General features: G+C 38.7%; 45 protein-coding genes and 1 pseudogene (1 of these 46 running past the window's edge). 26 read left to right on the plus strand and 20 right to left on the minus strand.

Features of this window, described 5'->3' with window-relative positions; all coding sequences use genetic code 11:
• Positions 1-497: 497 nt before the first annotated feature.
• The 3 genes from I6F44_RS05805 to I6F44_RS05815 form a co-directional block, all read right to left on the minus strand.
• Positions 498-3,419 carry a TonB-dependent receptor gene (locus tag I6F44_RS05805; RefSeq protein WP_197173401.1) on the minus strand — a complete coding sequence of 974 codons (2,922 nt, stop codon included), beginning with the start codon at positions 3,417-3,419 and terminating at the stop codon, positions 498-500.
• Positions 3,420-3,831: 412 nt separating this feature from the next.
• Positions 3,832-4,530: a metallophosphoesterase gene (locus I6F44_RS05810; RefSeq protein ID WP_121954482.1), complete on the minus strand. Its 699-nt coding sequence runs from the start codon at positions 4,528-4,530 to the stop codon at positions 3,832-3,834.
• A 214-nt stretch (positions 4,531-4,744) separates the two neighbouring features.
• Positions 4,745-4,993 (minus strand): YfhL family 4Fe-4S dicluster ferredoxin, encoded by a 249-nt coding sequence (locus I6F44_RS05815; protein ID WP_169060408.1) that lies wholly within the window; start codon positions 4,991-4,993, stop codon positions 4,745-4,747.
• Between the two features lie 258 nt (positions 4,994-5,251).
• Here I6F44_RS05815 and I6F44_RS05820 point away from each other — a divergent pair, with 258 nt between their 5' ends.
• Entirely contained in the window at positions 5,252-6,925 is a 1,674-nt protein-coding gene (locus I6F44_RS05820; RefSeq protein ID WP_197173402.1) for a tyrosine-type recombinase/integrase, read from the plus strand.
• Between the two features lie 123 nt (positions 6,926-7,048).
• Positions 7,049-8,611 (plus strand): hypothetical protein, encoded by a 1,563-nt coding sequence (locus I6F44_RS05825; RefSeq protein WP_197173403.1) that lies wholly within the window; start codon positions 7,049-7,051, stop codon positions 8,609-8,611.
• Positions 8,612-8,653: 42 nt separating this feature from the next.
• Here the strand turns inward: I6F44_RS05825 and I6F44_RS05830 are convergent, their stop codons facing one another.
• The 4 genes from I6F44_RS05830 to I6F44_RS05845 form a co-directional block, all read right to left on the minus strand.
• On the minus strand, positions 8,654-9,742 hold the full coding sequence (locus tag I6F44_RS05830) for a cell division protein FtsZ (protein WP_197173404.1): 1,089 nt from the start codon (positions 9,740-9,742) through the stop codon (positions 8,654-8,656).
• Between the two features lie 74 nt (positions 9,743-9,816).
• Positions 9,817-10,791 (minus strand): helix-turn-helix transcriptional regulator, encoded by a 975-nt coding sequence (locus I6F44_RS05835; protein WP_197173405.1) that lies wholly within the window; start codon positions 10,789-10,791, stop codon positions 9,817-9,819.
• A 12-nt stretch (positions 10,792-10,803) separates the two neighbouring features.
• Positions 10,804-11,550 (minus strand): LEM-3-like GIY-YIG domain-containing protein, encoded by a 747-nt coding sequence (locus I6F44_RS05840; RefSeq protein ID WP_197173406.1) that lies wholly within the window; start codon positions 11,548-11,550, stop codon positions 10,804-10,806.
• Positions 11,551-11,686: 136 nt separating this feature from the next.
• Positions 11,687-13,705 (minus strand): AAA family ATPase, encoded by a 2,019-nt coding sequence (locus I6F44_RS05845; protein ID WP_197173407.1) that lies wholly within the window; start codon positions 13,703-13,705, stop codon positions 11,687-11,689.
• A 221-nt stretch (positions 13,706-13,926) separates the two neighbouring features.
• Here I6F44_RS05845 and I6F44_RS05850 point away from each other — a divergent pair, with 221 nt between their 5' ends.
• Entirely contained in the window at positions 13,927-14,616 is a 690-nt protein-coding gene (locus I6F44_RS05850) for a hypothetical protein (protein ID WP_197173408.1), read from the plus strand.
• 84 nt (positions 14,617-14,700) lie between these two features.
• Here I6F44_RS05850 and I6F44_RS05855 read toward each other — a convergent pair whose 3' ends face one another.
• The 3 genes and pseudogenes from I6F44_RS05855 to I6F44_RS05865 form a co-directional block, all read right to left on the minus strand.
• A complete protein-coding gene (locus I6F44_RS05855; RefSeq protein ID WP_197173409.1) occupies positions 14,701-15,837 on the minus strand; it encodes a DUF4268 domain-containing protein in 1,137 nt (378 codons plus the stop codon).
• A 118-nt stretch (positions 15,838-15,955) separates the two neighbouring features.
• A pseudogene (locus I6F44_RS05860) lies at positions 15,956-19,246 on the minus strand (type I restriction endonuclease subunit R).
• Positions 19,247-19,262: 16 nt separating this feature from the next.
• Complete coding sequence (locus I6F44_RS05865) at positions 19,263-20,660, minus strand: hypothetical protein (protein WP_069439104.1); 1,398 nt, start codon at positions 20,658-20,660, stop codon at positions 19,263-19,265.
• A gap of 699 nt (positions 20,661-21,359) precedes the next feature.
• Here I6F44_RS05865 and I6F44_RS05870 point away from each other — a divergent pair.
• Positions 21,360-22,253 carry a LysR family transcriptional regulator gene (locus I6F44_RS05870; RefSeq protein ID WP_197173410.1) on the plus strand — a complete coding sequence of 298 codons (894 nt, stop codon included), beginning with the start codon at positions 21,360-21,362 and terminating at the stop codon, positions 22,251-22,253.
• A gap of 44 nt (positions 22,254-22,297) precedes the next feature.
• Here I6F44_RS05870 and I6F44_RS05875 read toward each other — a convergent pair whose 3' ends face one another.
• Positions 22,298-23,170, minus strand: coding sequence for a DMT family transporter (locus I6F44_RS05875; RefSeq protein WP_197173411.1), 873 nt, complete (start codon positions 23,168-23,170; stop codon positions 22,298-22,300).
• Positions 23,171-23,797: 627 nt separating this feature from the next.
• Between I6F44_RS05875 and I6F44_RS05880 the strand changes: the two genes are divergently transcribed.
• Positions 23,798-24,178, plus strand: a complete 381-nt coding sequence (locus tag I6F44_RS05880; protein ID WP_024604280.1) for a GreA/GreB family elongation factor — start codon at positions 23,798-23,800, stop codon at positions 24,176-24,178.
• 231 nt (positions 24,179-24,409) lie between these two features.
• On the opposite strand, the gene trhP is transcribed toward I6F44_RS05880, so the two are convergent.
• Complete coding sequence (trhP, locus tag I6F44_RS05885) at positions 24,410-25,795, minus strand: prephenate-dependent tRNA uridine(34) hydroxylase TrhP (RefSeq protein WP_197173412.1); 1,386 nt, start codon at positions 25,793-25,795, stop codon at positions 24,410-24,412.
• Positions 25,796-26,070: 275 nt separating this feature from the next.
• Here trhP and ndk point away from each other — a divergent pair, with 275 nt between their 5' ends.
• The 9 genes from ndk (at position 26,071) to der (ending at position 36,808) form a co-directional block, all read left to right on the plus strand.
• Entirely contained in the window at positions 26,071-26,502 is a 432-nt protein-coding gene (gene ndk / locus I6F44_RS05890; RefSeq protein ID WP_007377442.1) for a nucleoside-diphosphate kinase, read from the plus strand.
• A 168-nt stretch (positions 26,503-26,670) separates the two neighbouring features.
• A complete protein-coding gene (locus I6F44_RS05895; protein WP_024592994.1) occupies positions 26,671-27,801 on the plus strand; it encodes a bifunctional tRNA (adenosine(37)-C2)-methyltransferase TrmG/ribosomal RNA large subunit methyltransferase RlmN in 1,131 nt (376 codons plus the stop codon).
• Positions 27,802-27,927: 126 nt separating this feature from the next.
• On the plus strand, positions 27,928-29,769 hold the full coding sequence (pilW, locus tag I6F44_RS05900; RefSeq protein ID WP_197173413.1) for a type IV pilus biogenesis/stability protein PilW: 1,842 nt from the start codon (positions 27,928-27,930) through the stop codon (positions 29,767-29,769).
• Positions 29,766-30,635, plus strand: coding sequence for a RodZ domain-containing protein (locus tag I6F44_RS05905; RefSeq protein ID WP_197173414.1), 870 nt, complete (start codon positions 29,766-29,768; stop codon positions 30,633-30,635). Before pilW ends, I6F44_RS05905 begins: the two co-directional genes overlap by 4 nt.
• A gap of 5 nt (positions 30,636-30,640) precedes the next feature.
• Complete coding sequence (ispG, locus tag I6F44_RS05910) at positions 30,641-31,759, plus strand: flavodoxin-dependent (E)-4-hydroxy-3-methylbut-2-enyl-diphosphate synthase (RefSeq protein ID WP_007583427.1); 1,119 nt, start codon at positions 30,641-30,643, stop codon at positions 31,757-31,759.
• Between the two features lie 398 nt (positions 31,760-32,157).
• Positions 32,158-33,438, plus strand: coding sequence for a histidine--tRNA ligase (gene hisS, locus I6F44_RS05915; protein WP_007583429.1), 1,281 nt, complete (start codon positions 32,158-32,160; stop codon positions 33,436-33,438).
• A 19-nt stretch (positions 33,439-33,457) separates the two neighbouring features.
• Positions 33,458-34,078 carry a YfgM family protein gene (locus tag I6F44_RS05920; RefSeq protein ID WP_007583431.1) on the plus strand — a complete coding sequence of 207 codons (621 nt, stop codon included), beginning with the start codon at positions 33,458-33,460 and terminating at the stop codon, positions 34,076-34,078.
• 10 nt (positions 34,079-34,088) lie between these two features.
• Positions 34,089-35,267, plus strand: a complete 1,179-nt coding sequence (gene bamB, locus I6F44_RS05925; protein ID WP_007583433.1) for an outer membrane protein assembly factor BamB — start codon at positions 34,089-34,091, stop codon at positions 35,265-35,267.
• Positions 35,268-35,341: 74 nt separating this feature from the next.
• Entirely contained in the window at positions 35,342-36,808 is a 1,467-nt protein-coding gene (gene der / locus I6F44_RS05930; protein WP_024592997.1) for a ribosome biogenesis GTPase Der, read from the plus strand.
• Positions 36,809-36,888: 80 nt separating this feature from the next.
• Here der and I6F44_RS05935 read toward each other — a convergent pair whose 3' ends face one another.
• Both I6F44_RS05935 and I6F44_RS05940 read right to left on the minus strand, forming a co-directional pair.
• Positions 36,889-37,392 carry a TFIIB-type zinc ribbon-containing protein gene (locus I6F44_RS05935; RefSeq protein ID WP_121954476.1) on the minus strand — a complete coding sequence of 168 codons (504 nt, stop codon included), beginning with the start codon at positions 37,390-37,392 and terminating at the stop codon, positions 36,889-36,891.
• 41 nt (positions 37,393-37,433) lie between these two features.
• On the minus strand, positions 37,434-38,021 hold the full coding sequence (locus I6F44_RS05940; RefSeq protein ID WP_121954475.1) for a DUF4202 domain-containing protein: 588 nt from the start codon (positions 38,019-38,021) through the stop codon (positions 37,434-37,436).
• A 228-nt stretch (positions 38,022-38,249) separates the two neighbouring features.
• Here I6F44_RS05940 and I6F44_RS05945 point away from each other — a divergent pair, with 228 nt between their 5' ends.
• From I6F44_RS05945 to I6F44_RS05960, 4 genes are all read left to right on the plus strand, one after another.
• On the plus strand, positions 38,250-39,977 hold the full coding sequence (locus I6F44_RS05945) for a DUF885 domain-containing protein (protein WP_197173415.1): 1,728 nt from the start codon (positions 38,250-38,252) through the stop codon (positions 39,975-39,977).
• A 49-nt stretch (positions 39,978-40,026) separates the two neighbouring features.
• Positions 40,027-40,737 carry a winged helix-turn-helix domain-containing protein gene (locus tag I6F44_RS05950; protein WP_197173416.1) on the plus strand — a complete coding sequence of 237 codons (711 nt, stop codon included), beginning with the start codon at positions 40,027-40,029 and terminating at the stop codon, positions 40,735-40,737.
• 154 nt (positions 40,738-40,891) lie between these two features.
• The gene (locus I6F44_RS05955; RefSeq protein WP_197173417.1) at positions 40,892-41,230 is read left to right on the plus strand and encodes a transcriptional regulator; all 339 of its coding nucleotides are present in this window, start codon (positions 40,892-40,894) and stop codon (positions 41,228-41,230) included.
• Positions 41,231-41,350: 120 nt separating this feature from the next.
• Positions 41,351-42,670 carry a DASH family cryptochrome gene (locus I6F44_RS05960; RefSeq protein ID WP_197173418.1) on the plus strand — a complete coding sequence of 440 codons (1,320 nt, stop codon included), beginning with the start codon at positions 41,351-41,353 and terminating at the stop codon, positions 42,668-42,670.
• 29 nt (positions 42,671-42,699) lie between these two features.
• On the opposite strand, the gene I6F44_RS05965 is transcribed toward I6F44_RS05960, so the two are convergent.
• Positions 42,700-43,782 carry a YeiH family protein gene (locus I6F44_RS05965; RefSeq protein ID WP_197173419.1) on the minus strand — a complete coding sequence of 361 codons (1,083 nt, stop codon included), beginning with the start codon at positions 43,780-43,782 and terminating at the stop codon, positions 42,700-42,702.
• Positions 43,783-43,903: 121 nt separating this feature from the next.
• On the opposite strand from I6F44_RS05965, the gene I6F44_RS05970 reads away from it, so the two are divergent.
• Complete coding sequence (locus tag I6F44_RS05970) at positions 43,904-44,782, plus strand: LysR family transcriptional regulator (RefSeq protein ID WP_197173420.1); 879 nt, start codon at positions 43,904-43,906, stop codon at positions 44,780-44,782.
• A gap of 123 nt (positions 44,783-44,905) precedes the next feature.
• Here the strand turns inward: I6F44_RS05970 and I6F44_RS05975 are convergent, their stop codons facing one another.
• The 4 genes from I6F44_RS05975 to I6F44_RS05990 all read right to left on the minus strand — a co-directional run bounded on the left by I6F44_RS05975 (position 44,906) and on the right by I6F44_RS05990 (position 49,386).
• Positions 44,906-45,352 (minus strand): hypothetical protein, encoded by a 447-nt coding sequence (locus I6F44_RS05975; protein ID WP_231612795.1) that lies wholly within the window; start codon positions 45,350-45,352, stop codon positions 44,906-44,908.
• A 453-nt stretch (positions 45,353-45,805) separates the two neighbouring features.
• Positions 45,806-46,264, minus strand: a complete 459-nt coding sequence (locus tag I6F44_RS05980; protein WP_197173421.1) for a thioredoxin family protein — start codon at positions 46,262-46,264, stop codon at positions 45,806-45,808.
• 107 nt (positions 46,265-46,371) lie between these two features.
• Positions 46,372-48,339 carry a hypothetical protein gene (locus tag I6F44_RS05985; protein ID WP_197173422.1) on the minus strand — a complete coding sequence of 656 codons (1,968 nt, stop codon included), beginning with the start codon at positions 48,337-48,339 and terminating at the stop codon, positions 46,372-46,374.
• A 120-nt stretch (positions 48,340-48,459) separates the two neighbouring features.
• On the minus strand, positions 48,460-49,386 hold the full coding sequence (locus tag I6F44_RS05990; RefSeq protein WP_197173423.1) for a LysR family transcriptional regulator: 927 nt from the start codon (positions 49,384-49,386) through the stop codon (positions 48,460-48,462).
• A gap of 174 nt (positions 49,387-49,560) precedes the next feature.
• Between I6F44_RS05990 and I6F44_RS05995 the strand changes: the two genes are divergently transcribed.
• From I6F44_RS05995 to I6F44_RS06005, 3 genes are all read left to right on the plus strand, one after another.
• Positions 49,561-50,238 (plus strand): glutathione S-transferase family protein, encoded by a 678-nt coding sequence (locus I6F44_RS05995; RefSeq protein ID WP_197173424.1) that lies wholly within the window; start codon positions 49,561-49,563, stop codon positions 50,236-50,238.
• Between the two features lie 43 nt (positions 50,239-50,281).
• Entirely contained in the window at positions 50,282-51,409 is a 1,128-nt protein-coding gene (locus I6F44_RS06000; protein WP_197173425.1) for a zinc-binding dehydrogenase, read from the plus strand.
• Positions 51,410-51,784: 375 nt separating this feature from the next.
• Positions 51,785-52,270, plus strand: a complete 486-nt coding sequence (locus tag I6F44_RS06005; protein ID WP_197173426.1) for a hypothetical protein — start codon at positions 51,785-51,787, stop codon at positions 52,268-52,270.
• Between the two features lie 37 nt (positions 52,271-52,307).
• Here I6F44_RS06005 and I6F44_RS06010 read toward each other — a convergent pair whose 3' ends face one another.
• A complete protein-coding gene (locus I6F44_RS06010; RefSeq protein ID WP_197173427.1) occupies positions 52,308-53,513 on the minus strand; it encodes an anhydro-N-acetylmuramic acid kinase in 1,206 nt (401 codons plus the stop codon).
• Between the two features lie 149 nt (positions 53,514-53,662).
• Here I6F44_RS06010 and I6F44_RS06015 point away from each other — a divergent pair, with 149 nt between their 5' ends.
• The 4 genes from I6F44_RS06015 to I6F44_RS06030 all read left to right on the plus strand — a co-directional run.
• Positions 53,663-54,169, plus strand: coding sequence for a GNAT family N-acetyltransferase (locus I6F44_RS06015; protein WP_197173428.1), 507 nt, complete (start codon positions 53,663-53,665; stop codon positions 54,167-54,169).
• A gap of 179 nt (positions 54,170-54,348) precedes the next feature.
• The gene (locus tag I6F44_RS06020) at positions 54,349-55,377 is read left to right on the plus strand and encodes an NADP-dependent oxidoreductase (protein WP_101216278.1); all 1,029 of its coding nucleotides are present in this window, start codon (positions 54,349-54,351) and stop codon (positions 55,375-55,377) included.
• 50 nt (positions 55,378-55,427) lie between these two features.
• Positions 55,428-56,045, plus strand: a complete 618-nt coding sequence (locus tag I6F44_RS06025) for a glutathione S-transferase family protein (RefSeq protein ID WP_007583466.1) — start codon at positions 55,428-55,430, stop codon at positions 56,043-56,045.
• 224 nt (positions 56,046-56,269) lie between these two features.
• A protein-coding gene (locus I6F44_RS06030) for a methyl-accepting chemotaxis protein (RefSeq protein WP_197173429.1) crosses the window boundary here: on the plus strand, positions 56,270-57,671 show its 5' portion. The gene runs 218 nt beyond the window's last position; the window shows 1,402 of its 1,620 coding nt (coding positions 1-1,402); the start codon lies at positions 56,270-56,272; its stop codon lies off the right edge, out of view.

Below are 57,671 nucleotides of genomic sequence, written 5' to 3' on the forward strand. Positions count from 1 at the left end.
TTGTTTGCCTCGCTACCTAAGTAGGTTGGCTGTTAGAACTCAATCTGTACGAGTGCCCACACAGATGATTGCTTTATATTGTTAAAGAACGTTTTGAGTCGCTTTAGCGTCTCAAGGGATGAGAATAATACACCCTTTATTTTTCGAGTCAACACTTAGTTTTAAACTTTCTTTTGGAAGATTTAAAACCGAAGTTTTATTTAACTCTCTGAGTAGTTCGTGCCTCGCTATGCGTTGGCGTTTCCTGTCTCAGTGGGGTCGCATTATAGGGAGATTCGAGCGGGGGTCAATGTTTTATTTCAGCTTTTTGACAATTAAATGAATTTAGTATGAAAGCTATACAAATAGAGGGCTACAGAGCTTTTTTTGCCTATTAAACCACCAACATATGAGCAGTTAAACTATGTGCATACATAAAACTACAATATTAGGTGCGTTAGGCTAAGCCAACTACAGTTTTTAGTTGGCGTTTAATAAAGTCTTACGTATGCCGTTAATTAAAAACTATAATTAAAGCCTGCGTAATAGCGTCGCCCTGAATAGCTTGAATTAAGTAATCGTGCATCTGTATCATCACCTAAACGCGTTACCGATTCCGACTTAGTTAAATTAATGACGGCAGCGGTTAAACTTAGCCCTTCGTATAAGTTAACCGACGCATTAACGTCAACTTGCTCGTAGGGATCTCGGTATACATTTAACCCGCTATTGAGTCCCAATACTGTCTCTCCTCGTTTATTATATGATGCACGTATATTAAAAGCGTCACCCTCGTAATAAATAGAGGTGTTGTACTGATACTTTGCACTGCCTATTAATGCCGACTGACCAAACTCTTTACCATTTACGGTTACATCTGCTTTGTTGGTTTTGTTATAAGTGTAGTTTGCGTAAAAACCAAAACCATTATCAAAGGCATGCTGAATAAATACTTCCGCGCCTTTAGATATTGCATCGCTACCATTACCTACAGTGCTATACGGAGCTATATTAATAGTATCTGCATCTACTATATTATTCTTACCGGCAAAGCTTTGCTCTGCATCTATTACCAGTGGCACAACAAAGTTATCTACTTTTTTATGAAAAAACGCCAATCCAACCGCAGAACCCTTTGCATAATAATACTCAATAGATAAGTCAGCCTGCACCGATTCAAATGGCTTTAAGTTTTTATTACCGCCACTGCCGCTAAAGCCTGGTTGTTCATTAAATGCAGCTCTATCATTTGCCCATTCATCCGATACAAACGTAATACGCTGCTGCGCACCTAAATCGCTGTAATCAGGACGAGACATTACTTTTGCTATTGCCCCACGTATAACTAAATCGTCGGTTGCATCCCACGCTATATTAAAGCTTGGTAGTATTTGAGTGTCTTTGTTTTGCTGAGTAACTAATTGATAGTCTTCTACTGAGCGTGCATCACCCTTAACTGGCTCGCCTGTTTCATCATTTGTGTGATCTAATTGGTAGGTATATAAGTCGGTAGATGAAGTAGATGTTTTTGTTTGCACAACACGCACGCCCAAATTACCTCTTACTTCACTAAACTCAAAATCGCCTTGTATATAAAAAGCCGATATCTTCTCTTCAATGTCGTAAACAAAGTTATCTTCAATACGTGTATAAGGTACATAGTTAGCAGTGACCATATCGCGGTATTTGTCCCAGTCGATACTTGGCATTTGGTTTATATCAAAACCCCCTACTATATTACTCTCACTAGTAAATACATTTTGAGCTAATGGCATTCCACCATTCCATTGGTAGCTGTCAAAACGCGTAATACCTTGCTCGCTTGCTTCGCCCGCAGCAATATCAAAATTAGGATCTAAAAAGAAGGTATTGCCAGTTTCACGATGAAGCGTGGAGTTACGGTATTTAACACCGGTTCTAATTGTTTTTAAAAAGCCCCAATCAACATAAAAATCCACATCAGCCTGGTAGTAATCTTCCTCAAGCTCACTGCGTACAAAACTTGAGTTTGAAGAGCCCGCATCACGACCGCCTCCAATTCCATTTTGCAAGTTAGTTAATGTATTAGGGTCGATATTAAGTGATACATTATTTTGGTTGAGTGACCAGCCTGCCGTTTGAGCAGCATTTTGTATGGTTGAGGCGTTTTCGCCCGCGTTTGAGCTTTTATATGCAGCTTCCCAACTTTCTTCCGGCCCCCCTTCTGATTTTGTATTACCCACGACAAAACGCGCTTTAAAATTATCGCCTTCATAAGTTAAATTAAAATCAAAGGTATCGGAGGTGGATTCTTCACGTACATAGCTGCCGCGCATCCACGGAAACTGCATATCACTCTCAATACCGCTTGCCATCGCATTGTATTGCATACCAGTAACAATAGCGCCCGACTCATCAAGGTTTACATCCGTTAAAAAATCAGAATTTAAAGACCACTCTGGTATATCAATCACAGATTCTGTTCTGTCTTGGCCGAGTGTAAAGCCAAAGTAATTAAATCCAAGCTCTAAACGATTTGTTGGTCGCCACTGCGTACTAAATTGAATTCCTTCGCGCTCACGTTTTTCGTTAAGGACTGAACCTCGCACAACTTGTGGAAACCAAACGCCATCGTAACTGTTACCGTTTGCATCATTAATAGCATCCCACCCATTATTGTTATCAACTGCGTTACCGTTTATATCTGTAGGTTGCCCAGTACCAGTATAGCGCCATATATTTGCATCAGTTCCGCCCGAAAGTGTTCTGTTTGTTCGCTCCTGATACGTATAGCCAACTAATACACCAACGTTTTCGTCGTCATTTTTCCATGAATACAAACCCGTAAACTGCGGTTCGTACTCTTTTGTAACATCAGCGTAAGTACTCTCTACATTAAATACACCTGAGTTTGCATCCATACTCAAAGGCTTTCGGCTATGCATTAATACAGTACCACCAACCCCTCCTTCATCTAAGCGTGCCTCTGGCGATTTATAAACTTCTACACTTTCAATCATCGAAGACGGTAACAAAGCATAATCAAACGAACGCGAAGGCTCTCCCGGAGAAGACGCAATAAAATTACCATTAAGCTGTGTAAAAGTTAGCGCCGACGACAAACCACGAATACTGACTGATGAACCTTCCCCACCATCACGCTCAATTACCACACCAGGTACACGCTGAAGAGAGTCCGCAACGTTTTTATCAGGGAATTTTCCAATGTCTTCCGCGGTAATTGCATCAACCACAGAGCCAGACATACGTTTTACATCTAAGTTTTCGGCCATGCTTGAACGGATACCACGTACTTCTATTACTTCTATATCTTTTGTGTGCTGCGAGTTTTCTTGCGCTGCAAAAGCATACGTAGAACCCAAAGTAGAAAAAATTGATATATAAAGTGATGACTTACAAAACGTTGAAAAAGGAAAAGGGTATATGCTTGCTACTATCATGTGAGAGGCTGTTCCATTTAAATCTGCTCATAAAACTAAAGCGAGAAGTTAGTCCTTTTACGCAAATTATTCACGTAATGGCAAAAATTGTTCCCTATTCTACACAGCCAAACTTAACCGTTTGTTAACCAAAAATATTAAATTAAATAAACGTCTCTTTTAACTGTATTTATACCTATTAAATGAAAGTTAAAACCCAGCCCACACATCAAATCCGCTCTCAATTAACAAACTAAGAGCGGCTTTGTGGTATTTAATAGCTTAATGAAATAATTACAGTGCAAAAATCATCATAAAGTGTATACAAAAAACGAAGGGGATGATTAGATGAGGTAGTCAGCAGTTTATACTTTAAAAAGCAAAACTGCCGGATGATATTTGAAAGAAGTAACAATTGCTAAATAGCGCTTGGTTAATCAAGCGTAGCAATAACCTCTGAAAGCTCGAGTAATGTCGGCTTTCCACCATAATAATTGGTATCTATATGATAGCTATTACCCACCCAGAAAGGTGCTTTAGTTGAGTTATGTCCATGTATTGAAAAGTCGACTCCATGACTTTTAACTACCTTATTTTGTTTAACTACTTCGCGATCCCACAATAGAGATTGCACAATCACCGATTTATCATCAGGGTAATTTTCCCAATCCCACGATTGGGCAAATGTATGAGACAACCCAATTTTATAACCGCGATATTCAAGTACTATTGAAAGAGGTTTAGTTAGTAACTCATCGCACATAACATTGAGCTTTTCACTCGATACCGACTTGTGCCAATTGCCACCATTGTCAGTCCATAATTTAAAAGCCGCTTCATCATTACTTAATAATGATTCCAACATTAAATGCTCATGATTACCTAATATCATACATGCCCTAATGGCTTGTAAGTGTGTAAATAAGTCATATGTTTTATCCCCGCGATCAACAAAGTCGCCTAGGCAAAACAAAGTATCTCTTTCAGGGTTAAAATTTACGTTATTAAGTGCGCTTTTTAAGGCAGGTAAATCACCATCAAGATCGCCAATTACAAATACTCGGCACTCATCATTAATAAATATGGCTTGCTTTGAAGATACAGCCTGAATAGCGTTAATACCTATATGCAAAATAGACTCCTATAGAATGCAATCTAAAACTTAGATTAATACTTGAGTTTATAAAGCCTTAAGGTAACACAATATAATTGATAATTAATGAAGGTAATAAGATTTGATTGAAACTAAAAATGTATGACAGCGGACTTTAACTACAAGCTAAATAAGTAATGTAGATAGTTTTTAGCCAATAGTAAAAAGCGGCTTAGCAAAATACCTGAACAAGTTATAAGTTCGTTAGCAGCACAAACTTATCAGCCAGCTCATCTAAACTTTCACGCTTATTAGGATCGGGCTTTATACAGTCAATAGGGCATACACTTACACAAGTAGGTTTATCATAATGCCCTACACACTCAGTACATTTATTCGCATCTATTTGGTATATCTTCGCGCCCATATAAATAGCCTCATTAGGGCACTCTGGGTCACACATATCGCAGTTAATGCATTTGTTATTTATGAGTAGAGCCACTTTCTAACCTTTAAAATTAAAGTTCATATAAAACAAAAAGATAAGTAAAAAAAGGTGTATAAAGGCTAACTTTTGTGCAGTTCTAGTTTAATAAAAAATCGCTATTTTTCATTAAATCGTAACACAAATTAGTAACACAAATTTTTATTTTTGGGTGTAAATTACAGCCGCGAATTATGCCTATCATTCTCTGTTGCTTTGTTGATCTCAATCAATAAAAATCGCCGCAAGGCCTTTATTTATATAGGTTACAACAAAGTGAAAAACTCTTTATCAACACTTACCAAAGCTCAATACACGAAAGCGAAACTAGAATGGAAGCAACTTAAATCGCCATTTTCTATGCAGCACATAAATCGCTGTGTTATTTTGGCCTCTCAAATCATCTTTTTTGAGGAAAAAGAAAAATTAAAACAAGAGGTTAAGAAGCAAGATACAAAGCGATTATCGAAATATGAGGCACAACACAATCTTCGTCTTATATTTACCCTATCTGGAACAGTATCTTTTTACTCAGCTTTCCCTAAATCATCTGGCATAGCTAATACCAAGTTAGGTGAAGCACCTGAATTAACAATAGCAAAAGCGCGTAAGCTCACTGAACAAATGAAATATGGCATTTTAAATAATCATAATATTAAAACAGTGTTTGATGCTTATGAACAAAGCCTAATAAAGCGCCATAACAACGCACCAACCAAGTTTGCAGCTTCATCGCTCAGAACATATCAATGTAGAATAAAAAAGCTTAGGCATCATTTTCCGCTTAAGCGTGCGTTCCAATCCCTTACAGCTGGAGAGTTAGAAAAGATTGTAGATTTAATTATCAAGGCAGAGTCCAATAACCAAGCAATCGAGCTTTTTGCACAAATTAGAAGAGTATGGCGATTTGCCAAAAACAAATTTAACTCAGGTAAAAACCCAGCAGCTGATATCGATGACTTCTACGTATCTGACCGCGTAGAAAGCCCTAGACCTTGCCAAGTTTATACTGACTTAGATTCGATAGCTGAATTATGGATAAACCTCGCATCAGCCCCAAATGTACATCAAAAAAATGCTGCGCGATTTATGATATTAACAGGCATACGCCCTATCAACATTCCACAAATGAAGTGGGAGTGGCTCAATAGTATCGATTTCCCAACCTTAATTACCTTTCCGGCATCTGTTGTTGGGGTTCGTGGAGAAATGAAAAACCAAAAAGAATATAAGCTGCCCTTAACCAAAGCCATGCGAGCCATTATTTCAGAACAAAGAGCCTGGATGGAAAATGCACTCCCTAACTGTAACCCTGATCACATATTTCTTCAGCCTCGCGATCTTAACAAACCATTTGCTAAAAGGTCGCTGGACAAAATCATCAAAGATTACTCCCCTGTTGATGCAGTAAAAGGAGATAAAAGAAACATTGTAATGAAAGGATCTGCGGGTGCATTTTGCACAATGTGCCGAAGCTTTTTTAAATCCAACGCAAAAGCGATTATGGTTGCCAACGGCTATCATTTTAAACACGCAGAGGAACTCACCAGACTCGCGCTTCATCACCTCAGAAAAGAGGACGATCCAAACGGCTTGAATTATGATAAATCTGAAGAGCTATTTGGCACTTCAACAAAGCTCAAATTTAATGTATTCAAAATTCATGAAGCCAGTATTTTAAAAAGAGCGAAAGAACTCGAAAGCCAACAACTCAGACTTACAGGTATGCAAAGTAAACAAGCTAAAAACCTAAAAGAAAATAACGATAAAAAAGCCTTGAGAGATAGAATTAAAGCTTATTTAGTTCACAAAGGCAGTTATGTAAACTTCATTAATCAGCCACTTGGTGATACGGGCAGAGTAGCAAAAGATTTGATCTTAACCGAAGAAGGAAGAGCTGTCGTTGAGAGATATTTAAGTGACCAAGAAGCCAAAGCAAAAAATAATTAAAAAAAGTTTAATTTCGACTTACCAAAGTTTTTGTAAAAAAAATTAATTTCATATCATTGCCTTATTAGAGCGATACCTCATCAATTATTTGATGATTTTAACTTTTTTAAGGTTTTTATATTAATGGCAACATCAGTATTAAATTCAATAAAACCATGTGAGGTCACGATTAAAAGTCGTGACCTTTGCATGGCTGAATTTAATGCATTTAGGCCACCGTATAATGACGAGTCAATGGAAGAGCTAGCCAGCCTTGCGACTATTATATTAGCGCAGGACAAAGGTAGAAGGCTTTCAAAGTACCAGCTCAAAGATCAAATAAGAATTGTATTCCAGCATGATGGCATTATTAAATTTTTTACTCATTTTAAAAAAGAACATGGCATAAAAAACACAAAGCTTGGTGATTCTAATAATATGAGTTTTTCATCAGCGAAATTAAAAGCAGCTGAAATATACAAAAAGAACACCTCTAGTCACACATTTGAATTTGTAGTGAGCAAACAAATAGAAAACTTACAGTCAATTAATAAGCATAGCCCTAGCAAGTTAGCTGAAACCACAGTAACAACATACACCTCTTACCTTAATGCAATTCAAAATGCCTTTGGTAAAAATACGTTATTTCAGACTATTACGCCTGAGATAATAGAAACCACGCTTGACCAACTACTAACAGAGAAAAGTGGCCCGCATGTGGCTAAGTTATTCGAGCAAATGAAAAAGCTGTGGGTGTTCGCAAAAAATAAATATAATAATGGCACCAATCCATTCCTAGAAGTAGATAAAAATTATATATCTTCTCGAACGGCGAAGCCTATTCCTTGTAAGGCATATACTGATATATCTCTAATTTCTCAGCTATACATAAACCTAAAAACAGCTAAAAATAATACATTAATAAATGCGGTACTACTGATGATGTTTACTGGGCTAAGACCCATAAATATTTGCAACCTTCGTCTATCGTATATAGATGATTTAGATAATCCTAAATTTTTAACGTTTCCTGAAACAACTCATACCACTCGCGGTGCTATGAAAAACCAAAAAGAGTTTAAAATACAACTCACACCCGAGATGAAAAAAACAATACAACAAGAGTTAAAATTAAACCCAGACATAAACCGCACCTACTTATTTTGCAAGGTTAAAGACGACTCAAAACCCATTAGTAAAGAGAGTTTAAACCGAGCACTTAAGTATCATGCGCCAAAAGACATGGTGGTGGCCTCGCGAGATAACATAAATATAAAAGGCTCAGCCGGAGCATTTCCAACTTTACTTCGCAGCTTCTTAAAATCGCATATGAAAGAAGTGCTAACTAAAAAAATTGGGTCATCAACAATTGCTGAAATTGAGTCTAAAAAAATGCTTCATCACTCTGTTTCAGACCACGATCCGATGAGTAAACATTATGACCACTCGAATAAAATATATGACACTGATATTAAGGCACTTTATAAAAACTTTTCCCTATTTGAGAAGGAAATACTTAAAGAAGTAAAAATACAGGCTAAGTTAAAAAACAAAACGACAAAAAAGTCATTTTTTAAATTTGATAATTCAAATACATTTATCGCCAAAGTCAAAAGTACAGTGAGTGCTTATTCCACTATCTGGAGTAATATAAACCAGCAAGCCCAAAAGCTTAAAAAGAGCCGCCCTTTACAAATACTAGAGTAGCATTTACATATAGCTATACAGTTTTGTATTTACTTACAAAACCTATAAAGAGCTTTTACTAGGTGGTGCAGATTGGTTACGTATAAAAGCGGGGATATCAAAAATATCAGATGGTTTTGGCTTAGTAGCGACTACTTTAGAACTTGACTCACTTTTAGTGTCATCAAGTATCATTTTTGAACTCGCGCCCGTAGCAATTACTAGCAGCTCATAGTTAATCGTTAGGCTTTCTATTTTCGAGACACCACAAATAACCAAAGCATTTGGACTTACTTGTTGGCGTACCGTGTCGGTAATGAGATTATAACTACCCAATGAAATTTCATCTTTGCAGTTTACTTGTATTATCACCCCCGTACTTGATGACATATCCACTTGATTAACTAGCGGGTTGTTTAGCGCCGCATCAAGTGCAGTAGTGAGCTCACTTTCTTCATCGCATTTACCAACACCCAGTACCGCATCGCCCTGGCAGTCCATAATTTTGGCAAAATCATTCAAATCAACGTTGATCAAACCTTGAAAACAAAGCATGTCTATTAATGATTTTATCAGTGAATGAAGTATTTGGTTGCTATGCTTAAAGGCGTCAAATAAACCAATATCATTACCTAGCACTTCAATAAGTTGATCGTTTGGGAGAGTAATAACAGCATTAGCATGCTCTTTAAGCTCATTTAAACCTGCTTGCGCTATATTATTTCTAAACTGCCCTTCACTACTAAATGGTAATGTAGCAACAAATATAATGGGCTTACCTTGCTCACTAGCAAGTTGTGCAATATACGGGCTAGCGCCAGTCCCAGTACCGCCACCCAACCCTGTTGCACACAGAATTATATCGCAGCCATTAATAAGCGTTAAAAGCTGCTCTTTACTCTCTTCTGCCGCTTGTAGTCCAACTTTAGGGTCGGCTCCGGCACCATACCCATGAGTGAGCTCAGCACCTATTAGTACTGCTTCATCACTCTGTGTATGTTCAAGTACCACTTTATCGGTATTAACACTGTACAAGTGCGCTTGTTCAGATTCACGTTGTTCAAAAATACTGTTGAGCGTGTTACAACCGCACCCACCAATACCAAATACACCGATTGATAAACCATCATTTTGTTGAATTAATTGAAACATAACTACTCCTTAACTTTTAAAGGAGCATAACAAATAGGTGCGTCAACTTTTGACGCACCTAAGTTTGAAATTAATCAAAGGTAGTTTGTAGTGGCCACTTTAAGCTTAGAAATAACTCTTTGCCTCAGTTCTTCCGGCTTAATCACTTCAAGCCAATGAGCGTATTTAAGCAACTCATCGGTTAATTGCTCGGTATCAATAGTTTGGTAGGTAAGTAATACGTTTTTTTCATCAATACTTTGCTTATCGGTCATCTCGCCAAGCTCAATAAATCCTTGATTAACCGCAGAGTGTTTGGGAGCTTTTACGATAAGCTCAATACACTCTTGGTTCATGCCTTTATTAATAGCACTGCGCAACGTTTTTAGTTGTTCAGTACTCGGTTCTCTAAGATTTTTTTGTAGTACATGTACATTACGAATGCGATAAACCGGCATCTGATAGCATTTATCGTGAAGCGACCCAACCATAAACTGCGCCATTAAAACGCCGCCTTGTTCAACTAAGTTGTAAAAACTCAACTCAGCAAACTTCAACCAATGTGCTTCATCGTAAAGTACCCTATAAAGCTCAGCGCTCACGACACGCTTATGCTTAATCGCATGCTCAATTTGCGCAACTAATTTGCTATCAATATTCACTTTTAAAGAAGGTTTTGGCAGGCTTGATAGCCAATCGGGCAAATGGCCATTAAAACGTTTAAGAGCCTGCTCTGCTTTAATATGAACTGAGCGTTTAACATCACTGGGAACCGATTGCGGTAGTAACTGCTCCAACAACAAATAATGCTCAGCTACTTCGCTGCTCATTACTTTTGCATTACCACCTCGCCACTGCGCATTGATAGACCAACCATACGGTTTACTGCGTGTATCTTTTTCGAGACCGAAGCAGCCTTGCTCGTAAAGTGATTGCAGGTCACGTTGGAGCATGCGGGTTGAAACTTCAAAGCCCTGCTCAGTTAATCTGTGTTGTAATTGTTGAGTTGAAATAGAGCTTGGTGCTATTGGCACAAGCTCTAAAATTGAAAAGTGACGGTTTGAAACCATTAAACTATTTAACTACTTTTTTGGTAAATAACTATAGCCTTGCTGCATTGACGGTATTGGATAACCATCACTGCCAACTAATAACCGTCCGCGAAGATGATGCTCATCCTTAGCTTGGCCTACAAACTCCCATCTATTTGGCTTCCCTTTACTCGCTCTAGTAGAAAGAGTAGAGCCAGCTTCAAACCAAGCCTCAATTTTATAAACTTGGATTACAACCCCATCAACTACTGCTAATGCTATGTTGTACTCATTTTTTTCTCTAGTTTCCGCTGATACACCATGCCAAAACTGTCGGGTCATGTCATAAATTTCAGGCTCGGATAATGTAGGTGAATATGTTTGATTTATATAAAATAAAATACACTTTTCTTTTATATCATCAACTAGAACTGGCTTCACCGAATGTAACCTTTCAAGCTCTTCAATTGTTAAGCGCCCTTTAACTACCCCATGCCCTCTGACCACATTTGTCAGATTCTCTAAACCCAGTGCATCAATGATAGCTGCCTCAACTTCAAAAGCTGTTTGTTCATCTAATCCATATCTTAATATTTCAACTCTAGGCTCTTCATTAACAGCTCTAATTTCTGCTATTTTCCTTGCTTTATTAGACTCTTTACCTATTTCTTTTAGGTGATCAAAAGCTCTGTTATTGTAAGATGCCTTCCCTACATAAAAAATCTTATCATTACTTGGGTCAATTAACCCATATACATAACAACCGAGTTGCTCTTTTACTAATTTTGAAAATTTCATTTTTAAATCCATTCTTTATGATAATCATATACTTGGTAGGTAATAGCCGAGCATTATCTTTAAGTAACATATGTAACCTAGCATATGTAATACAACTACAAAACTTTAATAAGTAAGTACTTTATAGTGTTATACCTCAAACAAACCCTATCTTCTGCTTTCCGCCTTCTTTTAGGTCGTTTTGTTCTTGTAAAATCGATAACATTCGCTCTTGAGTCATGCGCTTTTTTGAAAATTTCATTTGCCTTTTAACAATAGCGAAATCACCAGGTGTGAGCTTTGTAAGCTTGTATAACTCATGCATTAGGTGCTTTTTTAACACTCCTGGGCCTAATGTATCTTTAAATAATTGCTTAGCCTGTAGCGGAGTCAAATAGGTTAAATTTAAATTAAAATCAAATCGCCTCATTACCGCTTTATCTAAGTTTTTAGCAAAATTAGTAGCAGCAAAAAGTGGAAGTTGAAATTGCTCCATATAGCATAGTAATTCATTAACTGTTTGCACTTCCCAATTTGCCTTCGCTTGTTCGCGGCTACATAGCAAGCTATCCGCCTCATCAATAAATATTACACTCCCCTCCTGCGTAGCTCGTTTAAATAGTTGAGCAATATTTTGCTCACTTTCGCCAACCCACTTGCTTAATAAGTCAGATGCTTTGACTGAAATAAGTTTAAAATCAGCTTTTTCGCATAAGTAATTTACAAAAGCTGTTTTACCTGTGCCTGGCGGGCCCGTTAACAGAGTTCGTGAACTCGAATATTCAATTACAGCCTCTTCTACCTGTTCGAGTGATGCATACTCAGACTCTATATTCACCATTTTAGGATTAAACTTTTGCGCTGCTTGATAAGTTAATTCGTGAGCCGAAAAGCCGCATGCAGTTAAAGTATCTTGAATATTCTCTTCTATGCATTCGCGCGCAGTTTGTGCTTTAAATCCACATAACCTTGCTACATGTACAGCTTTAGCAATATGAGCTGGCAGTAAGTTTTGTTGGGTAGCTAACTTACTTATAAAACTGTTACCAACACTCAAACCTTTAACATATTTGCCAATCATTTTTTCTTTAGTTGATTTGTTGAGCTCAGGAATTTCGTAAACAATATTAAATCGCCTAATAACGCTCTGTGGTAAATCTTCTAGATGATTAGTAATCCAAATACTCACCACTGGGTGGTTTTCAATATAAGTATGAAGTAGCTCTTTTGAGAAGCTTTTAGAGAATAAATCACGCTCAAAAATATTTTCACACTCATCCAGTAACAGCATTGTTTTTTTACGCTTCCCAACCAACTTACTCACCACATTAAAGTGCTCTAAACGCAGCTCAGAACTTGCGCTTCGGCTATCGAGCTCGTTAGTTGGGTTTATTAAGTTACTACCTTTAGCTTGTACCTTTAGCAACTGTGAGCCACAGGCTTGCGCTATATATTTCGCCAATGAAGTTTTGCCCGAACCTGGCACACCATAAAATAAAATACTCAATGCTTGCCCACCCGTCTTAGTAGCATTTTGCGTAGCTTTTAGTAACGTATTTAAATCTAAGTGAGATAAATCAGCAGCGCTAAGCTCAGAAGCTTCACAAGGAGTAACCAAGTTAGATAAAATATCACTTTCACTATTTAACTTACCCTCGAGAAGGCTTTTAGCAATTGCGTTTGGTAGTATTAAAAACTCATCTTCCCCTGCAAATATCTCCATATCCATTGAATACATACCAGATTCAATAATTAATCCAATTTGCTTGTTGAGTTGTGCTTCATCAATACCAACCGCATAAGCTATTTTTTCTAAAATAACGCTCGCATAATCGTCACGTAAGTATTCAACAAGTTCGCGTAATGGTTTACTGAGCGTCATACAGCAAGAAAAAATAACTAAAGGAGTGACCGTTTTAGGCAGTCCAAACGCTTTACAAAATATATGCACATTTTTTTGTAACGTTTTAGGCATTGTGGTTATTGCTAAATGATCTAATCGGGCTATCAAATCATCAACATCTAAGCCCTGTAAATTTGTATAGCTAAACCCAGAAATGCTACATAACGCTTTTTTAAATAGCTTATCTTGCCATAGCTCTTCTACGTCGAACTCTTCTAATAACTCAGTGGCAAAGTGTGCAACAATACGTTTTAATTGAGGGGTTGTGTTCATGCTATGTACCTAGTAGTTAGTGGGTTTAAAGAGCATATTACTAACTAAAAACTGTCAGCGTACCTAAAGTGAAAGTTTGAAAAGCATCATAAGTTACTGAAATTAAAAGTCCAATTACAAAAAAAACATTTTCAGTAATTCATTTTTTACTTTTTATTTTAACCTTTATTTTTCAATTGGTTACAATGGTAAAAAAACAATTAAAGTTTATTTGAACCTTTATGAAAAATAACGATTTAAATTTAGGGTCGTACAACAACCCAATAATCCTAAAAAATAAGCATCAAGATATCGAATCTGAAAAGTACATCTCTCGGCACTCTAGTGATGGCGTATATGTGCATAGGCCATTATTACAGCTATACACTGGTAATAATCATGAAATAGATGAGGATGATTCTAGTTCTGGGATATTCGCTTTTCATAAACTTGCAACTCAGGAAAGCTGTTTTATAAAAAATGTTATCAGCAATCCATATTTACAACCTCTAGAAATGAAGGTTGCAATTGCACTTTTTAATATTTCTGAAGATGATCTAGAAGATGATAAGTTTGTTTACATTTGCACCAGTAAGAAAGTAAATATTGATAATTATGGTGATGATGAAGGTTATATTTGGATGGAAAATTATAAAAGTGAAAGTTTTTTTTCTGGGATTAATCAAACGCCACTTTTTAAAAAACTTGAAAAGGCACTTAACACAAGGGTGAGCAACGAAAAACTTAATAAAATACTCATAAGGTTAGATAGTTTTCACTATATCAGTGTCACACCGGTTACATTCGAAAACTCTAGGCTCGGTATTAGTCAAAAACATAATAAAAACCAACGAGCTTATTTAAAAATAATACAAATAAATGAACTTATGGACTCTAAGAATCTAGCCGGTATATGGCTTGTAAAAGATTAAAGTTTGGAGACCGTTTTAAAACGGTCTTGTTGACTCACCTTGACCTAATAGCAGCTTGAACTTTTTGAGCAGTGATTAGCGTATTTACACTGATATTTTTAACTTATCAAAGCAAGGTGCAACGGCTCTTTCAAATAGCTCCAATTTTACAATAATCAGCTGTATAACTTCAGACCACTTATCTTTATCTAGCCCATCAAAATCGTAATTATCTTGTATTCTGCTAGCCTTCTGACCGTCTTTACGATGCCATTCTAGCAAGCTTCCATAAACATCCTCGATTGTATCTTTCTGCGTAATTAAGGCATCGAATAATTTCTTATTTACTTCTTCGTTTGAGTGTTTCAATATTATTTCTATACGAATTTGTTTTTGTAAAAAAGTTACACCGTAATAAACACCTGCATGATACGCTTTACCACGAATTCTGGCATTATTAGTAATACTTTGATTATCGAAAAAATTGAAATTACTCTTCTTTATTTCTGGTAAGGCTTGAGCCCAAAACTGACTGCGCACAATATGACGATTTTTTATTTCTTTACGAGTTGACTTTTCTTCATTATTTTTTTCACTCATACTAATCATGAGCTCTTCCACTTCTAAAGGAGGAACAATTTGCTCAACATTAAGGAAAAGGTCTTTACTGCTAACATTGTCTAAATTCATTGCGTAAGGTGTAACCTTAAAGCATTGTACTTGAATTCCATGACTTAATAACCACAGAGCAGTACTAGTTACTTCTTTTCTATAGTTAGCCGCAACAAGAATAAGACGTTGAGTATTACCTGAGTTTAAAACAACCTCGTCTAAATCGAGTACTTCAAGAAATTCACAAAGACTCTCCGATGCTACAAACTCACCTATTAAATGGCGATCTAAGTAATCTTGGTATATTTTTAAGATTTGCTTTTTATTTAAACTAGAACAATAAGATGCATATTTCAAAGCTTGCCAAGTGACATCTCGACCACTATCGTCCAGCTTATTCTCAATAATTACTAAGTTACCATCTTTATCTAGTGCTAATAAATCTAAACGTTCTCGGGTATCTTCAAAACCTGCAAACTCTTTCTGAATAATCAATAGGTCTTCACCAAATGCATCTGGTTGATTTGCTAACCATTCCTGCAAATGATCCCGTTCTCTAAATCCTAATTCCGCAAAACTTTTACTCTCGATTGGAGAAATACGATTTGAAACTTTATCTATTTTAAACATTTTCTTCCTTTTTCATTCTAATGACTACTTTCCCGAAGTTCTTACACATAAAACAAGTTTAAAATTAAGCCTGATTTTAATGTGGAATACTGAAAAAGTTAAGCTTTAATAGCTTAGATTAAGCTTCTTTATTCGCTTTCACATTTTGCGCTTGCTCAAATATTTCTTTGTATACTTCATCGCGGCTGATTGGTGGGTATTTAAATTTAGCGAGTATTAAAATCAGCTCTACTTTAAGCGATGATTTAATATCGTCGCGGTGGTTCCAATCAACAAATTTAACTTTGTCGTCTACAATTACTTTTACCGCTTGGGCCAGCTCAATTAGCTTTTCTTCGGGATAGTCAAAGTCGTATTTAACGGCGAGGGCTTTTAAAGCGTCGTAAAAGCCTTTTTCTTCAATATCAATGCCTAGCTCATCGCCGGCGTTCATTTCGTCGCGTACGCTGTAAATCATATCAACCATGCTTTCTGAAAAGTCATCGAGTACGCTACTTACCAGTACGTCATCTTCTTTTCGTTCGTTGTAGCGCTGTACTAGCGATTCAAAGCGTTTAGTAAAGTCGATACCTTGGGTTTGGTTTACTTTTTTAAGCTCGCCTATGGCCTTAGCTAGCATTTGTTGCAGTATTTTAATTTTGGTATTGGGGAGTTTTATTTTTTCTATTTTGGCGATGTAGTCTTCATTAAAAATGTCGATTTCGCCGCCGTCTTCATTACCGAGTTTAAATACCTCTTCTACGCCGTCACTTTGCAGGGCTTCGCTTATCATTTCACGTACTTTAGCGTTCATTTGCGCGGTATCAGGCGCTTCGCCTTTGGTTAGCTTGTAAATAATAGAGCGAATGGCGAGATAAAAGTGAATGTGATTACGCTCGTTTTCGTTAATTTTTTCACTACCGCAACATACATCGTAAGCAGCTTTTAAACGCTTAACTAAATCCATAAAGCGCTTTTGGCGTTTTTCGGTAATAAGCGCAAACTCAGCGGCGTGGTTTAAGCAGTTTAATTGAGCAACGGCTTCGCCTGTAAAGTAAGGGCTGCTGTCAAATTTATGAAATAACTCGGCGAGCAACGCTAAGTGGTTTTTTACTTCAATAACTGAGGCGGTAATGTCTTCAAAGTTGGTTTCGTCTGTTTTTGAATACTGCGCTAACGCTTTATTCATTTCAGATTTAATGCCAATGTAGTCAACCACTAGGCCTTTATCTTTACCTTCAAACTGGCGATTAACGCGCGAAATAGTTTGTATTAAGCTGTGCTTTTGCAGTGGCTTATCTATGTACATGGTATCTAAAAATGGCACGTCAAAACCGGTTAGCCACATATCTACCACTATGGCTATTTTAAAGTTTGAGTTTTTGTTTTTAAATTGCTTATCAAGCTCTTTACGCTCGTCTTTACTGCCAAGTAAATTATATAGGCGCTCTACGTCGTCTTTACCACGAGTCATTACCATTTTTACTTTTTCAGAGGGGGCAGCAATACGGCCTTCGCTAATGGCGCGCTTTCGCTCGGTATCTGATAGTTTTTGGGCGTCGTCGGTATCTACTACATCAAACCAATGTGGGCGTAGCTCTTCTAATTCTTGATACAGCTGATAAGCAATACCACGCGAGCTACACACAAACATCGTCTTTCCTGCGACCGTAGAGCACTCTTCAACGCGTTTCTCATAATGTTCAACAAAGTCCCTTGCTAACACTTTAATGCGGTCAGGATCGCCTAGAATACTATTCATGTTAGCGGTGGCTTTTTTACTGTCTTCTATTTGCAGCTCGTTACTGCCTGCATCGGCGCATTCTTTGTAATAGGCTTCAATTTCTGCCAGCTTGCTGTTGTTTAAACACACTTTGGCAGCGCGGCCTTCGTACACAATGCGTACGGTTATTTCATCTTTGACCGACTCAGTCATGGTGTACGAGTCAACCACTTCACCAAACACATCTAAAGTCGCGTCTACTGGGGTGCCGGTAAAACCAACGTAAGTGGCATTGGGCAATGAGTCATGCAGGTATTTTGCAAAACCAAAGGTCTTTTTTACACCCTTCTCGGTAATAGTAATTTTTTGATCAAGATTAACTTGGCTACGATGCGCCTCATCAGAAATACAAATAACATTAGTGCGATCAGTTAACAACTGAGTGTCTTCGGTAAACTTATGAATAGTCGTTAAAAACACACCGCCACTGTTACGGCCTTCTAGTAACTCACGTAAGTGAGTACGGCTGGTAACTGTTTTTACCGTATCATCGCCAATGTAGGTTTTAGCATTACCAAATTGCTGCGAAAGCTGATCGTCTAAATCGGTTCGGTCGGTAATTAAAATAATGGTAGGGCTTTTAAGTTCAACGCTTTTCATCAATAAGCGTGTTAAAAATTGCATGGTGTAACTTTTACCGCACCCCGTTGCGCCAAAGTACGTACCGCCTTTACCATCGCCTTGTGGCTTTAAATGCCGTTTGATATTTTCGAACAACTTATTAGCCGCATAATATTGCGGGTAACGGGGTACAATTTTTATCTCTTTTTTGCCTGAATCGGGGAAGAATACAAAGTTGCGCATAACATCGCGCAAACGCGCTTTGTCAAACAAGCCCTGCAATAAGGTATGTAACGAGTTAATACCCTCTTGCGCGGTTAGCTCTTGCCCCGTTACCTTACCCCACGAGTAAAAAAACTGATATGGCGCAAATAAGTTACCCACTTTATTGTTTACGCCATCGCTTATAACGCACAAGGTATTAAACACAAATAACTGCGGAATAGCTCGCCTGTAACGAATAGTTAATTGCTCATACGCTTCAAATATTGGGGCTTGTTCGCGTATTGCGCTTTTAAATTCAAACACCACCAATGGCAAGCCATTTACATATAAAATGCCATCGGGAATACGCAGCTCAATGTTGTCGTAACTTGTGGGGCTTTCTATTTCTAACTGAGTAACAAACCGGTAAATGTTGTCGTCTTGCAGGTAAGTAACGCTCGCTTCAGTTACTTTATCTAAACCAGCCATAGCATTCCCTGCTATTAGGCTACTTTTAATACCTTGCTCAACGTTGTCGTAATCTAGCAGCTGAACATACAAATCTTTTTGCGCTGAGTTGCCTGCTACTCTGCCACGCTCGCGTGTAAGCAAAAAGCCATCACTTAGCCACTTACAAAAGGTTTTATTACTCTCGTATAAGTCACTGACTGGCAGCTTTTCAAGCTTTGCAATAATTGAATCGACTTCGCCGGTGGTAATTTTATTTTCAGCGTAGCGCTTGGTTAAAAAAACACGGAGATCTTCTTTAATTAATACGTCGCTATTATTACGGGTAAGCTCACCACCTAGTAAATGCGGTTAACCTTGCTCGCCTAATAGCTCAACCACCGCTTGTTCTAATTTGGCTTCAGTAAATTTCATAATTCAATCCTTTGAGCTAGCTACCTGAGTTTAACAACCCTAATAAATTAGGCTTATCATATGCTGCTGAGCCTTCTAAGTAATCATCTACAACACTAGATACCTGCTTAATTAATTGCTTATTTCTAGTAAAAAAACCTAAAGGAATATGTACTGGGCTTAAGTCTGGGATTAAAAGGTGATAGCAAACCGCTGCAAACTCATTATCCAGTAACATAACTTCAACATTGCCATCAAATAAACCGTTTAAAACACCTGAGCTAGTCGGTAATTGACCAAGCTTATGCTTCCACGCTTTACTTCCATTGACTACAGCATTAGGCCTGTCATCACATGGTAGGTACATCATAAAATCATAACAATTTTCGTTCTTATTCTTTTGATGCGACATCAAACTGTCTTTGGCTTTAGTAAAGCTTTCACTCATTCCCCAATAACGCGTATTCGCCCCAATCCATTTTAATTTTTTTAGTCCACCTTGCTTTTTTGAAGGCTTAAGTCTCTTTAGGTGCTCCTCAATCTTTCTCCACGGCTGACTACTATAAAATGAACCTATTAATAATTCATATGGCTTACTCCCTGAAGTATCAGCCATCTCCGCAATTATTGAACGAAAATCAATTTCACCACTTTTAACAAAACGCTCTACTGACATATCCTTAAACGCATCCCAAGCACGTTTAATGCTCTGCAGGTTGTCACCCAACCTAAGGTTATCCGTATCCTGAGCTATAGCTTGACTAATTGCCTCATCATTCTCATATATCTTATTAACATAAAATGGCTTAACTTTATTATCAAAATCTATTTCAAACTTTCGTTTTATTCTATGGGCAACACTTCTTTTTCTTGTTACTTTATCTACGGAGTAAAGGCTTGGTAACGAGTTGCCCTCAGTCCTAATTTTGCCTAAGTCACCCGACTCAACTAAACGGTGAAAATGTTTACTAAACATGCTTTTTGCATGCTGTTCGCTCATGCTTTTAATCTCATTATTAGCCGCTAACCTAAGCCCGGTGTTCCATCCCCCATGTTGCTTATTTACTTTATTAAATCCTAGTAGTTCAAAAGAAATCATCGATGGACGAGATTGAGGCTTTTCAACCATAGGTTTATCGTCTAAAGAAGAAAAATACCCCTTACTTAATACAGTCAGAGATAATCTACCATCCTCTAAGTAAGTCACTTCATTTTTATTAATGGGCTCCTCTAAAGCTACATCAAGCTCACGTGGATTGAATCCAAAAAACGATGCTAACTCAAATTTAGACAATGGAGATATATGCAAAGCACGAAGTAAAAAATCTTTTGTAAACGGAAACCCTTGCTTACTCAAGTAAGAGTATTCAATACGATATGTTTCAGCAGGAACAATATAATCAACTTCGTTAAATTCTATATAATTATTTTCCATAACAATTACACCGCCTTTTTATGCTTTTGAGGGGTGTAGTGGTGAACTAATTTTGGCCACAGTTTTAGAATCTTGGTATATAAACTCAGAGCTACTTTTATCTGTAAGTTATTTTTTCGCGCAGTACTCAAATTAATTCGCAATTGAAAATGAAAACGCTAAATATAAGGTAATATAAAAATTAGCCTCTAGATCTCAGCTTTTTCAGTAATTATTGTTTGAGGATAGAGTTCGAATTTAAAATCTTTAGTAAAATTCTCAAACTACAATGGGTTTACTCAAATAGATATGCGTCTTAATTTTTAGTTAATACAATTTGCCTTTTAAGGCCATTTTTAAGATACTAACTAAGTGCTGACGAGTTACGTAAAATCGTAGCACAAGCCATAGCACGACAAAGCAACATACTGTTTTTAAAGACTTTAATTGGAAACCTTATAACTATCGCAGTTAATGCACTTACTATTTATGAGTAGAGCCACTTTTTAGCCTTTCTAATTAAAGTCCTATAAAACAAAAAATGAAAAAATAGAGCATTTACTGCTTTATTTTAAATTATATGATTAACAGCGTTAAATTATGCATTTTATTGACTTTTTCTTTGTTGATCTTTATCAATAAAAACTTCTGGCTTCTCTAATGAAATTTTAAAGCGTCGCTGTTAATATTGCCTATATCCTAAACAATAAAGTAGTTCTGATGGCAGCTAGTTATTCTCTCGATGATTTACGTTACTTTTGCACCATAGTAAAATTAGGTAGCTTTAAAAAAGCATCAATAAGCCTTGATATGTCACTATCAACTTTGAGCCGTAGAATACGTTTATTAGAGCAAGCACTTCAATTAACGTTACTAAATCGAGATGCCCATCGAGTTACACTTACGCATACTGGCGAGTTATATTACGATCGCTATCGTAAACTGTTCGATGAAGTAGAGTGTATAGAGCAAGCACTTTGTGATGAGAAAGACCAACCTAAAGGGAAAATTAGGATCTGCGCACCCATTTACATAGGTAAACATTTTTTAAGTGCTATTTTTTGTAATTTTTTACTGCAGTATCCCGATATTCAACTAGATTTACGCTTTTCAAATAACCTTATTGATATTGAAAAAGAAGGGATTGATATAGCGTTTAGAGTAAGAAACCCTGCTATTGATAATTGGGTTATTAGAGAACTAAAGCTTACTCATAATGTATTGTGTGCTCACTTAAATCATGATTATCAATCCATCACTCATCCTAAGCAATTAGAAGAGCAACCAAAAGTTACGTGCGTTGGGTTGGTACCGTGGCAATTAAAAAATCAGCAAACGAGTGAAGAGTACAGTTTTAATCCAAACACACATGTTCGATTAGAAGTTGATGAAATTCAAATGATGAAACAAGCAGTTGAGTCTGGTGTGGGTATTAGCTACATCCCTGATTATATAGCATTACCACTTATTAAAACCGGAAAGCTTAAACACATTCTTCCTGATTGGCAAAGCAAAGGGCAGCCATTTTCTATGCTTTATCGCGACAGAAAACAAATCCCTTATCGAGTGCGATTACTTATAGAGTATACACTGCAACACTTTACTAATGTGTAGCAGTGTAGGCTTTTCACAGCAAAGTAATTAAGCTAATTCATCTTTTAAAAACTAAGCCTTAGTACAATTACACCTAAAAATGCCGTTGTTAATCCTATAACTTCTTGGCGTGTAAAAGACTCTTTTAGAACGATGCGTGAATACAACAAAATAATTAAAATATTCATACCTGAAATCGCTGAAACTAGCCCTGTATTACCAATAGCAAAAGCCGATATTATTGCAACCATGCCAGCTACATTTGTTAAACCAATAAGTAACCCGCACGAAAATGTTTTACCGGCAGACCAATACGCTTGAGAAGAGCCTTGCTCTGTTAGCATTTTTTTACGCTTTACTAACCAACTAACGGCAAAAAGAAAGCTACCAAAACCAAACATAGACGTTAAAGTTGCAAACGTATCCGCCTCAAGAAGTGTAGATTGCTTACCCATTAAATCATTAAATGCAAAAGACAGTGCCGCCAGTAATCCCCATTGCGCGCCTTGTAAATTACTTAATGAGATATCGCTGGAGTAGCGAATAATATAAAGGCCGCCAAAAATAATAAAAAAGCCGATTAATTGAATAACAGTTAAGGTTTCTTGCCATAATAAAAAGGCAAATAAAAGTACAAATAAAGGCGTTAACCCCGACAGGATGCTAATTAAAGACGCTTTCCCAACCGAAAACCCTTTGTGCAAAAACCCATTAGCCGCAAAAGATCCAAAACCTAAAGCGAGCCCAACCGTAATATCAGCCCAGCCGTACCATGTGTGCTCAAACACCACAGTACCTAGCACACTAATTATAAATCCCACAAAAAAAACACCGAATAATAATAGATTACGATTAATCTTTTTTTGTGACGTCCATTGGTACATTATTCCTCGCGCACCAAAAAAAACAGTGGCGAGTAATGCAAAAATTATCCACATATAAATGATACCCTTTATAATTTACTTCGATAAACCTGAATAAAAAGTGGTTATTTAACATTGTTGAATGCAATGACTATTACATAAAGGTTCAGCTGTAAAACACGTAGCCACTACAAAAGCGTTACCCGATACCTAGCTTCTACTCTATAAAATAAGCAGCTTAAGCTTCACATAATAAAATACTAGTCACACAATTACACTTTAATAAACAACAACACCAGTATATTTAATCTATAAATATTATAAATAGGCATAAGTGGCACTATAGATCCCATAAATAGCACTTAACTATTTAGTCGCTTAGCTTCAATCACATAGTGAGCAACTAACACACAGAAATAACAACAATTTAGTGAAAAAAAACGAATTTATAAAAACATAAAAAAACAGTTTTAAACTGTCATTTTATCGCCAATATATTTTTAACCTAAAACTCAATTGACTTTATTTTTAAACTCAATATGATTGATTTAAACAAAGAGGATAATATGTTTACTTTAATCACATACCTGCTAAAAACAAATACCACCTTCGGAATTTAAGCCGAGTGTAACCCTTACACTCGGCAGTTACACTGTACCTTAATATATTTAAATTCGATTTAGTTTTTGTGGGGATAAGTCCATGCTTTCTTTTCTGTTCGAGCGTAAAAAATCTTTCCTGTCTAAAAATGACTTCACAGACGCAGCGGTACTATTACAACCGCTGAAGCTTGCGTATTTACTACAAGAAGTCGAGTATTCACAGCGGCCTTGGTCAAAATTCAATCCACATGTACAAATTAATAGCACGGTGGTCATTAAAAATATAACCACCGGTTTTAAGCGCCGCATAACTTTAGTGCCTCCAAGCCAACGAAGGCACTTTATTAGTGACGTATCATTTCACTCTCCTCTTGGGGTCGCTCTTTTAGGGCATAAAATAAATCATATTATTGAATATAAAGAAGCTGGGGAATCCCACCTTTGGGAAATAATAGCCATTAATATTAAGGAGGAAATATAGAGTAAATTATTTCAATTTTTATTTATTAATTTTATATATTTAATTGGAGTTATTTGTAATGAGTAAAGAAAAACCTAAAAAACATGCAAGCAAAACATTAAAACAAAAACGTAAAGAGCGAAGAGATAAGCTAAAGCAACTTGAAAAATAATTAATATTATTTTAAATAAAGTCGCAAACTCGGGGTTTTTATAACCCCGAGTTTTTTGAAAAAACTATATTCAGCTGTAGCTAAACAGCTTGTTTAAATGGATTACGAGTATCTTGATGCTCATCAAGATTACGCATTAAAATAGCGTGCGCTAAGTTAATGCCTTCATTTAGCGGTATTTTTACAATGTGACCAGAGCCTTTAGCATCGCTAATAGTTTCCCCCTTTTTGTTTTCCATATATTCAAGCTTAAAAGTAATGTTACCTAGTGGTGTCATAAGCTCTAAGGAGTGACCTGTACAAAATTTATTTTTAACGTCTATTTCAACTAATCCATTTTCGCAGCGCCCAAGTACTTCACCCACAAATTGCTGTTTAGTTGATACAGAATGACCGTACTCATAGTTTTGATAATCTTGGTGAGCGTGGCGTTTTAAAAAGCCTTCGGTATAACCACGATGCGCTAGATTTTCGAGAGTTTTAAATAAGTTAGTATCAAATGGTTTACCCGCAGCTGCGTCGTCTATTGCTTTGCGATAAACTTGTGCTGTGCGCGCTACATAATAAAATGACTTAGTACGCCCTTCTATTTTTAAACTATGTACACCCATTTTTGTTAACTGCTCTACGTATTGCACAGCGCGTAAATCTTTTGAGTTCATAATATAGGTGCCGTGCTCATCCTCGAATGCAGGCATATACTCACCAGGGCGACCTTGTTCCTCTAGCATAAATACATCGTTACTTGGCGCGCCTTCACCTAGTGTAGGAATAACTTTTTTTGGGTCAATTTTATGCACCATTTCGCCGGTTTCATTCTCAACACCAGGTTTTATATCGTAATCCCAACGACATGCGTTAGTACACGTGCCTTGGTTTGGGTCGCGCTTGTTAATGTAGCCCGAAAGCAAACAACGCCCTGAATACGCCATACAAAGCGCACCATGTACAAACACTTCAAGTTGGGTGTCTGGGCAGAGTGTGCGTATTTCAGTTATTTCTTCGAGCGACAACTCCCGTGATAAAATAACGCGTTCAATCCCCTGTTTTGCCCAAAATTGTACACTCGCGTAATTTACCGCATTTGCTTGTACCGATAAGTGAATTGGCATGGCAGGCCACTTTTCACGAACAAGCATAATTAGACCAGGGTCTGACATAATCAGCGCATCGGGCTGCATCGCAATAACTGGCTCTATATCACGTAAATACGATTTAACTTTAGCGTTATGCGGCGCAATATTAGACACCACATAAAACTTTTTATTTTGCGCATGCGCTTCACTAATGCCTATTTGCAGGGTCTCTAGGTCAAACTCATTATTACGCACACGCAAACTATAACGAGGCTGCCCCGCATAAACCGCATCTGCGCCATAAGCAAACGCATAGCGCATGTTTTTTAAACTGCCTGCGGGGCATAATAACTCAGGAATAAAAGGCATTGAAGAAATAACGGGTAACATGTGCGCTCCATACATCGAACTGGATTTAAGGCAGTTGCATGAGTTTTACCAATTTGATTGAAAAATCAAGCATTAATCCAGTGAAATTGGTGTTATTGAAAAATACATAAACAGAAGCGCAGCAGTATAAATATGGTTAATAATTTAAATTTGATCGAGATCACAAAACTGCCATCAAATTGGTTTTTAATATAATTAGGATTTTTTACTTAAAACGCGTATAATTCGCGCCCGTTAATATTCACACTTTTACTTAAAATTATTGGAGCATAAAGATGGCTTTAGAACGTACTTTTTCAATCGTAAAACCTGATGCAGTTGCTAAAAACCACATTGGCGCTATCTACAACCGTTTCGAATCTGCTGGCCTTAAAATCGTTGCAGCTAAAATGGTTCACCTTTCACAAGAGAAAGCTGAAGGTTTCTACGCTGAACATAGCGAACGTCCTTTCTTCGGTGCTTTAGTATCTTTCATGACATCTGGTCCAGTAATGGTTACAGTTCTTGAAGGAGAAAACGCTGTTCTTAAAAACCGTGAAATCATGGGTGCTACTAACCCTGCTGAAGCACTAGCTGGTACTTTACGTGCAGACTACGCTGATAGCATCGACGAAAATGCTGTTCACGGTTCTGACGCTGTTGAATCTGCTGCTCGCGAAATCGCGTACTTCTTCGCTGACGAAGAGCTTTGTTCACGTACTCGTTAATTCGAATTCGTTAACATATTGAAAAGGGCTTTCGGGCCCTTTTTTAGTCATTACGTAAAGTATTAATCAGTAAACTAATAATGTTTTACTTAATGATTAAAGTGAGTGAATTGTGTACAATTCGTCCTCGTAAATTTTATCTCCACCGTCACCGATTGAGGTTGTTTCATGACCGAGCAAAAAAAGATTAACTTATTAGATTTAAACCGAGATGCAATGCGCGAGCTATTTGCATCGTTCGGTGAAAAGCCGTTTCGTAGTGACCAGGTGATGAAATGGATTTATCATTTTGGCGTAGATAACTTCGACGATATGAGCAACGTAAACAAAAAGCTTAAAGAAAAACTTAAAGCTGAGTGCGAAATTGTAGCGCCAGAAATCACTGTGCGCCAACAAGCAAGCGACGGTACTATTAAGTACGCACTTATTCTGGAAGGCGGCCAAGAAGTAGAAGCCGTTTGGATCCCTGAAAAAGAGCGCGCTACGTTATGTGTATCATCACAAGTGGGTTGTGCTCTTGAATGTACTTTTTGTTCTACTGCTCAACAAGGCTTTAACCGTAACTTAAAAGTATCTGAAATTATTGGTCAAGTTTGGCGTGTAGCTAAAGATATAGGCCTTGATGGTCATAGCGAAAAGCGCCCAGTAACTAACGTTGTAATGATGGGTATGGGCGAGCCTTTACTTAATCTTAAAAACGTAGTGCCAGCAATGGAATTAATGATGGACGACTGGGGCTTTGGTTTATCTAAGCGCCGCGTAACATTAAGTACTTCAGGCGTTGTACCTGCACTTGATTTACTAAAAGAGAAAATTGACGTAGCACTGGCTATATCACTTCACGCACCAGATAACGCACTGCGTGACATTTTAGTGCCAGTTAATAAAAAGTACCCTATTGAAGAATTTTTAGCCTCGTGTCGTCGTTATATCGATGGCTCAAAAGCAAATAAAGATGTAACGGTTGAATACGTGATGCTTAACGGTATTAACGACAGCACCGATCAGGCGCATGCATTAGTGCAAACGTTAAAAGGCACACCTTGTAAGGTAAACCTTATTCCGTTTAACCCATTCCCGGGTAATGAATACACGCGTTCAAGCAATAGCCGTATTGACCGTTTTTCAAAAGTATTACAAGCAGCAGGCGTTACCTGTATTGTTCGTCGTACTCGCGGGGACGATATTGACGCCGCTTGCGGACAGTTAGTCGGTGACGTAGTTGACCGTACTAAACGTTTAGCTAAAAAGAAAATGCGTGACGATAACGCAATTAGCGTTAATATCCACCAAGCATAATCTGTAACTGCCCTATGTGAATAAGTCATATAGGGCAGTTAAGTTGTTTATTTTTAAATAAATGATGCAAGAATAAAGGTTTTAGGTAAGATAGGCGCCATGGACTAAAAATAAAGAGATAAGGTAATGCGATCTATACTTGCTATAACACTATCAACACTTGCCTTAAGTGGCTGTGTTAGCGAAAGTAGTTATAACGGCAGTAATAAACCCGTCGTCGAAAATAAAATTAATAATACTGGCGCAGCACGAACACGAATTGCTTTAGCCCTACAGTATTTAAAAACGGGTAATAACTCTCAAGCCAAATACAATTTAGAACGTGCAGCTGCATTTGCTCCTGACCTACCTGAAGTACATTACTCTCTTGCTTATTACTATCAACAAGTAGGCGAAAACCCGCTAGCTGATAAAGCCTACCAAAAAGCACTCGAAATAAAGCCTGACGATCCTAATACCCTTAATAACTACGGCGTGTTTTTATGTGGTATTGATGAATACGATCGTGCAACTGATCAATTTTTAAAAGCCATTGAAGTACCAAGTTATATTCGCGTTGCCGAAAGTTACGAAAATTTAGCCTTGTGTGCTATTGAATTTGATGATTTTGAAAATGCAGAAAGTTACTTTCAACAGGCACTTAATCACAGCTCTCAGCGTACATCTACGTTAATTAGTTTAGCAGCGCTGTATTACGCAAAAAGTGACTTATACAAAGCCAGTGAACTTTTAAAACGCTACGAAAGCACAGGTCGAGTATCCTCTCGCGCATTAATGCTTAGCTACCTTGTAAAAAACAGAATGGGCAGAATAGAAGAGGCTGAAAAAATTTCCAGCACTATTTTACAAACTTACTCTAGCAGTAACGAAGCCTATGCATTAAAAGAGAAAAGAACACGTTTTAATGAGTTTGAAATACTGCGAGAAAAATACCGTAAAGCGCAGTTAAAAGAACTAAAAAATGACGAAAGCGGCGCGCACGTTAGTTCAAAAAAACCAAAAATAAAAGTAATCAGAAAGAAACGTTCACCACAAGACGGTTCAACAAGCTTGGTAACAAACGACGAGCAAAAAACAGATAAAAAGATCGCAATAGCAAATAACCAAGATGTAAATCCAGTTAGAGTAAGAGAAAAGCAAGCTAAGGCAGTACAAAACACGGTCAGTAAGCAAGCCGATGAAGCAACCGTAATAGCAAAACAAATAACAACTCAAAAAGAAGAAGTTCCTAAAGTCGTAGCGCCAAGCAAACCTACCGATACATCGGCTGTTATGCTTGCACTTACTACTGAGCACGACTCTACAGATTCCGTAGTAGCTGCACCTAAAAAAGCTAAGCCCGTTTACGAACCTCAAAAAGAAGCTATAGCAGCAAAGCAACCAACTAAAGCTGATGGCGAAGTTACAATAATTTCGTTTGGCGCACCTAAAACAGGCCAGTTTAATTCGCAGCAAACTAGTAACTATAGTAATTCAGTTCCTGCAGTTACCGCTCAAAAAAATAATAGTGACGTGGTATTCTACGAAGCGACTAAAAATACAACTGTATTTGAAAATAGCAGCTATCAAAATGATGCAGATATTGAATTTAAAAGTTACGAAGCAGTACAAAAAACAGAGCTCCCAATGCTTAACCCTAAAGTATCGCCTTTACGCGTGCCATTTCACGTAATTGCTGTTGGCGAAAACCTATTTAGCATTTCGGTGCGATACAATGTTAAACTACAAAAGCTCCTGCAATGGAATGGTCTAAAAGAGTCGGATCGGGTAATGAATGGAAGTAAAATATACCTAAACGATCCAAATATTTATTACGAAATTAAAGCTGGTGATTCCCTTTACGATATAGCTACCCAGCGGCATGTATTAATTGATGAATTAATGCGATGGAATAAATTAAGTCCTGATATAGCACTAAAACCAGGGCACAAACTTTTACTAGTGGATCCAGACTCATACACATTATGAATGAAGAAAATACGCAAACACAGAGCGAACAGCCAACTGTAGGCCAAATATTAAAAAATCACAGAGAACAAGCGAACGTTAGCATAGCGACTATTGCTGCACCGTTAAAGCTGTCTGAACTTCAAATTAAACGCCTTGAAAATGATGAATTTACATTACTCGGCCCTATTACTTTTGTTAAAGGCTATATAAAAAACTATTGCCGTGAATTAAAAGTAGATAGCGCACCTATATTAGCAATGATGCCAGCCCCACCGGAGCCGGCTAAACCCGCTAATATGCAGAGTTTTTCACGCCGTACAGAAAAAGAAGCAAACGACAGTCGTTTAATGTTTTTTAGCTATTTAATTTTAGCGATTGTTATTGGCTCATCTGCTTTATGGTTTTGGCAAAACGCGACACCTATTGAAGAGCAAACGAGTAACATAAACGTTGCCAACTCAAAAATGAGCGAGCGCCAAGCCGCTCAACCCAGTATTTCAGAGCAACAGCAACAAGCCGAAATTGACGATGAATCATTATTAGAATCACAAAGCACGTCTAGTGAAACATCAACAAGCCCAGAAATAGTTAAAGAAACGGCTCCTATTGCTTCTAACAGCGCAAGTCAAGACGATGCTAGCAGTACAATTGTCATGAACTTTACTGGCGAAAGTTGGGTTGAAATTTACGACGGCGAAGGCGAAAAAATAGCATTCGGCGTTAAAAAAGCAGGCTACATTATGACCGTAAGCGGTACGCCTCCTTTTTCAGTTGTGCTTGGTAAGCATGACGCTGTAGACATTACTTTAAACGGTGAACCTGTAGATGTTTCTGCATTTCCTCAAAACCGTTTAGCCAAATTTACATTACCACTAGCAGAGTAGTCGCTATGTTTTCAGAATCTCCAATTAAACGCAGAAAATCCACCCGAATCAATGTAGGTAACGTCCCTATTGGTGATGGTGCCCCTATTGCAGTGCAATCAATGACCAACACCGACACCATGGATGTTGATGCAACTGTTGCACAAATACAGGCAATACAAGATGCAGGTGCCGACATAGTCCGTGTATCAGTACCAACAATGGATGCAGCCGAAGCGTTTAAAAGTATAAAAGAGCAAGTAACGATTCCGCTAGTTGCAGATATTCATTTTGATTATCGTATTGCCTTAAAAGTAGCAAAATACGGTGTAGATTGCCTGCGTATAAACCCGGGTAATATAGGTAGTGAAGAGCGTATTAGAGCCGTAGTAGACTCAGCACGCGAGCACAACATTCCTATTCGTATTGGTGTAAATGGCGGTTCACTAGAGCGCGACTTACAAGAAAAATACGGCGAACCAACACCAGAAGCCTTATTAGAATCAGCAATGCGCCATGTAGATATATTGCGCCGCCTTGATTTTGACCAATTTAAAATATCAGTAAAAGCGTCTGACGTATTTTTAGCTGTAGGTGCATATCGCTTACTCGCTAAAGAAATAGACCAACCACTGCATTTAGGTATTACCGAAGCGGGCGGCATGCGCTCAGGCTCTGTTAAATCTGCAGTAGGTTTAGGTATGCTTCTTGCCGAAGGTATTGGCGATACCCTGCGTGTATCACTTGCTGCCGACCCGGTACAAGAAATTAAAGTAGGCTTTGATATCTTAAATTCATTGCGCATTCGTTCGCGTGGAATTAACTTTATTGCCTGCCCTAGCTGCTCACGCCAAGAGTTTGATGTAGTAAGCACCATGAACCAACTTGAAGAGCGCTTAGAGGATATTATCGAACCTATGTCAGTTTCGGTAATTGGTTGCGTTGTAAATGGACCAGGTGAAGCGCTTGTGAGTGATATAGGGCTTGCCGGTGCAAATCGTCGTTCTGGTTTGTATATAAATGGCGAACGCCAAAAAGCGCGCATTGATAACAACAACATTGTTGACCAGCTTGAAGGTTATGTACGCGACTTTATAGAAAAAAAGCAGAGCCAAACACCGATTGACATAAAAATAGTCGAATAAATACCGCATAAAGCGCCAAACAGCGGTGTTTGGCGTTTACCTTTATAGCTAGTGGATACCCAAACGACCCCAAGATACAGAATTCAGCGTTTCACAGGCTCTTAATATCAAGGCGTTACTTTGCAAGAATGGCAATCCCTTTTAAAAAGTAACAACGATGAGAGTAAGTGTCTGTGAAACACCCAACGGGTTGGTTTAAAAGCGATTTATACTGCGTTATTGATTTTAACAATAGAACCACTATTACTTTCAATCAATGCCTTGCCTAAATCGCTTTTAATTCCAACTGAAACTCGCATCATGGGGTCATTTGGGTATATAATGACGGGTCAATTTTTAGCATTCTTGTTGTGTAAGCATTTTTCATTACACAAAAAAACAGCATTTAGGATTTATCAGTGGCAAAACAAATTCAGGCAGTTCGCGGTATGAACGATTGTCTGCCGGGCGATACACAAGTTTGGCAGAAAGTAGAAAACATTTTACGCGAGACAGTAGCATCGTTCGGTTATCAAGAAATTCGTTTTCCTATTGTAGAATCAACCGACTTATTTAAACGCTCTATTGGTGAAGTTACCGATATAGTAGAAAAAGAAATGTACACCTTTGCCGATCGCAATGGCGACTTATTAACACTTCGCCCAGAAGGCACCGCAGTATGCGTACGTGCTGGCAACCAAAATGGCTTACTATATAATCAAGAACAACGCCTTTGGTACATGGGTCCAATGTTTCGTCACGAGCGTCCGCAAAAAGGTCGTTACCGTCAGTTTCACCAATTTGGTTTAGAAACATTTGGTATTGCTACAGCAGATATAGACGCAGAAGTTATTTTATTAACAGCGCAACTATGGGAAGCCTTTGGTATTACTGACCACGTTCGTTTAGAGCTAAATTCTCTAGGATCTAACGAAGCGCGTGCAGATTACCGTGATGCGTTAGTAGCCTACCTTGAGCAACACATTGATGTGCTTGATGAAGACTCAAAACGTCGTATGTATTCAAACCCATTACGCGTACTTGATAGCAAAAATCCAGACGTACAAGCAATTTTAACTGATGCGCCTAAATTGTCTGAAAATTTAGATGCTGAATCAAAAGAACATTTTGCAAATTTATGTGAACGTTTAGACGCTGCTGGCGTCTCATATACGGTTAATGAAAAGTTAGTACGTGGTTTAGACTACTACAACCGCACTGTATTTGAATGGGTAACCGACAGTTTAGGTGCACAAGGCACTGTATGTGCTGGCGGACGTTACGATGGCTTAGTTGAACAACTTGGCGGCAAAGCAACGCCAGCAGTTGGTTTTGCAATGGGTCTAGAGCGCTTAGTATTATTACTACAAGCACTTGAGTGTGTAGGTGACATTCGTCGTAATGCTGATGTATATTTAGCAGCAATGGGCGACAAAGCAAGCATTCAAGCTCCTGCAATTGCAGCGCAACTACGTAAAGACGTACCGGGTTTACGCGTTATGGTACATGCGGGCGGCGGCAACTTTAAAAAACAATTAAAACGTGCTGATAAAAGCGATGCACTTGTTGCAGTGATTATTGGTGAAGATGAATTAGAAAAAGGCGTTGTGACCATCAAGTATTTACGCGAGCGTAAAGAACAAGTCACATTAGAATTAGAACAAGCTAAAGCGCTATTAGCTGAGCTTATTAACGGCTAAGCGAACATTAGAGGTAAGAATGGATATTTATTCAACAGAAGAACAACAAGCAGAAGCCATTAAACGCTTTTTCCGTGAAAACGGCATTTCACTTGCGCTAGGTATACTTGTTGGCCTAGGTGGCTTATATGGCTGGAAAGCATATAACCAAAACCAAATTACTACCGCTGAAAAAGCATCAGATTCATATACAGCGCTTGTTGAAAGCGATGATGTTTTATCTTCAGCTGATGCGTTTATTAGCGAAAATAAAGACACAAACTACGCAACACTTGCTGCATTCGTTGCTGCAAAAGACGCAGTAGAAGCGAAAAAACTAGACGTAGCAAGCGAAAAGCTAAGCTGGGTTGTGTCTAATACGCCAAATACAGAATTAAAAGCAATTGCGATTACACGTTTAGCACGTGTTCAAATTGCGCAAACTAAATATGACGATGCATTAACGACATTAAATGCACCATTACCTGAAGCGTTCAATGCAAACGTGGCCGAGCTTAAAGGCGACATTTACACTGAGCAAGGTAATAAAGATCAAGCACGTACTGCATACCAAGCAGCAATAGATGCGGGTGGATTAACAAGTAACCCACTATTACAAATTAAGTTAGATGACCTAGCAGTAACTAGCCCAGCGGCATAAGGTTTTAGGCATGAAAAAATTTACAACAGCAGCCCTTGCCCTATGTATGGCAACATTGATGGGTTGTTCATCAAGTGATGATGAAGATGAACTAGTACTTCCTGAAATTGTAAACCAATTTGAAACTGACGTTGTTTGGCAAGAATCTGTAGGTGATGGCGTAGAGCATTATTTTTCTCGTTTAACACCCGCAGTTTACAAAGATACTGTGTATGTTGCTAGCCGCGAAGGCCAAGTAGAAGCGCTTTCGCTTGATAATGGCGATACAAAATGGGAAACCGATGTACGCCAAGATTTATCGTTTTGGCCTTGGGCTGACAACGGTAATGCAAAATTATCAGGTGGTATTTTGCAAGCCTATGGTAAAATTTATATTGGTTCTGAACACGGCTTTATTATTGCTCTTGATCGCGAAACTGGTGAAGAAGTTTGGCGTAAAAACGTACCAGGCGAATCTCTGTCTAAACCAACAGCAGGCGATGGCTTAATATTTGTAAATTTAGGCTCTGGTAAATTGTTAGCCCTTCACCCAGATACAGGCGAAGAGCGTTGGAGCTTTGAACAAGAAGTTCCACCACTAACATTACGCGGACAAAGCTCGCCAACCGTTGCTAACGGTGGTGTATTAGTAGGCCTTGAAACAGGCAAGCTAAGCGTATTAATTTCAGACAGTGGTTACTCAGCATGGAGCGCAGAAATTGCGGTTGCTAAAGGCGCATCAGAATTTGAACGCCTAGTTGACGTAGACACTCAACCACTTATTAGCGGTCCATACGCTTACGCTATAGCTTACAACGGCAACTTAGCCGCTGTAGATATTCGCTCTGGCAATGTTGTATGGAAACGCGAGTACAGCAGCTACCGCGAAATTGCGATGGATGCACAAACAATTTATTTAGTAGATAGCGATGGTGTTATTTACGCATTAGATAAAAATTCAGGTATTGAACGTTGGAGCCAACCCGCTCTACGCGGTTGGTACCTAACAGGCCCTGCAGTTGCAGGTAGCCACTTAGCTTTAGGCGACCAAGAAGGTAACCTACATTGGCTAAATAAAGAAACTGGCGAGCTAGTATCTCGTGAAGACTTTGACAGCTCGGGCTTTTTTGTTGAGCCAGTTGTTGCCGACGATAAGCTAATTTTATACACCCGTGATGGTGAAGTTAGTATGGTAAAAATACCAAACTAAGTTACTAATAGTCATATGGTTTTTTTAAGGCTTCGCACTGCGAAGCCTTTTGTTGTTTTTTAAAGAGGTAGTTTATGCTTCCCGTGATCGCTCTAGTTGGGCGACCCAATGTGGGCAAATCCACATTATTTAACCGTTTAACACGTACTCGTGATGCACTCGTAGCCGATTTTCCAGGTTTAACACGAGATAGAAAATATGGCCAAGCTAGTTACGATGGCTATGAATTTATCGTGGTAGACACGGGCGGTATTGATGGCTCAGAAGAAGGCATCGAAATCGAAATGGCAGATCAATCTCTGCTAGCTATTGAAGAAGCCGACATTGTTCTGTTTTTAGTAGATGCTCGTGTAGGTATGACCGTAGCTGACCAAGCAATTGCTAATCACTTGCGTAAACAAGATAAAAAGTGTTTTGTTGTTGCTAATAAAACCGATGGTATTGATGCAGATTCAAACTGTGCTGAATTTTACCAATTATCATTAGGTGAAATTCATCATATTGCTGCATCGCATGGCCGTGGTATTACGTTATTACTTGAGCAAACACTTCAGCCGCTTATCGCTGAATTAGCTGCACAAGACGAAGACGTAACAGGCGATGACGAAGAGCTTATTAATCTTTACGAAGAAGATGAAGACAGCGATACCGATCACCAGGCATTTGCAGACAAACCTGTAAAGCTTGCGATTATTGGTCGTCCTAACGTTGGTAAGTCAACGCTTACAAACCGTATACTGGGTGAAGATCGCGTAATTGTATACGACATGCCAGGTACAACACGTGACTCTATCTACATTCCGATGACTCGAAATGAAAAAGAGTATGTGTTAATTGACACCGCAGGTGTTCGTAAGCGTAAAAAAGTAAGCGACGTAGTTGAAAAGTTCTCTGTAATTAAAACGCTTCAAGCAATCGAAGATTGTAACGTTGTGTTATTGATTGTTGATGCTCGCGATGGTATTTCAGATCAAGATTTAAGCTTATTAGGCTTTGCTCTTAACTCAGGTCGTTCATTGGTAATTGCAGTGAACAAATGGGATGGCTTAGACGATTACGTTAAAGATCGTATTAAATCAGAGCTCGATCGCCGTTTAGGCTTTATTGACTTTGCACGCCTACACTTTATATCTGCACTACACGGTACAGGTGTTGGTCATTTATTCGAGTCTGTTGACGAAGCGTATGAATCAGCGACTAAACGTATAAGTACTGCAATGTTACGTCGTATTATGGACATGGCTCAAGCCGATCACCAGCCGCCACTTGTTCGTGGTCGTCGTGTTAAGCTCAAATATGCGCATGCCGGTGGTTATAACCCACCACGTATTGTTATTCACGGTAACCAAGTTAAAGATTTACCAGATAGTTATAAACGCTACCTGATGAACTACTACCGTAAAGCGCTTAAAATTATGGGCACACCTATCAAAATCGAATTTAGAGAAGGTGAAAACCCATTTGCTGGTCGTGTTAATAAAGTAACACTGTCGCAAAAGCGTAAAATACGTGCATTTGCTAAAGAAAACCGTAATAAATAAACTTTTCAAGAGTTAGTTTATTACAATAAAAACGGCGTACTTTTTAGTACGCCGTTTTTGTTTTAATATGTTATTAAGAGTTACAAACCAAGTAAAGCTAAGCGCACCAAGTTCTCAACGGTGGTTTCATGTGCACTTTTATTTTTATTAGTTGGCGTAAACCTAGAAGTAGGTGATTTAATAGTTATAAAGCCATGATTGGTGGCCATTTCATGAGCTAATAGCTTTCGCTCTTTAGGTGTTAAATGGTTTTCGTGTATTTTTGCCAGTTCACCGCTATCAAGCCATATGCCTGCACAACCTGGGCATTCGTCTATTTCAACCACTTTAAGCGGTGAAAAATACCGGCGCATCATCACAATACTTGGGCATTTAGGACAATTTACTCGCATTGAGACATCGCCCTCACCTTCAATATAATTACTTAAATGTTTAAGTAATACCTGACCATGCTTTAACGCTGGCGAGCTAAACTTAAAAATTTGGTTGTTATCAAAAAATACGCCGCCTTGCACTGAAGTGTAAACAGTAATACCGCCAATTAATAATGGCTCAAGAGAGGCATTTGTACGTGGGCATAACATTCTAAAAATCCTTTTTATTTTAATACCTAGCTTACACTACTTTATTCAAGCGCTTTATGAATAAGCCCAACAAGTGGCGTTGGCAATTTAATATTACCTGCAAGTACAAACTCATGCGCTTCATCTGACATTTTTTGCCATGTACGGCGAATAATACCAATCCATTTTTCTTCATTGTAATCTGGTTTTGCACTGGCAAACCCAAGCATGTAGTGTTCAATAAACACCAAACTCGCTACATCTTCTACTAATTGGCTATCTGGATTGCGCTTAATATCTTTTTTAGCAACTGCATTATAAACACGGTTTTGGTCTGTATCGTTAAACCCAGCTTGTTTCATTAATTCAACAACTAGTGACGCATGAAATATATAAAGTGCACTGCGCCATTGATGATAACCCTGCTTGTTCATTTCAAAGTCACTACGTGGCGACTTCCAACGTTGAATATGTTGCGCACGCACTGCAATTTGCATGAGTGCATCGGCATCAGGTTTAAAGCGAGTTAGCATTTCGCTCATACGCTGTGAGTATAAATACTCTTTTGGAAAACATTCTCCATTGTGCTGCTCAATATTTGGATCTTGGTTATTAGCTTCATCAATCAGCGTTATTACTTTATTAAACATGACGGTCTTTTATTGTAATTAGTTTTAATCATTCTAAACGCAGATAAAACAATAAACTAGTGCCCCACTCACTTCAGCGGTGAAATTTGTTCAATCAAAAAGTAAAACCAACTGATACTGGTTATAAAAGTAAGCGCATTAATAAAGTTAACTTGGTACTATATTAAAAACAAAAATGATAAATGTGCGTACACTAATAAAAATTAACGCGCTAAAAATGAGAATAATATGTTTAAAAAAACAATTTTAGCTATTTGCTTAGCTGTAGCATCACTGCCGAGCGCAGCCGATAGCAATGCAGATTTAAAAACCATTATTGATAACCATTGGCAAAATGCAAAAGCCGAAAAAATCTTTTTTCGCACCGACCCTGATGGTTGGAAACCCAACGGTACCTTACCAAATTGGAGCGAGCAAGCCATTGCAAAGCGCCAAGCTTATAACAACAGCGTACTAAAAAGCTTAGCCAGCATTGACCCAAAAACGCTCAACAACGAGCAGCTAATGAACTACCGTTTATTTAAATACGAGCGAGAAACAGAGCAGCAAAGCTACCTTTTTCAAGATAAGTATTTTCAGGTTAACTTTTTAAGTGGCTGGCATACCTACTTTGCCGAAGCACCAGCTAATATGGCATTTTTAACAACCGATGATTACAACGCATTTTTAGTAAGCCTTGCCGACTACCCTCGCTTTAATCAAGAAAACATTAACTTGATGAAAGAAGGTATTGAAAAGGGTTACACGCACTACTGCAAAACATTTGAAAATTACAGCCAGAGTATTAACGCTCATATTGTTAAGCGACCTGAAAACAGCGCCTTATACGAGCCCTTTACACGCATACCAAATACATTTACAGCAGAGCAAAAGGCCACATACCAAAACAAAGCAAAAGCCTTAATTAGCTCAAAAGTAGTTCCGGCTTATCAAGACTTTTACGACTTTTTTGAAAACGATTACATGCCTAACTGTAGAACAGATCCGGGTATTTCAAGCGTTAAAGGCGGGCTTGAGTATTACAAATATGCAGTTAATTACTACACCACAACCAATGCCACACCAAAGCAAATACACGAACTTGGCTTAAAAGAAGTGGCACGTATAAAAACACAAATGCAAAACATCATTGATAAAGTAGGCTTTGATGGCACGTATGCTGATTTTTTAGAATTTTTAGCAACCGACGAGCAATTTTACGCAACAGATGCGCAAGACTTGCTTGAAAAAACAGCCTTTATTACGCAAAAAATGTATGGCAAGTTACCAACCTATTTTAATCATTTACCACGTAATACCTTTACTATAAAAGGCTCAGCGAGTCGCGGCGCGTTTTATATGCCACCTGCTGATAACCGCTCCCCTGGCACTTACTTTTTAGCCTCAACACCTAAATTGCAACCTTTGTATAATTTAGAAGCGCTAAGCCTGCACGAGGCAATACCAGGGCACCATTTACAAAACGCGATTGCAATGGAGTTAGATGTACCCGAATTTAGACGCACACTTAGCCATTCAGCATTTGGCGAAGGCTGGGCACTTTACACCGAACGTTTAGGTAAAGAAGCCGGCTTTTATCAAAACCCATACAGCGACTTTGGTCGTTTAGGTTATGAAATGTGGCGAGCAGTGAGGCTTGTTGTTGATACTGGTATTCATGCCTTTGGCTGGAGCCGCCAAAAGGCAATAGACTACTTGGCAGATCACACTGCTTTGCCACAAAGCGCGGTAGAGGATCAAATAGATCGTTATATTTCATGGCCAGGCCAAGCGCTCTCTTACAAAATGGGCGAAATAAAAATACGCGAACTGCGTGCAAAAGCCGAAAAAGAACTCGGGGCTAAGTTTGATATTCGCAGCTTTCACGATACAGTTATTGGACAAGGCTCGCTCCCTATGGCTGTACTTGAAGACGTTATAAACGATTGGATAGCAAAACAAAAATCGGCTATTTAAAATTAATGAGGGCGGTATTATTTGCCACCTTTTTCTAAACGGACTTTTAATGAAACACCTACTTATTTTTATATCACTCATTTTATTTAGCAGCCAAGCTAATGCGTTTTGTTTAGATGCATCAAACTACATAGAGGGAGTAAAATATGGCGTTTGTGGGGAGCAAACTGATTCAATTTCCCTTACGCCTTATTTTATTATATGGATGCTTTTAAATGTGTTATTTGGGCAAATGCTTAATAAGCCAAATATACACGTGGGATTTAAATATTTACTTTTCCTATGTGCGTTCCCACTGAGCCCGTTAGTACTATTAATGAATTTAACTGGAATGGTGGTATTTCGGGTTTATCAAAAATATGCAACTACTTCTTCAGCCAAAACAGCTCAGCCTAACCCTGATGACGCAAAAGCTGTTATTGAAAAACCGAGTATTAATCAACTAATAATTGGTGAGTACACTTTTGACAGCATGCAGCAGTCTTTAATTAAAGAAGATAACCTCTACACATTAGAGCCCAAATGCATGCAGGTACTTAGCTATTTAATAGAACAACAACCAAGAATAGTTAGCCTTGAAGAGTTACACAATAATGTATGGGAGAATCAAATTGTAACCGACACCGCAGTAAGGCGAGTTATTAGCAAACTACGTGTAGCCCTTAACGATAACGACACAAAAAACCCCACATATATAAAATCTGTAATGAAGCGAGGTTATCAGCTTATAGCTAAAGTAAAAACACAACCCATTGAATAATAGTGATTTATTAAAGTTATAACCGAGGTGATATCGTGGTTATAACTTTATAATAACTAGTTAACGGCTTTGTTATCGTTATTTTTTGCCAAACGTTTTAATTTGTTTAGGCGCTTTAGAGCGACCCATAAAATTAAATAACTAAGGAAAAAATATGAAACATTTACTGCCGCTAACACTATTATTAATTACAACATTAGTTACCATCAGCCTAATTGGTAACGCGCAATGTATAGAAATAGGTAACGCATCTATTGCCAGTATTTCATTTGGCACATGTGATTTATCAAGCGCTAAAACAACGCTTTCACCGTTAGTTACCATTTTTTGGTTAGCAATGAATATACTTTTTGCGGTAATACTGCCTAAACCATCTATTGCTAAAAAGTACAAAGTCGCTTTGTTTATTTGTAGTTTACCGCTTAGCGTATTTGTGTATTTAATTGCTTATGTATCTACTAACCTAACTAACAAAACCAAAACCGTTAAATAAAACTTAAGCAGGTGAGTAAGTAATACTTGCTCACCGCTTCATTACTAAAACTTGCAGCTAACTAATCCCTACCCGCTTTTGCTTCGTAAAGTTAATGATTATAAAAACCTGAGCAAACCTATGAGCAAACGCATTTTATATTGGCTACAAAACGATTTACGCCTAACCGACAACCCAATTTTTAGTGACCTTGCGTTGCAGCAATGTGCTATCGATATTCTATTTGTAATAAATCCGCACTGGTTTAAAAGTAATAATTACCAACAAAAGCCATATGGTGTGCATAAACAACAGTTTTTAATGCAAAGCTTGTACGAGCTGCAACAAGCGCTTATTGAACGCGGACAAACACTGCACGTACTTGAGGGTGAACCTGTTAGTGTTTTAAAGCAGCGTATAGCTGAGCAACACATTGATGAAGTAGTGTGCAGTGAACATGTTGGAACCTATGAGCAGCGCCAACTTGCGCGACTAAAAGCACATTGCCCACATGTCATATTTAAAACAACTCAACAAGACACTCTATTTCAACAAAGTGATCTCCCTTTTGATTTAAACGAGCTGCCTAAAAGCTTTACCCCATTTAGAAAAAAAGTAGAGGCGATAAACATACCTATAACAACCTCAACTCTGCCTAAAGGTTTACTCCCTCAACCTATAACATTATGTGCGGCCAAACCAATTGAGCTTAATGAGCATACTAATTATAACAACGCAGTAATGCATGGCGGGCTTAAAAGTGCGCAAACACATTTAAATCAATACTTTTCAGGCTTGCTACCAAGTACTTATAAAATAACTCGAAACGAGCTTGATGGCTTTAATAACACCACAAAATTTAGTAGCTGGCTTGCTTTTGGCTGTGTAAGTGCGCGGCAAGTTTATAAAGCCATTGAGACGTACGAACATAACCAAATAACAAACGAGTCTACCTACTGGATTAAATTTGAATTGCTATGGCGAGAGTATTTTAAATGGCATGCACTTAAAGCAGGCAACAGCCTGTTTAGTTTTAAAGGTCAAAAGCAAACAAAACCCCTTACTACATTTATGCCAAACCGCTTTGCTGCGTGGTGTAATGGCTCAACACCCTACCCATTAGTCAATGCCATTATGAATGAGCTTAATGAAACCGGTTACATATCAAATAGAGCAAGGCAAATTGCAGCGAGCTGCTTAGTTAACGAACTTGCTCTTGATTGGCGCTATGGCGCAGCTTATTTTGAACAACAACTGATTGATTACGATGTAGCCGCTAATTGGGGCAACTGGCAATACATAGCAGGTGTAGGCGTAGATCCGCGTGGTGGTAGGCACTTCAATATTGAAAAACAAACGTTACAGTTTGACCCGCACGCTTTTTACACTAATAAATGGCAAGGCAATGAAAACACCAGCAAACAGCTGGATACTTTAAACGAAGTTGATTGGCCAATTTAAGCCGCCAATCAACTTTTACCAAGTAACGTTTAAATCAGCTCAGCAATACCTATATTAATAGCGTAACCACCCAATGTTAAAAACAAAAATAAACACAGCGCCAGTAACAGCGGTTTAATACCGGCTTGGCGAATTGCCCCAACATGTGTGCGTAAACCCAAAGCCACCATAGCAATAGTGAGTAATATATTATCAAACCATACAATAGCGCTTGTAACCACTTGAGGAATAATAGAGAGTGAATGCACACCACTTGCCACAATAAATAACACCGCAAACCAAGGGATGGTAATACCCGTTTTTTGCACACCTCCATGCACGTTATTGTTTGTTTTTGCATGCTTTTTACTTTGCCAAAACGATAACCCCACTAAAAATGGCGCGAGCATCATCACGCGTAGCATTTTTTCTATAACGGCGGTATCAGCAGCATTGGCGCTTACAGCTGTGCCCGCTGCAACCACTTGTGCTACTTCATGAATGGTTGAGCCAACAAAAATACCGTACGCATGCTCACTCAGCCCCATGTAATCAAATATAATTGGGTAGGCAAACATGCTTAGCGTGCCAAACACCACCACCGTTGCCACCGCTACCGATACTTTATGTGCCTGAGCTTTTATTACAGGCTCGGTTGCCATTACAGCTGCTGCGCCACAAATAGAGCTACCTGCGCCAATTAATATTACTGTTTGCTCATCAAGCTTAAATACACGTTTGCCAAGTTGAATTGCTAATATAAACGTACCGCTGAGCATAACAATATCGGTTAGTAACCCACTCCAACCAACGCCAGCTACCTGTGCAAAGGTAATTCTAAAACCAAATAAAATAATACCCGCTTTGAGTAAAATACTTTTAGCGTAATCAACACCTACATCGGTACGCGTAGCTATACGCGAAAACACACTGTTACCCACAATAATACCAACTACAATACCAATAGTGAGTGAGCTAAATTGCGCAGCTTGCATTATTGGTAATTTACTCAGCGCAATAGCAACACCCGCAAGTACAATAACCAGTAACATGCCAATCCACCAGCGCGTATCGCCGTATTGCTTAGTATTAATACCTAAAGGCTGAAAACTATTTTTAATAGCGCTAAGCATAATATTCCCTCACTTAAACCATGTTGATGTGTTGACTTAATTGTAAAAAAGCGCAAAATATAACCCCAATATATTAAAATCATAATTTGATAACCTAAGGTTATACAGTTTAAGGTATTCAATGAACTTACATGCACTTAGGGTGTTTTATACAGTGGCTAAATTGGGTAGCTTTTCAGGCGCAGCCGAAGCGCTTTTTATAAGCCAGCCCGCTGTTTCTAAGGCACTAAAAGAGCTAGAGCATCAGTTAAACATTCTACTTATTGAACGTGCATCTAAGGGTAAAAAGCTCACCTTAAGTGAAGGTGGACAAGCACTTTTTGAACATGCCCGCAGTATTTTTGCTATCGAAAAAGCCGCCATTGAAGATATTAAATCGCGCACAGGGCTTAAGCGCGGTACATTAGTTATAGGAATCAGCACCACCATTGCCAGTTATTGGCTACCGCCTTATTTAGCCAAATTTTGTGCGCAGTACCCACATATAAAAGTAGAAGTACAAGTTGCTAATACCGCGCAAATTGAGCATGCCTTACTTGAATGCACTATAGATTTAGCACTGGTTGAAGGCACACCTACCGAGCCGCATATAATAAGTAAGCACTGGCAAAACGATTTAATGAGTATCGTTATACCCAGTAACTTTAAGCCCACGAAAGACTTAAAAGCATGGTTAAACAAACAGTTTTGGTTATTACGTGAGCCGGGCTCTGGCACTTTAGAAATGTCGGTAAAGTTATTAGCAGAGCATGGCGTACAAACAGAGCAAAGTATGCAATTAGGCAGCAACGAAGCCATAGCAAGGGCCGTCGCTCAAGGTATGGGGGTCGCTTTATTGCCAAATGTAGTTACTGAGGATTTGGTGCAGCTTGGTAAATTAACACGCCTGAGTCAAAAAAATAACGAGCAACTCTCTCGGCCACTTTATCAACTGCATTATAAAGACAGACCGTCTTCACACGCTGCACAAGCGTTCGAAAAAAGCCTGTTTAGTGAATAATGCTCACAATCTGTAAGTAGTAAGGCACCAGTAGCAAATTTAGATAAAGTTTAATATATGAAGTCAAAATTTGAGCCCTTTAGTCTTTCTGATGCCTATTAGCTAAGTTAAAATTCACTTGTGTTACGTGATACACCTTTCATGCTTAACTATTAAATTAAAATAATTTTTAAACATGTGTTCAGAACTGATATCCCTTAAATCCACATCAAAATAGTAGCCGCTTTCTAAAAGTTCCAAACTTTCTAAATCATTGCAAATGCGTTCAAGAATTAAATATTTATACTTTGGAGTTATGCTTTTAATGCCATCCGGAATAAGCCCTTCGGCATCAAAATTCAAAACAACTCTTAAACTGGTACCTGAATAGCCATAGTTTACAAAACTAATTCGGCTATCAATAGATGAAAAAAAAGCGCTGTAGTGATTTTTATCTTCTTCGTATTCCCATTGAGAAGCATCCCCCCAAATCAAGACAAAAATAACGCCAAAAGCAGCTGCAGCTACAAACAATTTGTTGGCATTTATCAAAAACCACAATTGAACTTTTTCAGATCGCATTAATTTCATAAGTCACATAACTTTTAAGTAAAAGACTAAATCAGTCGGATAAAATAAAAGACTAATAATCAAAACTAAAGTCTTGCTCATTCACATGTGTGGATAATATAACTAAGGTTAAGAAAAATACCTTGATGCTACACCAATGCCGATAAGTAAAATAATTAATAAAACCCAATATCTTTTTGAACCATCTAAATTTTCACCGCACACTGGGCAAGATGATGACGCGATTGAAGTCCCGTTAAGATTTGTCGTTTTAACTATTGGGGAGGTAATTCCTGATTTACACTTTTTGCACTTCATAAATATCCATATTAATTATAAATAAAATCGCGGGATGATGCTCACATAACGCTTACCTAATTGACGTTAAATGACAGGCTATAATTAGCAACAAATCAAAGAATGCCAAGCTTTATACATCCTTTTAATTGAATTGCCATAACATAAGAATAGACCTTACAAACCCTTAGTTAAATCTTGTGCCAATGTGCCCGTTGGCTTTTCAATTACGCGTACTAACTCTTTACCATTTTGCTTAACAATAAACGTAGGGGTATATTGCAAGTCGTTAGCCTGTGCAATACCTGCATCGTCTTGCTTGTTGTAACCTACGGCCACATATTCAATGCTTGCAAGTTGTACTTTAGATTCATCTAGTAACTTAATTAAACGCGGCACTTCGCGCTCACTGTCGTGGCACCATGTGCCAAATAATACAATTAGCTCTTTACCTTCTAGCTTTTGCATTAACGCAATGTCTTGTGCTGTTGGCGTAAATGCTTTGTATTGCTCGTTAAACTTGTCGTAGTCGCTTAGCAGTACATCAGTGGTAATTGCGCCCGAAAATGGTGCTTCAGCAGCACAGCTTAATAACGGCATGCTTAAAGCACACAATAAAATTAATTGTTTAAACATAAGGTTGCTCTTAATTAGATATTAAATTAGGTATTAAAGTTAGGTATTAAATAAGGCATTTAACGACTATACCCAATATTGAGTGTGGAGTGAACAACTCAAGACCGTTACTTTTTATCCATAAAAAAGTTAACTTGCGATAAGTTAGTTAAATATTCTCGCCTTACGTCTTTATTCTCGGCTAACTTATCTAAGTCACCAATCAAGGTAACAAGCTTGGTGTGTGAGTGACGGTTTGTTTCTATAAAATCATCTTGTTTGTCATCACTCTCATCGCGCTCTTTTTTATGCATTGAGTAGCTGTTTTCGTTTTCTTCAAGCCAAATATCGTCAATTAAGCGAATGTCGCTTTTACTAACGGTTTGCTCTTGCATCGCCATTTGCAGCTCGTATTGGTTAGTTTGCGGGTTAAACGCATACATTTTTGTATCAACATCAACCTCGTGAGACTGATCAAGCCCCACAAGCTCTTTATTTTTAACCGCAGTCCCTACGTTATAACTTTCTTCTTTGTTGTAATAATCAGGGCGACTGTATTGATAATCAAAGTGGCTACTTACGTTTTTACTTTGCGTTACACCGCTAAGATCTCCTAATTGGGTTTGATCAGTCGCTTGGCTTAGCTCAATGGTACTTTTAGGCTGATAGTCGCCGTTATCCAACGCATAAGAAAATGTAGCATCAAAATCAGCGAGCTTAGAAATACCCGCTCCCAATGTATTTGGCGCTTTATTACCTAGCCCTTGGTAACGGCTATCGTTTGCGACCATGTTATCAACTAAATCGGCTACCATGGCGCGCCCGTCATTAAAGTGCTGTTCTGCAAGTGACTCCAAATTACTATAGCGCTCAGCCGCTGATGACATGCTCGTAAAAGCGCCTTTAAATAATGCAAAGCCTTGCTGCATTGCCTCATCGCCTTTTCGCCCAAATGCCGACTCTTTATCGTCTTTGGTACTGTTTACTCGGCTATCTTCTAAGCTTTGATCGAGCGACGCTAAATACTGCTGCATTTGCTGCGTGTCTTTAGCGCCAATGGTTGACATATCAAGTGCAAAATCAATGTCGTTTTGCCCACCTGCGGCTTTAAACACAAGTGCTTGCTGGTTTGATGCTTCATCAATGGAGTAACTTAAATCAAGCGTGTTCTCTGCAGTATCAAGCGCATCATTTTGCGTTGTTGAAAACGACACATCAAAGCCTGTTAGCTGCTCTCTATTAAACCCTGCTAAAAAATCTAAACTCATGTCTGTTTGGTTTGGCACTATAAGAGGATTAAATGAGTTTTCACTCACTTTAAAAAATTCATCGGCCATTTCGCCAACACCACTGAGCACCTGCGTAAGTGCTTTATGCTCAGCCTCAGATAAATCGCCATTTACTTCGTAACTTAAACTAAAGCCATCAACGGCTTCGCCTGTGTTTTCATCGTACCCTTGCGATGAGTTAAAGATAATGTTTATAACATCGCCTTCTTTAGTTTTTACCGAGAGCTCAAACAGGTAGTTATCGTCATCCTCGTATTTTGCGCGATTGAGGCTTTCCATGTAGGGATTAAGTGAGCGCTCTACACGTTGCTGGCTTGAGGCTAAAAACGTTTTTTGCTCATGCCCAAGCTGACCTAAACTCGATAAAATATCACTGGTATTAGCATAAGCACCCTGAATATTTTTAACCGACGTATTTAATCGCTCAATTAATTGGGTACTGTTTTCGTTTTTTAATAACCCCTCATGCTGAGAGCTTATTACGGTGCGCAGGGCGAGTTCTTCATCGGAGAGTTTATAGTTAAGCGTGCTAGGCGAACTTGAAATAGTAAATAGCGAGGTAAGTTGCTGTTGTAAAATATCCCCTACTTTTTGATTGCTAGCTAGTGCTTCGTCAATAGTTTCGTTATTTAGCTGGCTTAATAATTCATCGGATATTTTGGGGGCGTTAGTTTGTAAATCATTAATAGCTTGAAGGTCGCTACCGGTTAGCAGCGAAGGACTCACAGAGGTTTGGTTAGCGTTATTAACTGATTGGGCAAGTAAAGTGCTTAAATTAGACTGGCTGCCAAGTGCATTATTAACCATGATTATCCTTAATCTCTAAACCCTATTAAGTAATGTATCGGGCGCTTAGTTAAAAGCTTTAGCTTAAGGAGATATTTTTTACCTATTATTTATACAAACAATAGGCCTAACTCTTAAGGCCTATTTTATTCGCTTACTATCTTCATCTGTTTCTTTTATTCTTTTTACTAAAAAGTCGACCGCCGCTTTTACCTTTGGTACTAAATAGCGCTGCTTTTGATACAACAAATAAACCGCCATAGTCGCATTTTGGCTTATCGCTAATTCATGCTCAAACTTAAGCTCTTGCAACTGGCCAGACTCAAGGTATGAGTCGAGCGCCCACCGAGTAGACATTAAAATGCCCTCACCATTACACGCTTTTTTAGCCAGCCACGAACCGTTATTTGAAATAGCGACCGCAGGCCCAGAAACGTCGTGCCATTGCTCATCTACTTTACATAACCACGGCGTTGGCCCCGCTGGCGTTTTAAAATAAAGGCCACTGTGGTCCTTTAATTCCATAATTAAAGTAGGCACGCCGTATTTTTGTAAATAGCAGGGTGACGCGACAGGAATAAAGCCATTATCCATTAGTTTTATTGCTAGCACGCGTTCATTTGGCGCATAACCACCACGAATAGCAATATCTACATCGTCACGCCCAAGTGTAGACAGCTCATCACTTAAGCTAACATCTAATATAATTTCGGGGTATAGCGCGCTAAATTCATCAAGCAGAGGCAGTAATATTTTATCACCAAAACTCACCATTGAGCTTATACATAATCGCCCCATTGGTGTTGTTTGATAACTGCGCACTGTTTCGTGGCTTTGCTCTAGCTGATTTAATATTTGCTGAACATCGTTATAGTAAATTTGCCCAACTTCGGTCAATTTAACTATGCGAGTCGAACGCTTTAAAAGCGTCGCCCCTAGGCTTTTTTCTAAATCAGCAACTCGCCGTGACAACGACGAGGGCGGCACATCAAATGCTTTTGCGGCTTTGGTAAAACTGCCCGTTTCAACCACCTTAATAAAATACCGTATGGCTTTTAGTTGATCCAAGTTGCCTCTCCATTAAATAAAATGCTTTATTGTCTTAAAGACAAAAGTGATTCGCATTTTCCCCTATATATAAGCAAATTAAAACAAGTAATAATGTACTCAACCTAAAGACAGGGACTTAAATTGCATTTTTTGGCAATGAGTATCTTCACGTTAATGATGGAAAGCTGACTTATGATTACTTTGCACGGTTTTGCTGCTAGCAACTATTACAACCTAGTTAAACATGTACTTTTACACAAACAACTGCCATTTAAAGAACACCTTGTTTACGGCGGTAGTGAAGAGTTACTAGCAATCAGCCCTGCAGGCAAAGTGCCTGCAATCACAACAGCTAACGGGCTTAATATTTCAGAGTCGAGTGTTATTTGCGACTTTATAGAAGAGTCGTACCCACAAACCCCGCTATATCCTGAAGATGCAGGTGAGCGCGCAGTTGTACGTCAAATTATGAAAATGGCAGAGCTTTATTTTGAACTGCCAAGCAGACGGTTCATCCCTTATGTATTTTCAGGCGCTGAAGTACCTGAAACAACTAAAGCCGAAGTACGCCAAGTATTAACGCGTGGCGTAACCGCTTTAAGTAGCGTGTGTAAGTTTTCGCCGTGGATTGCAGGCGAGCAATTTACAATGGCAGACATTTACGTTTATTACGTAAACACCATAGTTAGCGCCTTTGGCTCAAGCCAGCTTGATTGGGATGTACTTGCACAAGTTCCCGGCATGAAAAAGTGGAACGAAACAATGAGCCAATTAACCATTGCCCAAAACATAGAGGCCGATCGCCAAGCGAATATGGCTGAATTTATGCAAAAAGTGAAAGCGCAAATACAGGCAGCTCAAAGCAAGTAATTACGCTATACGCTAACCATTCTCAATTTATAGGAACAGTCTTATGACAGATACAAATATCCAACTGACTTCAACTATCAGCGAAGACAATAAACTAACACTTGCCTTAAAAAACATCGAGATGCCAAAGCCAAATGCCGATGAAGTGGTTATTCGCATTGAAGCTGCACCATTAAACCCATCAGACTTAGGCGTTTTATTCAGCGCAGCTGATATGTCTACTGCAAAGCAATCGGGTATTGATGAAGACCCAGTAATTACTGCCGATGTTCCAGCTCAATTTATGCCATCACTTAAAACCCGTGTAGGTAAAGCAACACCCGTAGGTAATGAAGGCGCGGGCACCGTAGTGGCAGCAGGCTCATCGCCAGCCGCACAAGCATTAATGGGCAAAACAGTGGCTGTTATTGGTGGCGGTACGTATCGTCAATTTATATGTGCCAATGTACAAAGTTGCCTAGAGCTAAAAGAAGGGACTACTGCTAAAGAAGGTGCATCATCTTTTGTTAACCCACTTACCGCACTAGCAATGGTAGAAACCATGCGCGCTGAAGGCCATAAAGCCATTATCCATGCCGCTGCAGCTTCTAACCTTGGCCAAATGCTAAACCGTATTTGTATTGCCGATGGCGTTGATTTAATTAATATTGTTCGCAAGCCAGAACAAGAAAAGTTACTGCGCGATATGGGTGCTAAATACGTTGTTAACTCAAGCAGCGACACTTTTCTTGCTGACCTAACAGCTGCAATAATTGAAACCGGTGCAACTATAGCGTTTGACCCTATTGGTGGCGGCCAACTAACAAGTGACATTCTTAACTGTATGGAAGTTGCAGCTGCGCGCGATATGAAAGAGCACACAATTTATGGCTCTGACACATTTAAACAAGTGTACATTTATGGCGCACTAGACCGCGGCCCTATTACACTAAACCGTAACTTTGGCTTTGCTTGGGCTGTAAACGGGTTCTTGTTATTTAATGCTTTAGGTAAATTAGGCACAGATACAGTAATGAAAATGCGCAAACGCGTTGCTGATGAAATCACCACTACATTTGCGAGCAACTACACGCACGAAGTGTCATTAGCTGAGGTACTACATTTACAGTCAATTGCCGCTTATTCTAAACAAGCAACAGGCGAGAAGTACTTAATTAAACCTCAAGCTTAATTAAATATTCTTCGTTAAAAATTAAAAAGCAGATGCTAATTAGGTATCTGCTTTTTTATCGTAATAAAAACTTAAAAATATAATGAATGCGCAATAGGCTCGCTAATTGTTATTGAATTTATAATTTTTAATACATTCAAGCCATCAATGAATTTTGGTGTAAATGAATATCTAAATTACTTAACGTATTTAAGAACGTATCTTTAGAAATATCACCTAGAATCACCTTCTAGCATTATAAAACTTCAACAAAGATCCTCTTTGATCAAACTACTCAATAATTGTACTAATTAATGCAATTAGTCATAAATCTGTAACCTTGATCCGCGATAATCTCTATCCGATAAATGAATAAACTCAAGAAGACTAAGTAAGATGAGTACACCCTTAGTGCAACTAACATTTGCACAGCAATCATTTGATGATTCTATGTCTGCGGCGATGAGCCACGCTATGGAATATGAAAAACTATCACTAAAAGCCAGTGCTGCGCATAATATTACGCTGCAGTGTGTGTTGCCTGATGGCGTAAATGAGAGCGATGTTATTTCACTAAGTGCAACGCAGCCCAGTGCCCGTGGGGCGCAGTATTTTACTGAAAAAACGCTGAGCAATGCAGACCTTGAATCTGGTACTGTAAATCTAACTTTAAGTAACATTACACAAAGCCAGTGTTTTGTAGTGCAAATGATGCTGCACGGAAAAAACACGACTTTAAAAGAAAGCCAACAACTCGATGTGTACATTAAAGCATTTGAGCAAGGCTATATTCCTGAGCAAATAAAAACTGAACATACCAAGTCACAGGGCGTTCGTAGCTACTTTGCAAGTATGGGTTCTACGTTTTTATCGCTGTTTTAGTGCTGGCTGCACTTAAATTACGCGATGCGACAAGTTATTAGTCTGCAAAACTTACTTTACCCATAGTAACTCCCGCAATACCTTGTGCAGTATTACTTAGGTGTTGCTGCTCTCCTGCTAGGCATTCGTTTGCTAAAATAGCAAATAACACAGCCTCTTTTGCATCGGGATTTATACCTAAATCGTCGGTATTTTTAAAAGCCTTAATACGTGGGCAAAGCACTGTAAGTTGCGCCATTAGTAACGGGTTATGAATACCGCCACCACTTGCATACACCACACAATTTTGTACGCGCTCTGCACACTCGTTTAATGCATTTGCTATAACGGTTGCAGTAAAGGTATTTAAGGTGGCCATTACATCTTCATGGCTTAAATGGTGAGTATTTGTAAGCTGCTGTGCGGCGTTTAAATACGCTAAGTTAAATACCTCAGGCCCTGTGGTTTTAGGCATTGGAAGTTTAAAAAATGCGTTATTACATAATGCATTTAGTAATGGTGTATTTACCTTGCCTGCTTTTGCTATTTTTGCGCCATCGTCATAATGTAGCCCAGTAAAATGTTGCTGTACGTAGGCATCCATAATGGTATTACCGGGGCCAATATCGGAGCTAAACACGCCGTTTGCATCACCATTTTTGGGTAAAAACGTTAAGTTAGCAATGCCGCCCATATTTAGCAAAATCCGACTCTCAGCAGCGCTCGAAAAATACAAATAATCGCCATACACAGCAAGCGGTGCGCCCTCGCCTCCTGCGGCTATGTGTTTTTGCCTAAAGTCACCAATGGTTGTAATACCCGTAGTAACGGCTATTTGGTCGCTATCGCCAATTTGTAAGGTGCCATTAGTAAAGCTTTTGTGGTTATGCTGCGACTGCGGGCAGTGATAAATGGTTTGCCCGTGACTTGCTATTACATCAATACTTGCTGGGTTTATATTCCACTTAGCTAAGCACTGATTAACCATATTGCCATGGAGTTTACCTACCCACGGGTGCAGTAAAGTTACAAGCTCTAAATCACATTCTCGCTTAGCAAATACCTGCTTTATTTTAGTTTTATAATCGTCGTTGTAGTCAACTGTGGTAAAATTTAAAACCTCAATGTGTGTATTTAAGCCCGCGCCCGTTACTTTACACAGTGCAACATCAAGCCCGTCCAACGAGGTACCGCTCATTAAACCAATAATTAAACGGCTTGGTTTTTGGGCGCTGTTATAAAGTGCTTTAATGTGAGGGTGCATAATGGCATCTAAAATAGGTGTAATATTTTGCTTATATTAGAGGACTTTAAAACAAAGTAATAGCCGTAAAGAGTTTAATTTAGGTTCTGATTGTTTAACGTTAAAATGATTGTTAAGTTAGTGTGCATACTAAAAATTTATGAAAAAATATGATCACCCTCAGAGAGTTTAAAGCCCAAGACGCGCCTTTTATTATTAGCACCTTAAATGATGAACAGGTAACGCGTTATTTATCGTCAAAAATTCCGTTTCCGTATACGCAAGCCGATGCTGATTGGTGGATAAACCAAGGCTCAAAAAACGGCGTAATTGATGCAACGGCTAAGGCCATTGAGGTTAATGGGCAATTTGCCGGCTGTATTGGCATAACTCCCGGCGAATTTGAATACAGCCACAGTGGCGAAATTGGTTATTGGCTAAATAAAGCCTATTGGGGGCAAGGCATTATTACTCGCGCTATTGAACTTATATGCAATGAAGCGTTTGCGCAATCCAACATAAACAGAATTTTTGGCGCTGTGTTTGCTGGTAATACCGGCTCTATGAAAGCACTTATTAAAAGTGGCTTTGAGCAAGAGGCTGTGCTTAAACAGGCCATTTATAAAAACGGGGTATTTTACAACAATCATATATTTAGTAAGCTCAAAGCAGACTAATTACTCTAATTAAATTTGCGCAAAGGTTGAATTATCAACCACCCGCCCAAAACTCCTTTATTAAGGTACGCATTGTACATATTCATACTGCTTAGCCGCGCATTATTGTTTAGCTGAACACGATTTTTAAAGCGTAAACATTCGGTAAGTAGTTTATTTATATTAATAGGAGATCTTATATGTCTACGACTAGTCGCCAACTTACTCTTGAATCACGCCCTAATGGCGCTCCAACAGATGAAAACTTTAAATTAAAAACGGTAGAGCTTCCTGCATTAAAAGACGGCGAAGTTTTACTACGTACTATTTACCTATCACTAGACCCGTATATGCGTGGTCGTATGAGTGATGCTAAGTCGTACGCTGACCCAGTTAATATTGGCGATGTAATGGTTGGCGCAACAGTGTGCCAAGTAGAAGAGTCTAAAAACGATAAGTTTAGGATCGGTGAATGGGTACTTGCCTACACAGGTTGGCAAGACTACGCCATTACCGATGGTGAAGGCTTAATGCAGTTAGGTAAAGAGCCTGCAAACCCTTCATACGCATTAGGTATTATGGGTATGCCTGGCTTTACTGCTTACATGGGTTTACTTGATATTGGCCAGCCTAAAGAAGGCGAAACCGTAGTTGTTGCAGCAGCAACAGGCCCAGTAGGTGCAACGGTTGGTCAAATAGCTAAAATTAAAGGCTGTAAAGTAGTGGGTGTTGCTGGTGGTAGCGAAAAATGTGCACACGCCGTTGAAAAACTAGGGTTTGATGCCTGTATTGATCACAAAGCTGATGACTTTGCAGAGCAGTTAGAAAAAGCCTGTGATAAAGGCATTGATGTTTACTACGAAAATGTGGGCGGTAAAGTATTCGACGCCGTACTACCATTACTAAATACCGCAGCACGCGTACCATTGTGTGGTTTAGTATCGCAATATAACGCAACTAGCTTGCCAGAAGGCCCAGACCGTTTAGGTATGCTAATGGGTCAATTGCTTACTAAGCGTATTAAAATGCAAGGCTTTATCATTTTTGATGATTACGGCGACCGTTACGACGAGTTTGCACAAGACATGCAAAAATGGCTACAAGACGGAAAAATTCAATACCGTGAGCACATGGTAGAAGGCATCGAAAATACAGTAGACGCGTTCAACGATATGATATGCGGTAAAAACTTTGGTAAAACTGTGGTTAAAATTAATAACCCACTTTAATTTTATACGGCTTGTAAGGCAAAGCCCTTACAAGCCACAAAAGGACTGACATGATTAAACTACACCATTTAAATAAATCCCGTTCTAAACGCGTAATTTGGCTTTTAGAAGAGCTAAATGTTGACTACGAAATTGTGGCTTATCAGCGTAATAAAGACACATTTTTAGCCCCTGACGAACTAAAGCATATTCATCAACTTGGCAAGTCACCGGTAATTGAAGATGGCGGTTTAATTATTGCTGAATCAGGCGCTATTACCGACTACCTTATTTCTAAATACGGTAACGGTAAATTTGCTCCAAAAGTAGATACCGCTGAATATGTTGACTACCAGCAATGGCTGCACTTTGCAGAAAGCTCAGCAATTTTACCGCTTTTACTTAAAATGTTTGTACTAAAAGACGGCGCTAAAACGCAGTTTTTAGAAGGCTATGCTGACGCTGAAACAGCTAAAGTAATTAGCTACTTTAACGACCGCCTTGAAGGTAAACGTTATTTAGTGGGCGATACCCTAACGGGCGCTGACTTTATGATGTCGTTTATTGTTGAAATAGTTAAAAACTCAGGTCAACTAGCGCACTTTAAAAACCTCGTTAAATACGACGAGCAATTACAAAGCCATGAGAAGTTTCATACAGCTAATGAGCTAGAAGCAAAGTACGACTAAACTTTTATATAATATTTTTATATAACACTAAGGGGCATTTAGCCCCTTTTTTAATGCCTGAAAAACACTACTCATTAAAGTTACGCTTGTAAACTAAATTAACAAACAACCCCTTATTGCTAATAAAACTTTAATTAATAAGGCATAATGCTGCTATTGTTTTAGAATAATCACTAATAATACAAGCTGCTCTTGCGCGTATTGACTCACACTTGGGATCAACCATGACCATAAACATGCGTTTAACGACCGGCTTTGGCGTAATTTTATCAATGATGCTTATTTTAACCATTATTGGCATTTCGCGCGTTAGCCTCATTAATAATAACATTACCCACATGACCGACGTAAATTCGGTAAAGCAACGTTACGCAATTAACTTTAGAGGCAGCGTACACGACAGAGCAATAGCCGTACGCGATGTAGTGCTAATTACCGATCAAAGCAGTTTAAGCTCCGTGTTAAAGAGCATAAAAGAGCTAAACGCATTTTACCAAACGTCAAGCCGATCTATGGCCGAGCTAATGGGTAATATGAATAGTGAAGAACGCGCTCTAATTAATAAAATAAATCAAATAGAGCAGCGCACTCAGCCTTTTATTCAAGGTGTAATAAAAGCTAAAAATGCAGGAAACCTAAACGAAGCTGAGCGCATTTTATTAACCGATGCGCGCCCTGCGTTTACCCAGTGGCTAAATGTTATAAACCAATTTATAAACCTGCAAGAGCAAGCAAATCAAACCACCACTATTGATACTCTCGATATTGCCAGCTCGTTTAAAATTTGGATGATTTCGCTCACCGCGCTTGCCTTTTTAATAGGCACAAGCGTTGCGTATGTTATTAGCCAACTGATCAGAAATTCAGTAGGTGGCGAACCACAAGAAGCTGCTGAAGTAATTGCCCTTATTGCGCAAGGCGACTTAAGAGGTGATGTACAGTCGTGTTGCCCAAATAGCATGATGGCTTCTGTAGGGGTTATGCAATCTAAATTAAAAACCATTGTAGATAGCATTATTAACTCATCTGAAGAGCTTTCTACACACTCTGCAAGCGTAGCATCTGGCTCGCAGCAAGCACTTAGTGCCGCTGACGCACAAGTAACTTATACAAACTCGGCAGTAAGCAGCCTCGAAGAAATGAGCCGTAGTATCCATGCTGTAGCCGACTCAGTTAGGCAAACAGAAGATAACTCAAAAATAACCGCGCAATTATCGCAGCAAGGTAGTATTGCAGTGCAAAAAGTAGCGGCCGAAATTGAGCAAATCTCAGTAACCGTAAAAGCCACAGTTACCCAAGTAAACGTGCTGCAAGAACATGTAAAACACATTGGCGATATTTTAAGTGTGATCCGCAGTATTTCTGATCAAACAAACTTGCTTGCACTAAATGCAGCAATAGAAGCTGCAAGAGCAGGCGAAACAGGCCGAGGGTTTGCTGTTGTTGCTGACGAGGTAAGACAACTTGCCCAGCGTACTGGTGATGCAACTGGCGATATTGAAAAGATGATTTTGCAAGTACAAGAAAACACGCAAGCGTCGGTAACAGCTATGGAAACCACAGTACCACAAGTAGAAAATGGCCTAACGCTTACTCACGAAGCAAACGAGTTACTCCATCAAATAC

This window comes from Pseudoalteromonas sp. NZS11_1 (assembly GCF_015864275.1).
Taxonomy (GTDB): Bacteria; Pseudomonadota; Gammaproteobacteria; order Enterobacterales; family Alteromonadaceae; genus Pseudoalteromonas; species Pseudoalteromonas arctica.

What these genes read in the sequence shown, in the direction of transcription:
- I6F44_RS05805 (WP_197173401.1), bottom strand. Translation starts at nt 3,419, where the DNA reads ATGATAGTAGCAAGCATATACCCTTTTCCTTTTTCAACGTTTTGTAAG.
- I6F44_RS05825 (WP_197173403.1), top strand. Translation starts at nt 7,049, where the DNA reads ATGGCAACATCAGTATTAAATTCAATAAAACCATGTGAGGTCACGATT.
- I6F44_RS05830 (WP_197173404.1), bottom strand. Translation starts at nt 9,742, where the DNA reads ATGTTTCAATTAATTCAACAAAATGATGGTTTATCAATCGGTGTATTT.
- I6F44_RS05835 (WP_197173405.1), bottom strand. Translation starts at nt 10,791, where the DNA reads ATGGTTTCAAACCGTCACTTTTCAATTTTAGAGCTTGTGCCAATAGCA.
- I6F44_RS05840 (WP_197173406.1), bottom strand. Translation starts at nt 11,550, where the DNA reads ATGAAATTTTCAAAATTAGTAAAAGAGCAACTCGGTTGTTATGTATAT.
- I6F44_RS05845 (WP_197173407.1), bottom strand. Translation starts at nt 13,705, where the DNA reads ATGAACACAACCCCTCAATTAAAACGTATTGTTGCACACTTTGCCACT.
- I6F44_RS05850 (WP_197173408.1), top strand. Translation starts at nt 13,927, where the DNA reads ATGAAAAATAACGATTTAAATTTAGGGTCGTACAACAACCCAATAATC.
- I6F44_RS05855 (WP_197173409.1), bottom strand. Translation starts at nt 15,837, where the DNA reads ATGTTTAAAATAGATAAAGTTTCAAATCGTATTTCTCCAATCGAGAGT.
- I6F44_RS05865 (WP_069439104.1), bottom strand. Translation starts at nt 20,660, where the DNA reads ATGGAAAATAATTATATAGAATTTAACGAAGTTGATTATATTGTTCCT.
- I6F44_RS05870 (WP_197173410.1), top strand. Translation starts at nt 21,360, where the DNA reads ATGGCAGCTAGTTATTCTCTCGATGATTTACGTTACTTTTGCACCATA.
- I6F44_RS05875 (WP_197173411.1), bottom strand. Translation starts at nt 23,170, where the DNA reads ATGTGGATAATTTTTGCATTACTCGCCACTGTTTTTTTTGGTGCGCGA.
- I6F44_RS05880 (WP_024604280.1), top strand. Translation starts at nt 23,798, where the DNA reads ATGCTTTCTTTTCTGTTCGAGCGTAAAAAATCTTTCCTGTCTAAAAAT.
- trhP (WP_197173412.1), bottom strand. Translation starts at nt 25,795, where the DNA reads ATGTTACCCGTTATTTCTTCAATGCCTTTTATTCCTGAGTTATTATGC.
- ndk (WP_007377442.1), top strand. Translation starts at nt 26,071, where the DNA reads ATGGCTTTAGAACGTACTTTTTCAATCGTAAAACCTGATGCAGTTGCT.
- I6F44_RS05895 (WP_024592994.1), top strand. Translation starts at nt 26,671, where the DNA reads ATGACCGAGCAAAAAAAGATTAACTTATTAGATTTAAACCGAGATGCA.
- pilW (WP_197173413.1), top strand. Translation starts at nt 27,928, where the DNA reads ATGCGATCTATACTTGCTATAACACTATCAACACTTGCCTTAAGTGGC.
- I6F44_RS05905 (WP_197173414.1), top strand. Translation starts at nt 29,766, where the DNA reads ATGAATGAAGAAAATACGCAAACACAGAGCGAACAGCCAACTGTAGGC.
- ispG (WP_007583427.1), top strand. Translation starts at nt 30,641, where the DNA reads ATGTTTTCAGAATCTCCAATTAAACGCAGAAAATCCACCCGAATCAAT.
- I6F44_RS05920 (WP_007583431.1), top strand. Translation starts at nt 33,458, where the DNA reads ATGGATATTTATTCAACAGAAGAACAACAAGCAGAAGCCATTAAACGC.
- bamB (WP_007583433.1), top strand. Translation starts at nt 34,089, where the DNA reads ATGAAAAAATTTACAACAGCAGCCCTTGCCCTATGTATGGCAACATTG.
- der (WP_024592997.1), top strand. Translation starts at nt 35,342, where the DNA reads ATGCTTCCCGTGATCGCTCTAGTTGGGCGACCCAATGTGGGCAAATCC.
- I6F44_RS05935 (WP_121954476.1), bottom strand. Translation starts at nt 37,392, where the DNA reads ATGTTATGCCCACGTACAAATGCCTCTCTTGAGCCATTATTAATTGGC.
- I6F44_RS05940 (WP_121954475.1), bottom strand. Translation starts at nt 38,021, where the DNA reads ATGTTTAATAAAGTAATAACGCTGATTGATGAAGCTAATAACCAAGAT.
- I6F44_RS05945 (WP_197173415.1), top strand. Translation starts at nt 38,250, where the DNA reads ATGTTTAAAAAAACAATTTTAGCTATTTGCTTAGCTGTAGCATCACTG.
- I6F44_RS05950 (WP_197173416.1), top strand. Translation starts at nt 40,027, where the DNA reads ATGAAACACCTACTTATTTTTATATCACTCATTTTATTTAGCAGCCAA.
- I6F44_RS05955 (WP_197173417.1), top strand. Translation starts at nt 40,892, where the DNA reads ATGAAACATTTACTGCCGCTAACACTATTATTAATTACAACATTAGTT.
- I6F44_RS05960 (WP_197173418.1), top strand. Translation starts at nt 41,351, where the DNA reads ATGAGCAAACGCATTTTATATTGGCTACAAAACGATTTACGCCTAACC.
- I6F44_RS05965 (WP_197173419.1), bottom strand. Translation starts at nt 43,782, where the DNA reads ATGCTTAGCGCTATTAAAAATAGTTTTCAGCCTTTAGGTATTAATACT.
- I6F44_RS05970 (WP_197173420.1), top strand. Translation starts at nt 43,904, where the DNA reads ATGAACTTACATGCACTTAGGGTGTTTTATACAGTGGCTAAATTGGGT.
- I6F44_RS05975 (WP_231612795.1), bottom strand. Translation starts at nt 45,352, where the DNA reads ATGAAATTAATGCGATCTGAAAAAGTTCAATTGTGGTTTTTGATAAAT.
- I6F44_RS05980 (WP_197173421.1), bottom strand. Translation starts at nt 46,264, where the DNA reads ATGTTTAAACAATTAATTTTATTGTGTGCTTTAAGCATGCCGTTATTA.
- I6F44_RS05985 (WP_197173422.1), bottom strand. Translation starts at nt 48,339, where the DNA reads ATGGTTAATAATGCACTTGGCAGCCAGTCTAATTTAAGCACTTTACTT.
- I6F44_RS05995 (WP_197173424.1), top strand. Translation starts at nt 49,561, where the DNA reads ATGATTACTTTGCACGGTTTTGCTGCTAGCAACTATTACAACCTAGTT.
- I6F44_RS06000 (WP_197173425.1), top strand. Translation starts at nt 50,282, where the DNA reads ATGACAGATACAAATATCCAACTGACTTCAACTATCAGCGAAGACAAT.
- I6F44_RS06005 (WP_197173426.1), top strand. Translation starts at nt 51,785, where the DNA reads ATGAGTACACCCTTAGTGCAACTAACATTTGCACAGCAATCATTTGAT.
- I6F44_RS06010 (WP_197173427.1), bottom strand. Translation starts at nt 53,513, where the DNA reads ATGCACCCTCACATTAAAGCACTTTATAACAGCGCCCAAAAACCAAGC.
- I6F44_RS06015 (WP_197173428.1), top strand. Translation starts at nt 53,663, where the DNA reads ATGATCACCCTCAGAGAGTTTAAAGCCCAAGACGCGCCTTTTATTATT.
- I6F44_RS06020 (WP_101216278.1), top strand. Translation starts at nt 54,349, where the DNA reads ATGTCTACGACTAGTCGCCAACTTACTCTTGAATCACGCCCTAATGGC.
- I6F44_RS06025 (WP_007583466.1), top strand. Translation starts at nt 55,428, where the DNA reads ATGATTAAACTACACCATTTAAATAAATCCCGTTCTAAACGCGTAATT.